This is a genomic window from Streptomyces sp. ADI96-02, assembly GCF_003846185.1.
Taxonomy (GTDB): Bacteria; Actinomycetota; Actinomycetes; order Streptomycetales; family Streptomycetaceae; genus Streptomyces.
In genome coordinates this window covers 57672-115342 of the sequence record NZ_ML123034.1, presented here as the reverse complement: position 1 = coordinate 115342, position 57671 = coordinate 57672, and the positions used below count along the sequence as shown (strand labels likewise).

General features: G+C 72.5%; 49 protein-coding genes and 2 pseudogenes (2 of these 51 cut by a window edge). 26 read left to right on the top strand and 25 right to left on the bottom strand.

Features of this window, described 5'->3' with window-relative positions:
* The 5 genes from EES43_RS00480 to EES43_RS00460 all read left to right on the top strand — a co-directional run.
* Positions 1-424: the final stretch of a DUF5682 family protein gene (locus EES43_RS00480; RefSeq protein ID WP_124266778.1), read on the top strand. Its footprint begins 3353 nt before the window's first position; only the last 424 of its 3777 coding nucleotides appear in the window; the start codon falls outside the window, past its left edge; the stop codon is at positions 422-424.
* Positions 421-2349, top strand: a complete 1929-nt coding sequence (locus EES43_RS00475; protein WP_124266777.1) for a hypothetical protein — start codon at positions 421-423, stop codon at positions 2347-2349. The genes EES43_RS00480 and EES43_RS00475 overlap by 4 nt, the downstream gene beginning before the upstream one ends.
* 532 nt (positions 2350-2881) lie before the next feature.
* Positions 2882-4243 (top strand): glycoside hydrolase family 6 protein, encoded by a 1362-nt coding sequence (locus EES43_RS00470; RefSeq protein WP_164493084.1) that lies wholly within the window; start codon positions 2882-2884, stop codon positions 4241-4243.
* 196 nt (positions 4244-4439) lie between these two features.
* The gene (locus tag EES43_RS00465; RefSeq protein WP_124266775.1) at positions 4440-5354 is read left to right on the top strand and encodes a methylenetetrahydrofolate reductase; all 915 of its coding nucleotides are present in this window, start codon (positions 4440-4442) and stop codon (positions 5352-5354) included.
* Positions 5355-5364: 10 nt separating this feature from the next.
* On the top strand, positions 5365-6516 hold the full coding sequence (locus EES43_RS00460) for an LOG family protein (protein WP_124266774.1): 1152 nt from the start codon (positions 5365-5367) through the stop codon (positions 6514-6516).
* A gap of 74 nt (positions 6517-6590) precedes the next feature.
* On the opposite strand, the gene EES43_RS00455 is transcribed toward EES43_RS00460, so the two are convergent.
* Positions 6591-7481 carry an LLM class F420-dependent oxidoreductase gene (locus EES43_RS00455; protein ID WP_124266773.1) on the bottom strand — a complete coding sequence of 297 codons (891 nt, stop codon included), beginning with the start codon at positions 7479-7481 and terminating at the stop codon, positions 6591-6593.
* Between the two features lie 208 nt (positions 7482-7689).
* Between EES43_RS00455 and EES43_RS00450 the strand changes: the two genes are divergently transcribed.
* The 3 genes from EES43_RS00450 (at position 7690) to EES43_RS00440 (ending at position 10690) form a co-directional block, all read left to right on the top strand.
* Positions 7690-9684 carry a CASTOR/POLLUX-related putative ion channel gene (locus EES43_RS00450; RefSeq protein ID WP_124266772.1) on the top strand — a complete coding sequence of 665 codons (1995 nt, stop codon included), beginning with the start codon at positions 7690-7692 and terminating at the stop codon, positions 9682-9684.
* 114 nt (positions 9685-9798) lie between these two features.
* Entirely contained in the window at positions 9799-10152 is a 354-nt protein-coding gene (locus EES43_RS00445; protein ID WP_124266771.1) for an STAS domain-containing protein, read from the top strand.
* 106 nt (positions 10153-10258) lie between these two features.
* Entirely contained in the window at positions 10259-10690 is a 432-nt protein-coding gene (locus EES43_RS00440; protein WP_206429971.1) for an ATP-binding protein, read from the top strand.
* A gap of 88 nt (positions 10691-10778) precedes the next feature.
* Here the strand turns inward: EES43_RS00440 and EES43_RS00435 are convergent, their stop codons facing one another.
* Together EES43_RS00435 and EES43_RS00430 are read right to left on the bottom strand one after the other, a co-directional pair.
* Positions 10779-11132, bottom strand: coding sequence for a PRC-barrel domain-containing protein (locus EES43_RS00435; protein WP_124266770.1), 354 nt, complete (start codon positions 11130-11132; stop codon positions 10779-10781).
* 367 nt (positions 11133-11499) lie between these two features.
* Positions 11500-11670, bottom strand: a complete 171-nt coding sequence (locus EES43_RS00430) for a hydrophobic protein (protein WP_124266769.1) — start codon at positions 11668-11670, stop codon at positions 11500-11502.
* A 323-nt stretch (positions 11671-11993) separates the two neighbouring features.
* Here EES43_RS00430 and EES43_RS00425 point away from each other — a divergent pair.
* A pseudogene (locus tag EES43_RS00425) lies at positions 11994-12128 on the top strand (LuxR C-terminal-related transcriptional regulator); the annotation flags it as partial.
* An 81-nt stretch (positions 12129-12209) separates the two neighbouring features.
* Here the strand turns inward: EES43_RS00425 and EES43_RS00420 are convergent.
* Positions 12210-12527, bottom strand: a pseudogene (locus EES43_RS00420) (VOC family protein); the annotation flags it as partial.
* Positions 12528-12742: 215 nt separating this feature from the next.
* Between EES43_RS00420 and EES43_RS00415 the strand changes: the two are divergent.
* The gene (locus EES43_RS00415) at positions 12743-13960 is read left to right on the top strand and encodes a Rossmann-fold NAD(P)-binding domain-containing protein (protein WP_124266768.1); all 1218 of its coding nucleotides are present in this window, start codon (positions 12743-12745) and stop codon (positions 13958-13960) included.
* 65 nt (positions 13961-14025) lie between these two features.
* Here EES43_RS00415 and EES43_RS00410 read toward each other — a convergent pair whose 3' ends face one another.
* The 6 genes from EES43_RS00410 to EES43_RS00385 all read right to left on the bottom strand — a co-directional run bounded on the left by EES43_RS00410 (position 14026) and on the right by EES43_RS00385 (position 21832).
* Entirely contained in the window at positions 14026-14754 is a 729-nt protein-coding gene (locus EES43_RS00410) for an ABC transporter ATP-binding protein (RefSeq protein ID WP_124266767.1), read from the bottom strand.
* A gap of 10 nt (positions 14755-14764) precedes the next feature.
* Positions 14765-15673, bottom strand: coding sequence for an ABC transporter ATP-binding protein (locus EES43_RS00405; RefSeq protein ID WP_124266766.1), 909 nt, complete (start codon positions 15671-15673; stop codon positions 14765-14767).
* Positions 15673-17688 carry a branched-chain amino acid ABC transporter permease gene (locus EES43_RS00400; protein WP_124266765.1) on the bottom strand — a complete coding sequence of 672 codons (2016 nt, stop codon included), beginning with the start codon at positions 17686-17688 and terminating at the stop codon, positions 15673-15675. Before EES43_RS00400 ends, EES43_RS00405 begins: the two co-directional genes overlap by 1 nt.
* Position 17689: 1 nt before the next feature.
* Entirely contained in the window at positions 17690-18892 is a 1203-nt protein-coding gene (locus tag EES43_RS00395; protein ID WP_124266764.1) for an ABC transporter substrate-binding protein, read from the bottom strand.
* A 160-nt stretch (positions 18893-19052) separates the two neighbouring features.
* Positions 19053-19457, bottom strand: a complete 405-nt coding sequence (locus EES43_RS00390; RefSeq protein WP_124266763.1) for a roadblock/LC7 domain-containing protein — start codon at positions 19455-19457, stop codon at positions 19053-19055.
* Positions 19457-21832, bottom strand: a complete 2376-nt coding sequence (locus EES43_RS00385) for a sensor histidine kinase (RefSeq protein ID WP_124266762.1) — start codon at positions 21830-21832, stop codon at positions 19457-19459. Before EES43_RS00385 ends, EES43_RS00390 begins: the two co-directional genes overlap by 1 nt.
* Before the next feature lie 738 nt (positions 21833-22570).
* Here EES43_RS00385 and EES43_RS00380 point away from each other — a divergent pair.
* Positions 22571-22816, top strand: coding sequence for a hypothetical protein (locus tag EES43_RS00380; protein ID WP_124271720.1), 246 nt, complete (start codon positions 22571-22573; stop codon positions 22814-22816).
* A 54-nt stretch (positions 22817-22870) separates the two neighbouring features.
* Here the strand turns inward: EES43_RS00380 and EES43_RS00375 are convergent, their stop codons facing one another.
* A complete protein-coding gene (locus tag EES43_RS00375) occupies positions 22871-23767 on the bottom strand; it encodes a poly-gamma-glutamate hydrolase family protein (protein WP_124266761.1) in 897 nt (298 codons plus the stop codon).
* A 182-nt stretch (positions 23768-23949) separates the two neighbouring features.
* Between EES43_RS00375 and EES43_RS00370 the strand changes: the two genes are divergently transcribed.
* A complete protein-coding gene (locus tag EES43_RS00370) occupies positions 23950-25437 on the top strand; it encodes an MFS transporter (protein ID WP_124266760.1) in 1488 nt (495 codons plus the stop codon).
* A 201-nt stretch (positions 25438-25638) separates the two neighbouring features.
* A complete protein-coding gene (locus EES43_RS00365) occupies positions 25639-26676 on the top strand; it encodes a C40 family peptidase (RefSeq protein WP_124266759.1) in 1038 nt (345 codons plus the stop codon).
* Between the two features lie 118 nt (positions 26677-26794).
* On the opposite strand, the gene EES43_RS00360 is transcribed toward EES43_RS00365, so the two are convergent.
* Positions 26795-27694, bottom strand: coding sequence for a M56 family metallopeptidase (locus EES43_RS00360; RefSeq protein WP_124266758.1), 900 nt, complete (start codon positions 27692-27694; stop codon positions 26795-26797).
* Positions 27691-28056, bottom strand: a complete 366-nt coding sequence (locus EES43_RS00355) for a BlaI/MecI/CopY family transcriptional regulator (protein WP_124266757.1) — start codon at positions 28054-28056, stop codon at positions 27691-27693. The genes EES43_RS00360 and EES43_RS00355 overlap by 4 nt, the downstream gene beginning before the upstream one ends.
* 263 nt (positions 28057-28319) lie before the next feature.
* Between EES43_RS00355 and EES43_RS00350 the strand changes: the two genes are divergently transcribed.
* From EES43_RS00350 to EES43_RS00335, 4 genes are read left to right on the top strand one after another with little or no spacing between them, the layout of a single operon-like run.
* Positions 28320-29420: an acyl-CoA dehydrogenase family protein gene (locus EES43_RS00350; RefSeq protein WP_241192301.1), complete on the top strand. Its 1101-nt coding sequence runs from the start codon at positions 28320-28322 to the stop codon at positions 29418-29420.
* Positions 29417-30190: a PIG-L deacetylase family protein gene (locus EES43_RS00345; RefSeq protein ID WP_124266756.1), complete on the top strand. Its 774-nt coding sequence runs from the start codon at positions 29417-29419 to the stop codon at positions 30188-30190. Before EES43_RS00350 ends, EES43_RS00345 begins: the two co-directional genes overlap by 4 nt.
* Positions 30187-30813 (top strand): class I SAM-dependent methyltransferase, encoded by a 627-nt coding sequence (locus tag EES43_RS00340; protein WP_124266755.1) that lies wholly within the window; start codon positions 30187-30189, stop codon positions 30811-30813. The genes EES43_RS00345 and EES43_RS00340 overlap by 4 nt, the downstream gene beginning before the upstream one ends.
* A complete protein-coding gene (locus EES43_RS00335; protein WP_124266754.1) occupies positions 30810-31526 on the top strand; it encodes a glycosyltransferase family 2 protein in 717 nt (238 codons plus the stop codon). The genes EES43_RS00340 and EES43_RS00335 overlap by 4 nt, the downstream gene beginning before the upstream one ends.
* A gap of 68 nt (positions 31527-31594) precedes the next feature.
* Here EES43_RS00335 and EES43_RS00330 read toward each other — a convergent pair whose 3' ends face one another.
* Entirely contained in the window at positions 31595-32200 is a 606-nt protein-coding gene (locus EES43_RS00330) for a hypothetical protein (protein ID WP_124266753.1), read from the bottom strand.
* 474 nt (positions 32201-32674) lie between these two features.
* Here EES43_RS00330 and EES43_RS00325 point away from each other — a divergent pair, with 474 nt between their 5' ends.
* Positions 32675-33679 carry a GNAT family N-acetyltransferase gene (locus EES43_RS00325; protein ID WP_124266752.1) on the top strand — a complete coding sequence of 335 codons (1005 nt, stop codon included), beginning with the start codon at positions 32675-32677 and terminating at the stop codon, positions 33677-33679.
* A gap of 127 nt (positions 33680-33806) precedes the next feature.
* On the opposite strand, the gene thpR is transcribed toward EES43_RS00325, so the two are convergent.
* On the bottom strand, positions 33807-34442 hold the full coding sequence (thpR, locus tag EES43_RS00320; protein ID WP_124266751.1) for an RNA 2',3'-cyclic phosphodiesterase: 636 nt from the start codon (positions 34440-34442) through the stop codon (positions 33807-33809).
* Between the two features lie 204 nt (positions 34443-34646).
* Between thpR and EES43_RS00315 the strand changes: the two genes are divergently transcribed.
* From EES43_RS00315 to EES43_RS00305, 3 genes are all read left to right on the top strand, one after another.
* Positions 34647-36182, top strand: a complete 1536-nt coding sequence (locus EES43_RS00315; protein ID WP_124266750.1) for an MFS transporter — start codon at positions 34647-34649, stop codon at positions 36180-36182.
* 340 nt (positions 36183-36522) lie between these two features.
* Positions 36523-37092, top strand: coding sequence for an RNA polymerase sigma factor (locus tag EES43_RS00310; protein ID WP_124266749.1), 570 nt, complete (start codon positions 36523-36525; stop codon positions 37090-37092).
* A complete protein-coding gene (locus EES43_RS00305; protein ID WP_124266748.1) occupies positions 37089-37967 on the top strand; it encodes a hypothetical protein in 879 nt (292 codons plus the stop codon). Before EES43_RS00310 ends, EES43_RS00305 begins: the two co-directional genes overlap by 4 nt.
* A 90-nt stretch (positions 37968-38057) precedes the next feature.
* Here EES43_RS00305 and EES43_RS00300 read toward each other — a convergent pair whose 3' ends face one another.
* From EES43_RS00300 to EES43_RS00285, 4 genes are all read right to left on the bottom strand, one after another.
* Positions 38058-39305: an MFS transporter gene (locus tag EES43_RS00300; RefSeq protein WP_124266747.1), complete on the bottom strand. Its 1248-nt coding sequence runs from the start codon at positions 39303-39305 to the stop codon at positions 38058-38060.
* The gene (locus EES43_RS00295) at positions 39302-40477 is read right to left on the bottom strand and encodes a PLP-dependent cysteine synthase family protein (protein ID WP_124266746.1); all 1176 of its coding nucleotides are present in this window, start codon (positions 40475-40477) and stop codon (positions 39302-39304) included. Before EES43_RS00295 ends, EES43_RS00300 begins: the two co-directional genes overlap by 4 nt.
* Before the next feature lie 165 nt (positions 40478-40642).
* Entirely contained in the window at positions 40643-41080 is a 438-nt protein-coding gene (locus EES43_RS00290) for a hypothetical protein (protein ID WP_124266745.1), read from the bottom strand.
* Positions 41081-41366: 286 nt separating this feature from the next.
* Positions 41367-42542 (bottom strand): N-acetylmuramoyl-L-alanine amidase, encoded by a 1176-nt coding sequence (locus EES43_RS00285; protein ID WP_124266744.1) that lies wholly within the window; start codon positions 42540-42542, stop codon positions 41367-41369.
* Between the two features lie 486 nt (positions 42543-43028).
* Between EES43_RS00285 and EES43_RS00280 the strand changes: the two genes are divergently transcribed.
* The 4 genes from EES43_RS00280 (at position 43029) to EES43_RS00265 (ending at position 44908) form a co-directional block, all read left to right on the top strand.
* Positions 43029-43208, top strand: coding sequence for a hypothetical protein (locus EES43_RS00280; RefSeq protein WP_124266743.1), 180 nt, complete (start codon positions 43029-43031; stop codon positions 43206-43208).
* 305 nt (positions 43209-43513) lie between these two features.
* On the top strand, positions 43514-43876 hold the full coding sequence (locus EES43_RS31090) for a hypothetical protein (protein WP_241192300.1): 363 nt from the start codon (positions 43514-43516) through the stop codon (positions 43874-43876).
* Positions 43869-44174, top strand: coding sequence for a metalloregulator ArsR/SmtB family transcription factor (locus EES43_RS00270; protein ID WP_124271717.1), 306 nt, complete (start codon positions 43869-43871; stop codon positions 44172-44174). The genes EES43_RS31090 and EES43_RS00270 overlap by 8 nt, the downstream gene beginning before the upstream one ends.
* Positions 44171-44908 (top strand): DUF2071 domain-containing protein, encoded by a 738-nt coding sequence (locus EES43_RS00265; RefSeq protein ID WP_164493083.1) that lies wholly within the window; start codon positions 44171-44173, stop codon positions 44906-44908. Before EES43_RS00270 ends, EES43_RS00265 begins: the two co-directional genes overlap by 4 nt.
* Positions 44909-45077: 169 nt before the next feature.
* On the opposite strand, the gene EES43_RS00260 is transcribed toward EES43_RS00265, so the two are convergent.
* The 6 genes from EES43_RS00260 to EES43_RS00235 all read right to left on the bottom strand — a co-directional run bounded on the left by EES43_RS00260 (position 45078) and on the right by EES43_RS00235 (position 50508).
* Complete coding sequence (locus tag EES43_RS00260) at positions 45078-45752, bottom strand: DUF4232 domain-containing protein (RefSeq protein WP_206429970.1); 675 nt, start codon at positions 45750-45752, stop codon at positions 45078-45080.
* A gap of 116 nt (positions 45753-45868) precedes the next feature.
* Positions 45869-46447 (bottom strand): carbonic anhydrase, encoded by a 579-nt coding sequence (locus EES43_RS00255; protein WP_124266741.1) that lies wholly within the window; start codon positions 46445-46447, stop codon positions 45869-45871.
* The gene (locus EES43_RS00250; protein ID WP_124266740.1) at positions 46447-47106 is read right to left on the bottom strand and encodes a DsbA family protein; all 660 of its coding nucleotides are present in this window, start codon (positions 47104-47106) and stop codon (positions 46447-46449) included. Before EES43_RS00250 ends, EES43_RS00255 begins: the two co-directional genes overlap by 1 nt.
* The gene (locus EES43_RS00245; RefSeq protein ID WP_124266739.1) at positions 47103-49160 is read right to left on the bottom strand and encodes a cytochrome c oxidase assembly protein; all 2058 of its coding nucleotides are present in this window, start codon (positions 49158-49160) and stop codon (positions 47103-47105) included. The genes EES43_RS00250 and EES43_RS00245 overlap by 4 nt, the downstream gene beginning before the upstream one ends.
* Positions 49150-49758 (bottom strand): copper resistance CopC family protein, encoded by a 609-nt coding sequence (locus tag EES43_RS00240; protein WP_124266738.1) that lies wholly within the window; start codon positions 49756-49758, stop codon positions 49150-49152. The genes EES43_RS00245 and EES43_RS00240 overlap by 11 nt, the downstream gene beginning before the upstream one ends.
* A gap of 87 nt (positions 49759-49845) precedes the next feature.
* A complete protein-coding gene (locus EES43_RS00235) occupies positions 49846-50508 on the bottom strand; it encodes a hypothetical protein (protein WP_124266737.1) in 663 nt (220 codons plus the stop codon).
* Positions 50509-51267: 759 nt separating this feature from the next.
* Between EES43_RS00235 and EES43_RS00230 the strand changes: the two genes are divergently transcribed.
* On the top strand, positions 51268-57671 hold the 5' portion of the coding sequence (locus tag EES43_RS00230; protein ID WP_241192299.1) for a LamG domain-containing protein. The gene runs 985 nt beyond the window's last position; 6404 of the gene's 7389 nt are visible here — the first part of the coding sequence; its start codon is at positions 51268-51270; the stop codon falls past the right edge of the window.

Below are 57671 nucleotides of genomic sequence, written 5' to 3'. Positions count from 1 at the left end.
CGGCGGCGTGCCCACCCTGTCCACCCACTTCCTGGCCTTCTCGACCGACGTGATCGATCTCTCCGACCGGGTGGACGACCCGCTGTCGCTGCTTCTGGAGGTACGGGTCGGCGGAGGCACCCACATCGCGGCCGGCCTGGCGCACGCCCGCTCCCTGGTGACCGTGCCCAGCCGGACGATCGTGGTGGTCGTGAGCGACTTCGAGGAGGGCTGCCCGCTCGGCGGAATGCTCGGCGAGGTGCGGGCCCTGGTGAGTTCGGGAGTGCATCTGATGGGCTGCGCCGCACTGGACGACACCGGAACGCCCCGCTACTCGGTGCCGATCGCCCAGCAGCTCGTATCGGCCGGAATGCCCGTGGCCGCCCTCAGCCCCCTCGCCCTCGCCCGCTGGGTGGGCGACCGCCTCCGTGGAGAGAACCGATGAGCGCCGAACTGCCCCCGGTGGCACCCGACGTGGTCGCCGGGGCCGTCGAGAGCCTGACCACCAGGCTGCGCAAGAAGCTGGACGCCGCGATCGCCTCGCACGCGGCCCTGCCGGTCACGGCCGACGGCCCCGTCCTGCGCGTCCGGTGCGGCGAGGACGCCGAGGTGACCCTCGCACCCGGTCCCTCGGGCACGGTCACCGAGGCCGGGCAGGCCGTGTGCGGCTGCCTGCTGGCCCCGCGCTGCCTGCACCGCACAGCCGTGCTGGGCGCCTGCCCGGTGGCCGACGCCGAGCCCAAGGCCGAGGAGCCGGACCTCCACCGCACCGGCGACGGTCCGCCGTCCGGCACCGGCGACGGTCCGCCGTCCGGCACCGGCGCGCGCTCCGGCCCGCCGGGCGTCCCCGCGGCGGAAGGACCTTCGGCGGCCTCCAGTGATCAGGCGGAGACGCCCGCCGTTCCCCTACCCGCCCAGGTGGCCGCGGCAGCGGCGCTCTGGTCGGCCACCGCGGCCGTGCTCGCCGCCGGAGTGCCCGCCGCGGGTGCGGTGCCGCAGGCGGAACTGCTGCGCGCCGCGCACTCGGCGCGACTGGCCGGCCTGCACCGGGCCGAAGCCACCGCCCTGCGGGTCGTGCGCGGCCTGCGCGGCGCGCGGACCCGCGACGGCGGCCACCGGCTCGCCGACCTGGTGGCCGACGTGCGCGAACTCCTGCTCACCACCTGCCTCCTGTCCGCCGGTGACCCGGACCCGGCTCTCGTCGGCACAGCCCGGCGGACCTACCGGCCGGGCGGCAGCCTGCGGGTGCACGGGGTGTGCCGGGAGCCGGTGGTGACCGCGACCGGATACGGCGGTGTCGTGACGCACGTCGTCGCGGACGACGGCCGCTGGTTCTCCGTCGCCGACGTGAAGCCCGGAGGTGTGGCCCGCGCGCGCGGAGCCGCCACGGCGACCGTCGCCCTCGGCGCGGGCAGCCTGAGCCACGCCCAGCTCTCCCGGGGCGGCATGCTCGTCTCCGGGGCGACGCTCTCCCCGGACGGCCGGCTCGGTTCCGGCCGGGGCGTACGAGCCACCCCGGCACCGGGGCTGGCCTGGACGGACGGCCCGCTGGCAGCCCTGTTCGCCCGGCCGCCGGCCGAAGCCGTCGAGGAGCGGCTGAGCGGCGCCCCGGAGCGGGATCCGCAGGAGGCGGACCGGAGGGCCCGCCGACCGGTCGGCTGCGACCTGGTCCTCGTCGGAGTGTCGGGGGAGCACGTGCTCGCTCGCGCGTCGATCCCCGGACGCGGCGACACGGAGGGTCCGCTGATGCGGCTGGCCCCGGCGAGCACGCATCCCGACCTCGCCCATGCGGCCAACTTCCGTCAGCTCGCCCGACGTCCGGGCCTGCGGCTGCGCGTGATCGGCCGGCTCGACCCCGACCGGGCGGCCACTCTGGTGCCCCTCGCCGTCGGCCCGGCACCGGACGGTGAGGCCACCCTGCGCCTCCCGCCCGAGTGGCAGGGCCGTGCCGACCTGGGCTACGACCGCCTCCAAGGCGCACACTTCCCGCCCCCGGACGAACTCCCGCCGGTTTCGGGCCCCGAGGACGTGCGCACCGATCCGCTCGCCGAGGCGCCGCTGTGGCGGCTGCGACGCCTGGTCGAGGTCGCGGTCTCCGGAGGCCGCAGGGCCGTCGCCGAGCCCGCGCGCGACGGTGACCGGCACGGCGTCGGGGCAGCCCTGCGACGTGGCGGATTCCGTACGGCGGCCGACCTGGCGACCGGCCTCACGGCGGAGGCGGACCGACGTGACCGGGACGTGTTCGGCCGTGTCGGCGAGGCGGATCCGGACCGCTACGCCCGCGCCTGGCTGGCCACGGCCGTGTACCTGAGCAGCACGGAACGTGCGCTGGTCAGGGCCACCTGGCAGACGGACGGAGCCGACGCCTGAAGCAGACGGAGGGCGCCGACGCCTGACACGGGGAGGCCGCAGGTTCCGGGGCGTGGCGGATGCCCCGCCGGCTCCGGGGACCGGCGACGGAAACGCCGCGGTTCCGGGGCGGCACGGGGACTTCGCCCGCTCCGGGACCGGCGAGGGGACGTCGTGGGCTCCAGGGCGACGAACCGTCAGTTCCCGGTGCCGGTCGGCCCGTTCCCGACTCCCGGCCCGGCCGCCTTCCTCACCTCTTCCCTCGCCCCTTCCAGGAGTCCACGGCACGAGGGAACCGGGAAGGGCGGGTCGCGCGCCACCGCGCGCTCCGCATGAGCGATTGATCACGGCGGCTCCCGGAGCGGCCGTCCTTGTGGCTATGTTCGTCGCCAGCACCTAGCGGCTTCCGCCCGAGCAGTGACCGCGGATGCCGTCCCCGCGTTCCCGCACCACGTCATGTCGCCGCTCACGCGGCTGATCTCCCCCACTGAAGGCTCCGTTCCCCCTCTGCGCACCCGCACAGATGGGAGCGCTCCCACATAAAGGATCATCCATGCGCGCACTCGTACGAAGAAGCCGGTGGATCGCCCCGCTGGCCCTTCCGGCCGTCCTGCTCACCGCTCTCCCCGGCTCCGCCTCCGGCGCGGAGACCGGCTTCTACCTGGCGCCCGGCTCCCAGGCGAGCGACTGGGTCAACTCCAACACGGCGGACCCCCGTGCCGCCGGCATCAAGGCGAACATCGCGGACGTGCCCCGGGCCACCTGGTTCGCCGCGTACGACCCGAAGACCATCAGGTCCCAGGTGAAGGGCGTCACCGACGGCGCGGCCAAGGCGGGCACGACAGCCGCCGTGGTCGCGTACATGATCCCCAACCGCGACTGCGGCAGTCACTCCGCGGGCGGCGCTCCCCACTACGCCGCCTACGAGGCGTGGGTCCAGGAGTTCGCCCAGGGGCTCGGCAGCCGTGAGGTCGTCGTCCTGCTGGAACCGGACGCGATCGCCCAGGGCGAGGACAAGGAGGCGGCGACGGAAGACAACGCGTGCAAGTCCACCGGGCTGAGCCTCGCGCAGCGACTGGCGGCGATCAAGAAGGCCGGCGAGACCATCAAGAGGATCGCCCCCGCGGCGAAGGTGTACTACGACGCCGGACACAGCGGCTGGAAGGTCGAGGCCCAGAACCTCAAGGCCGCCGGTGTCGCCCAGGGCGACGGCATCGTCACCAACGTCTCCAACTTCCGCACGACGGCCGACGAGGTCGCCTACGGCAAGGAACTGCTCGCCGCGATCGGCGTGCCCTCCCTCGGCCAGATCGTCGACACCAGCCGCAACGGCAACGGCCCCTACGCCTCCAACGACCCGCAGGCGACCTGGTGCAACCCGCCCGGGCGCGGCCTCGGCGCCCGCTCGACCCGTAACACCGGCGACCCGCGCGTCCACGCCTTCCTCTGGGTGAAGGCGCCCGGCGAGTCCGACGGAGGTTGCCGGGGCTTCGGCGGAGCCGGCACCTTCGAGCCGGGGCTCGCCGACGAGCTCGTCCGCAACAGCCCGAACTCCCCCGGCACGGGCACGCCTCCCGAGCCGCCCAAGCCCGACCCGGGCACCCAGTCCTGCAAGGCCGTGTACAAGCCGGGCTCGTCGTGGTCGGGCGGCCACACCGCCGAGATCGCCGTCGAGAACAACGGCAAGGCGCTGAGCGGCTGGAACCTGTCGTGGACGTTCCCGGGCGACCAGAAGATCACCCAGAGCTGGAACATGACCGCCGCCCAGAGCGGACGCACGGTCACCGCCACCCCCGTCGCCCACAACACCCAGATCGCCGCCGGCCAGGCGCTGACCGTCGGATTCGTCGCCGACGGCGCCTCGGGCAAGCCCGTTGACGTGAAGCTCAACGGTTCCGCCTGCTCGGTCTCCTGACCCTGCCGCCCCGGCATCATGACAGCCCGTGACGGCGCGTTTCGTGCGCGCCGTCACGGGCCGTTCCCGTCCGGGGCCGCCGTACGGCGAGGCCGCCGCCCGCCCCTCGGCGGCGACCTCCCCGAACGGCCGCGTGCGCGACCCTGCACACTGGCCTTCCGCGCCCAGGGAGAAACACACGCGAACAAGGAGCACCATGGACAGCCTCGCCACGGCCGCCGGCTCAGCCGTCGCCCCGCTGCTGGAGGACTTCTCCCTGGAGATGACCGGCAAGGACATCAGCGGCCTCGACGGGGCCCGCGCCTGCATTCCGCCCGGGACGCGGATCAACATCACCTTCCTCGGCAACGAGGATCCGGGCACGCGACTGGCGGCGGCCCGCGCCGTCCGGCGGTCGGGGTGCGTCCCGGTCCCGCACATATCGGCCCGCCGTCTGCGTTCGCGGTCGGAGCTGGACGCCTTCCTCGCCGCCCTGCGCTCCGACGGCACGGCGGACAACGTCTTCGTGGTCGGCGGCGACCCCGCCACCCCGCACGGCCCCTACGACGACTCCCTCGCGCTCATCCGGTCCGGCGCACTGCGGGCCCACGGGGTACGGCACGTCGGGATCAGCGGATATCCCGAGGGCCATCCGGCGATCGCCCATCCGGTGCTCTGGTCGGCGATGGAGGACAAGACCGCGGCGCTGGCCGGGGACGATCTGTCCGGCGACATCATCACGCAGTTCGGCTTCGACGCCGACCCGGTCCTCGCCTGGGTCGAGGAGGTACGCGGCCGGGGCATCGACGCGCCGGTGCGCATCGGCGTCCCCGGCCCCGCCGGGATCAGGAGGCTGCTGACGTACGCCGCCCGCTTCGGCGTCGGAACCAGCGCGTCCATCGCGAGGAAGTACGGGTTCTCGATCACCAACCTGATGGGCACGGCCGGCCCCGACCGCTTCATCCGCGCCCTGGCCGGCGGCTACGACCCGACCCGCCACGGCGTACTCAAGCTGCACTTCTACACCTTCGGCGGGATCGAGAACACATCGCGATGGATCGCCGACTTCCGGGCCGCGGAAGGAGTTCCGTCCACGGAGGGCACCGGGGGCCTCCACCGCTCCCTTCCGTAGGATGAGCCGGATGCAGACGACAGCGGCCGGCGCCGCCCGCGTGGACCGGGAGATCGAGACGCTCGCGGAGTTCGACGAGGTCGTGGCCGTGCGCGGCAGCCTCGCCGGTTTCCGCATCCAGGCGGTGGACCTGAGCGGCCGTACCTCCGCGCTGCTCGCCTGCGGCGCGGAGGACGCCGTGTTCCTGGGCTGCGCGCTGTCCGCCGAGGCGGAGTCCAAGGTGCGAGCCGAGGGCGCGCTGGTCTTCCCGCCCGTGCCCGGCCTGCCCTTCGACCCGTACCGGGGCGGCCTGTACACGGCTGAGGAACTGTTCACCGGCCTGGTGAAGGGGTACGAGGCCACCCCGGACGCGTTGACGTACGCGTGGTGCCGCCGCACGGCCGCCGACGGTGACGTCTACGCGTCCATGCTCCGCTCCATCCACGACGACGCGGTCTCCGACGCCCTCGACGAAAGGCTCGCGACCGACCGCGCCGTGGGAGTGATGGGCGGGCACGCCCTCGCCCGCGGCAGCGACGCCTACGCGGGCGCGGCCCGGCTCGGCCGCTCGCTGGCCCGCGCGGGCCTCACCGTCATGACCGGCGGCGGGCCGGGCGCTATGGAGGCCGCGAACCTCGGCGCGTACGCCGCGCCCTTCGACGACGCCATGCTGGACGCGGCGCTCGAACTCCTCGGCCGCGCGCCGTCTTTCACGCCCTCGGTCGGCGCGTGGGCGCGGGCGGCGTTCGACGTCCGCGAACGCTGGCCGGACGGCGGCGACTCGATCGGCGTACCCACCTGGTTCTACGGCCACGAGCCGCCGAACGCCTTCGCCGGGCACATAGCGAAGTACTTCGCCAACGCGATCCGGGAGGACGGCCTGCTGGCCCGTTCCACCTCGGGCGTCGTCTTCCTGCCGGGCGCCGCGGGCACCTTGCAGGAGATCTTCGACAACGCGACGCCCAACTACTACTCCTCGCGCGGCGAGCCCACCCCGATGGTTCTGGTCGACCGGGTCCACTGGACGCGGACGCTTCCCGCCTGGCCGCTGCTGCAAGCCCTCGCGGCGGACCGCCCGATGGCAGCCCGCATCGCTCTCGTCGACACGGTGGAGGAGGCTCCGGCCGCGCTGGCGGAGCTGGCGCGCCGGCCGACCGCCGAGGGTGCCCGTGCGACCCCGTAGACACCCGGGGACCCACCGCACGCACCTCTGGACACATCGGCGAGCCGCCCTGAAGGCCCACGCCCGGCCGGACCTCAGAGTTCGTCGGCGAACACGGCGGCCAGCTCCCGCCATTCGGCACGCGGCAGCGCCGTGCCGCGTTCCTGGCCGGTGAGCACCTGGAGCGCGACGTGGTCGGCGCCCGCGTCGAAGTACTCCTGGGCCCGGCCCTTCACGTGCTCCACGTCGCCCAGCGCGAACAGGGCGTCGAGCAGGCGGACGCTGCCGCCGCCCTCGAAGTCGCTCTCCGTGAAACCCAGGCGCACCAGGTTGTCCGTGTAGTTGGGCAGCCGGAGGTACATCGCGAGCATGTCGCGCGCGATGGTGCGCGCCCGGTCGAGGTCGGTGCCGAGCACGACCGACAGCTCCGGCGCGAGCAGCGCGTCCGGGCCGAGCGCCTCGCGGGCCTCGGCCGTGTGCTCGGTGGTGACGAGATAGGGGTGGGCCCCCAGGGCGCGGTCGGCCGAGAGCCGGAGCATCTTCGGGCCGAGCGCGGCCAGCACCCGACGTCCCCGGTGCACGGGCGGGTTCGCGCCGTCGAGCGCGTCGAGGTAGGCCACCATCGTGCTGTACGGCTTCGCGTAGCGCGGCACCATCGGACCGTGGCTGACGCCCAGTCCGAGGACGAAGCGGCCCGGGGCCTCCGCCTCGATGGCCGCGGTCCGCTTCGCCGCGTCCTCGGCCGTGTGGTCCCAGATGCTCAGGATGCCGGTGGCCACCGTGACCGTGCGGGTGGCGGCGAGGACGGCGGCGGCGTCGTCGGGCGACGGGCTCCCGCCGATCCAGAGCGTGCCGTAGCCCAGCTCGTCCAACTCGGCCACAGCGTCCTCGATCGCTTTCCTGCCCGCCCTGTTCGCACGCGACCCGTGCAGAGCGCCGCTCCAGATGCCGATCCGGCCGAACGTTTCGCGCTTCTCAGAAGTCATGGTGTGATCAACAGCCGCCCCTACCCGCTATTCCCGCCGCGAGAGCTTTCATCCGTACGGCGGCAGGCGGCAGGGGGCAGAGGGCAGGCGCGGCGCGCGGAGGGCGGCACCACGGCGTCCGCCGCCGGAATCTCTATCGGATGAACCGACGCCCGATCCCCGTGCGCCGGAGCCGTCCGCTCCCCACGCTGCTGCTGTGCACAGGACGATGAGAGACCAGGACCGGCGGCGTGCGGCCCGCGTCCGCGTGGGGAGGCCGCGAGGTCCGCACGACGCACCCCCCGACGCGGCGGAGGCCGCCACGGGGCCGGATCGGCCGCTCCGCCCGGCCCGGCCGGTCGAACGTGCCCGGTACTGGTTCGACAACACACTGGCGCGAGGAATCGCCGCGCTCATCGGGTGGCTCGCCGTCGCCTGCCTGGCCGTCGTCGTCCCGGTGAGCGCGCTCCTCGTGTGGACGGACGACCAGGCCCCCGACACGCTGTGGGAGAAGGCCGAGGCGGTATGGCGGAACGTCGGGCAGACCCTCCGGCTGGGCGGAGAGGTCGGCTCGCCGCTGCGCGTCGCCCTGTCGGTGCTCCTGGCGCTGGTCGCGCTCTTCTACGTCTCCACCATCGTCAGCCTCATCACCACGGCCATCACCGAAGAGATCATCGCCCTGCGCCGCGGCCACTCCACCGTCCTGGAGGACGGGCACACGGTCGTCCTCGGCTGGGCCGACCAGACCTTCACCGTCGTGGCCGAACTCGTGGCGGCCAACGCCAACCAGCCCAAGGCCGCCGTGGCGGTCCTGGCGGACCTGGACAAGACCGAGATGGAGGAGGAACTGCGCGCCGAGGTGGGCGACGCCGGCCGCACCCGGATCGTCTGCCGCAACGGCCGGACCACCGACCCGGCCGCGCTCGCCCGCGTCAGCCCGGCCACGGCGGACGTCGTGCTCGTACTGCCCCCGGACCGCCCCGAGGAGGACGCCGGGATCGTCAAGAACCTGCTGGCCCTGCGGACCGCCGTCGGGGACGGCAGCCGGGTGCGGATCGTGGCCGCCGTGCGCGACGCCCGCTACCGGCTCGCCGCCGCGCTGGCGGCAGGCCCTCACGCCGTCGTCCTGGAGGTCGACGACGTGACGGCCCGGCTGGTGGCCCAGTGCGCCCGGCAGCCGGGGCTCTCCCTGGTCTACGAGGAACTGCTCTCCTTCGCGGGCGACGAGTTCTACGTCCTCGACGCACCCCGTCGCGCCGACATCGCGTTCGGCGAACTCCTCCGCACCTGCGCGACGTCCACCGTCGTCGGAGTCGTACGGGCGGACGGGACCCCGCACCTGAACCCGCCGGCCGCGTCGCTCGTCCGCCCGGCGGACCGCCTCATCGTCATCGCGCGGGACGACGACACCACGGTGTTCACCGAGGGCCCCGCGCCCTTCGACGAGTCGGCGATGGTGACCGGCCCTGCGGCGGCGGCGCCACCCGAGCGCCTGCTCCTGCTGGGGTGGAACCGCCGCGCACGGCACATCGTCCGTCATCTGGCCGGCCACGTGGCACCCGGCTCGCTGCTCCACGTGGTGGCCGAGGGCGGTGCGTGCCTGGCGGCGGAGGTGCGGGCCGCCGGTGCGGCGGCGGCCTCCACCCTGTCCGTCACCTTCGGCCCCGGCGACCCGACCCTCCCCGGCACGGTGAGCGACCTGGACCTCGCGAGCCAGGACGGCGTCGTGGTCCTCGGCCCCGACCGGGAGTCCCCGGACGCCTCGCCGGACGACCGGACGCTGGTCACCCTGCTGCTCCTGCGGGACCAGGAGCGCACGGCGCGGACGGCGGTCCATGTGGTCACCGAGATGACCGACGACCGCAACAGGGTCCTGGCCCCGGTCCAGGCCGGAGCCGACTTCATCGTCAGCGGAAAGCTCATCGGACTGCTGATGGCTCAGATCTCCCAGAACTGGCGCCTGGCGGGCCTGTTCGAGGAACTGCTCGCGCCCTACGGGAACACCATCCACCTCAGGCCCGCCGCTCACTACGTCGCACCGGGGCGATGGGCGTCGTTCGCCACCGTCGTCGAATCCGCGTCGCGGCGCGGGGAGTGCGCCATCGGCTACCGCAGCCGCGACCCGGGACCGGGGGAGGACCGGGGCGTACGGGTCAATCCCGCGAAGGACGAGGTCCGCCGCTGGAACGCGGACGACGACGTGATCGTCCTGGCCACCGGCTGACGGTCCGCGCGGATCGCGCTGACCGGGCGGCCCGAACCGCCGGCCCGGGTCGGCGAGACTCCTGGGTCCGGGCCGGGTGTGACTGCCGAACAGGGCTGTAGGAAGATACGGCATATGACGGGAGACGAAGTGGGTCCGGTCCTGGAGACCGCGGGCGACGGAGTAGTGCTGATCCGGATCAACGGCAGTCTGGACGGGTGGTCGGGCTCGGCCGACCTGGTCGAGGCGCTGTCCGACGCCGCCAGGAGCGGAGGGCGGCGAACCGTGGTCGATCTGTCAGGGGTGGACTTCGCCGACTCGGCGGGCCTGCACGCCCTGCTCCAGGGGCAGCGCCGGCACGACGCGTTGGGAATGTCGCTGGTGGTGGCGGGTCCTCTCGGCGTGAGGGTGCGCCGGCTGTTCGAGGTCACGGGCACGCTCGGCGCCTTCCGCTTCGCGGACGACGTCGAAGCGGCCATCGCCGGCTGAACACCGGGACGCGACGGACCCTCGACGCGAGCTGAGCGGCGGCAGGGCGGGCCCGGTGCGCGGCCACGGCAGGGCACAGTATGAGAACGATGAACGGGGAACGGACGTGGCGGAACCTGGCCCGGGGTGCGCGGGCGAACTGGAGGAGGCTCCTACCGTCCCTCTCCCGCAGGATGCCGCCGCCGCCCGCGACGTCGTCACGCGCCTGCTGACCTCGCAGTCCGGCGGGCCGGCGGGGGAGAGGCTGACGGATGTGGCGGTGGCCGACGCACTTCTCGTGACGTCGGAGCTGGTCACCAACGCGATTCGGCACGGGGGCGGACTGACCGGGTTCGCCGCCGAGCTGACCCGGGAAGGGCTCCGGCTCGCGGTGGCCGACGCCAGCCGGGCCCGGCCGGTGAACGGTCACGCCACCCCGGCGGGATCGACCCGCATCGGCGGGTACGGCTGGCCGTTGGTGTGCCGGCTGGCCAGGACGGTGTCGGTCACCGTCCACCCCGGCGGCAAACGCATCGAGGCCGTCATCCGGTTGAGCTGAACTCGGTGGAACGCGCGACGGGTGGGGCCCGCCGAAGAGTCTTCGGCGGGCCCCACCCGTCGCACATCGCGCGGTGTCGCTGGTGGGATCAGGGGTGGCGGTGGCCGCCGTAGTAGCCACCGATCTCCTGGTGGTAGCCGGCGTCACCGGTGTGCTTGTCCTTGTCGAACTCGGGCGAGTTCTTGATCTGCTCCTTGGTGAGGTCGACGTGGACGGTGCGCTCGGCGTCGTCGACGGTGCGTACGGTCCCGGCGGGCAGCAGGACGTGCTTGCCGAAGATCCAGACACCCGTGTCGACCACGAGGTACGAGGAGCTGACGTCGTCAGAGTGCTTGTCGACCTTGCCGATGCTTCCGTCGGCGGCCTCGACCTTGTATCCGACGAGGTCGGTACCCGCGGTGTGGCCGGCGGTCGGCTGGTAGCCCCAGATGCTGTCACTCATGAAACGGCTCCCTCATGGAAATCAACTACTTCGCGGTCGTGACCGCGAAGTCGGATCGTCACCCCGGAAAACAAAGGAGGGTGACGCGCTCTCGAACAGCCGCCTGCCCGGTGGGCGGGACCTCACACATCCTCATGAGGAAAAAGGCCCCGACGGCCGGATGCGCCGCGCCGGAGGCCCTGGTTCCCAGCGCCAGGGCGGCCTCCGTCCAGGCTCTTTCCGCTGCCCCGAATTTCCCGGGCTCACGTGATTTCCCCGGTTCGGGCGCGCTCCGAGCCGTCTCCGCGATCCGGGGGGCGGCATGCGGGTGGGCCACGACGAGAGTTCGTCGTGGCCCACCCGCATGTCGGGGTTCAGCTGGGGTTTTCTACCAGCGGTACCACCGGCCCCGCTTGCCGCCGCTCGCTGTCGGACGGATGACGAAGCCGAGCAGCCACACGACGAGCACGATGACGGCGATCCACCACAGAGCCTTCAGCGCGAAACCGGCGCCGAAGAGGATCAGGGCGAGCAGAAGAACAAGAATGATGGGAACCATGATTATCAACCTCCGAGCACTCATGTGCCCCGGTGACCGGCCTTCACTCCTGCTGTTCTTATGGAATTTTTACGGCACCCCGAGACGCGATAATTTCCGTGCGGCAACTGTGCCGCCGGGTGTTCCGTCCCAGGCCGGAAGCCCAGACCGGAAGCGCTCGCGAGGCGTACTGCCGTCATGACGCCCCTCGGTCGCCGCGGTGCGCGGACCCGCGTCGCGAACCCGTGCCCCACGGGCCCTCCTTGAGGGCCGATCGGCCCTCCCCGGGTACGCGCGAGCCCGAGAAGCTGGATCCGGCGGCCGGCCGGCAGGGCCGTCCCCCACAGGAGATCGGGCTGAAGCTCTACCTCGCGGAGAAGACCGTCAAGAACAACATCTCCCGGATCCTCGCCCAGCTCGGCGTCGAACGCCGTGTGCGGGTCGCCGTCATCGCCACCCGGACACGGTCGGCGGGATGACCGCACCGGTCGGGGCCGGGGAAGACCGCGCCGCCCCGCCCGCCGGCGGCCACGGGGACCGCGCGGCGGACGGAACGGCCCTCAGGCGGGCCGGCCGCCGTACGGCACGGTGATGAGCTCCATGAAGTGGCCGACGGGGTCGAGGAAGTAGACCCCGTGGCCGCCGTCATTGCGGTTCACCCGGCCGGGCTGCCGCCGCCGCGGATCGGCGTAGTGCTCGATTCCGCGCTCCCGGATCCGTGCGTACGCCGCCTCGAACTCGTCCCGCGACACCAGGAAGGCGTAGTGCTGAGGAGTGATGCGCTCCGCCGGGATCGCGGCGAAGTCCAGCGTGACGCCGTTGCTGAGGTCGACCGCGACGAACGGCCCCCACTCGGCATCTCCCGACACCTCCACGCCTCACCCAGCCGGTGACCGACACGCGATGTCGCCGCCAAGCCCAGCCATCGAGACGCGACGCGGGGAACGGGTGCGCCCCTCGGTAGGGTTCAGGCCGGGTCCGACCGCTCCGGCGGGACAACGAGCCCCGGAGGCACGGGATGTGTCCCGGTCGGAAGCGGTCTCGGCTGCGGCCGGACACGGAGAACCGACGTCGAGTGAGTGGAGAGTCAGTCATGCGTGGAGGCAGCATCGCCGTGGTCGGCGGGAGCATAGCGGGATGCGCCGCGGCCCTGGCCGCGGCGCGCGGCGGGGCCGAAAGGATCACGGTCTTCGAGCGCGCCGACGCCCGACTGCGCGACAGAGGCGTGGGAATCGCCCTCCACAGCGACCGCTACGACGAGTTGAGGGACGCCGGGTACGTGGCCCCCGAGATGCCCTGGGCTCCGCTGACCCGACGGGTGTGGAGCGTACGCGACGGGGACACGCCCCGCGGCCGGGCCGTCGCGGTGCAGCCGTTTCCGTTCCGCGCCTACAACTGGGGTGCTCTCTGGGGCGAGTTGCGCCGACGGGTGCCCGACCACGTCGACTACCGGTCCGGCTCACCGGTCACCGCCGCCGAGTCCGACGACGACGGCGTCACGCTGCTGCTCGCCGACGGACGACGGGAGCGCTTCGACCTCGTGGTCGGAGCCGACGGATACCGTTCGGTGGTCCGCGCGAGCATGTTCCCCGAGACCGGCCCGACGTACGCCGGTTACGTCGGCTGGCGCGGCACCTCCCGCGACGCGACCGGCCTCCCGTCGGACGGCCACGACGCGCACAACATCGTCTTCCCCGGCGGCCACTGCATGACGTACCGGATTCCCGACGGGCACGGCGGACAGGTGCTCAACTGGGTGCTCTACACCGCACCGCCGCAGCTCGACGGGGACCACCCCGACCTGCGGACGCCGACCTCCCTGCCGCCGGGCGGCCTCACCGCGCAGCTCACCGCCCGCCTGCGCGCCCTGGTCTCCGAGCACTTCCCGCCGTACTGGGCGGCCAGGATCCTCGGCACACCGGCCGAGTCCACCTTCATCCAGCCCATCTACGACCTGGAGGTGCCGCACTACACCGCCGGGCGCACGGCGCTCGTCGGGGACGCCGCCAGCGTCGCCCGCCCGCACATCGGCGGCGGCAGTGTGAAGGCGCTCCAGGACGCCGCCGCACTGGAGAGCGCCTGGTCGGCCGGGACCAGCTGGACGGAGGTCCTCCAGGCGTACGACGCGGCTCGCGGCGGCGTCGGGGCGGCCATGGTCGCCCTCGCCCGCCGGATGGGCGAGGTCCAGGTCGAGAACACCCCCGACTGGTCCGGCATGGCACAGCCGGAGTTCGACGTGTGGTGGCAGGACCAGAACAGGGGCTCCGACCGGCGCAGCGGCTTCGGCGGCCACAGCATCAAGGCCCCTTAGCCCGAGGGCGATTCGTGCGGGGCGGCCGGTGTGCGGACCGCCCCGCGCCGGGTGCCGTCACGGCCTCAGCCGGCGGTCGGCGCGAGTTCGAGCGCCGCGTGCAGGGCGGCGGGGTCGCGCCGGGCGTCCGCTCCGTCCAGGCGCAGCGTCAGCCTGCCGGACGTGAGGACCGTGATCGTACGGGCGCACTCGGCGGCCCGCGCCGGGCTCGGGGACACCAGCAGGACGGCCAGGCCCTCGTCCGCGAGCGTGGTCACCAGCTCGTACACCTGCCGCACCAGCGGCGGCGCCAGCCCCTCGGTCGGCTCGTCGAGCAGGAGCACGCTCGGCGAGCCGAGCAGCGCCCGCGCCAGGGCCAGCATCTGCTGTTCGCCGCCGGACAGGTCCGCCCCCCGGTTGCCCCGGCGCTCGCCGAGCCGGGGCAGAAGCTCCAGCACGCGCTCGGGGGTCCACACACGGGGGCGCGTCGTGTCGCCGCGGCGGGGCGGGCGATGGGCCAGCCGCAGGTGTTCGGCGACGGTGAGTCCGGCGAACACCCGGCGGCCCTGCGGAACGAGTCCGACACCCGCGCGTGCGATCCGGTGGGCCGGCTGCCCCGTCACGTCGCGGCCGTGGACCCGTACGCATCCGGCGCTGGGACGCGTCAGCCCGGCGACGGTGTGCACGAGGGTGGTCTTGCCCGCGCCGTTGTGGCCGATCACGGCGTGCACCGTGCCGGACTCCACCGACAGGGAGAGGTCGTGCAGGACGGTGCCGCCGTGGTAGCCCGCGGTCAGGCCGAGGAGTTCGAGCATCGGAAGTCGGTCATCCTCTCGGATCGGCACAGGGCGCGGCGGTGTCGGCGGCGGTGTCCGCCGGCTCGGGCCGCCGCGGGTCGCACTCGTCGCGCGCCGCGTCGTCGCTCGTGCCGTCGTCCCCGCCGCCGGCGGTGCGGTACGCGTCGCGGACCTCGGGGTGGGCCAGCGCCTCCCGGGTGGGCCCGGTGACGAGCACCTGGCCCGCCCTCAACACGGTGACGGTGTCCGCCAGTTCGGCGACGACCTCCACATGGTGCTCGACCAGCACCATCGTGACGTTCTCCGGAAGACCGGAGAGGAGGACGAGGAGGCGGCCGATACCGTCGTCGGTGAGCCCGGCCGCCGGTTCGTCCAGGAGGAGCAGACGCGGCTCGGCCGCCAGCGCGGCGGCCAGGTCGAGCATGCGCCGCTGCCCGTGGGAGAGCGTGGAGGCCGGCCGGTGCGCCAGCGCGGCCAGCCCGACGGCCTCCAGGCGGCGGAGCGCGGACTCCGTGTGCCGCCGGTAGCGGGACGGGCTGCGCCAGGCGCCGCGGCGCTGGGGATGGTGCTGCCAGCCGGCCAGTACGACGTTGTCGAGCACGGTCAGTTCGCCTGTCACCACGGGGTGTTGGAAGCTCCGGGCGATGCCGAGCCGGCTGCGCCGCGCGACCGGCGTGCGGGTGACGTCACGGCCGTCCAGCGCGATCGTGCCCCGGTCGGGCCGGTCGGTTCCGGCGATCAGGTTGAGCAGGGTGGTCTTCCCGGCGCCGTTGGGTCCGATGACGGCGTGCCGGGCGCCTGACGGAAGCCGCAGGCCGACGCCGTCCACGGCGGTCAGACTGCCGAACCTGCGGGTGAGGCCGGTGAGTTCCAGCGCCGGGGCGGCGGACGGCTCAGGGGCGGGCGTCAGGGGAGGTCCTTCATGGCCGGGCGTCATCAGGAGTCCTTCCCGTCGGGCGTCGGAGCGGGAGCGGAGGCGGAGGCCACGGCGAGCCGCTGACCGTCCGGCGGGCCGCCGGACGACGCCGTGCCGCGGTCCGGTCGGCCGCGCAGTCCCGACAGTCCCCGGGGCAGCAGGTACACGGAGGCGACGAAGAGGACGCCCAGCAGCAGGGGTCCGTGTCCGGGCCAGGCTCCGGCGATCCAGTCCCGGGTGATCACGATGAGTCCCGCGCCCAGCAGCGCCCCGATCACGGACGTCGTACCGCCGATGACGGCCGCCAGCAGGGCGAACGCGGCGATCTCGAACCCGACGTCGGCGGGGGAGAGGTACTGCTGGACCGTGACCATCAGCGAACCGCCGACACCGGCCAGCGCGCCCGCGCCGATGTGCGCGACCAGCAGATAGCGTCCGACGGGGTGACCGGAGGCGCGCATCCGGGCCTCCGCGCCCCGCGCACCGGTCAGCAGCTTTCCGGCGGGCGAGCGCAGCACGAGCAGGGTGACCGATACGGCGGCCACGGCCACCACGAGCGCGTAGGCGTACACCTCGGCCTCGTCGGTCATCCCGTCCCCGCCCCACGGCGCCCGGGTGGGCGGGAAGCCGACCAGGCCGTCCGCGCCGCCCGTCACGGACTTGTACTGGTTGACGACCGCGCCGGTCAGCTCACCGACGGCGAGCGTGATCATCAGTACGGTGGTGCCACGGGCCCGGATCACGGCGGGCCCGGTCAACGCCGAGAAGACGCAGGCCGCGAGCGCCGAGAGCACGATCTGCGCCGGGCCCGCCGTCCACCCGGCCTCCGCCAGGTTGGCCGTGGCGTACGCGCCGACGGCGAACGGCGCCGTCTGCCCGAGCGTGGGCAGTCCGGCGTGGCCGGTGAGGACGCTGACGCTGACCGCCAGCAGCCCGAGCGCCAGAGCCGAACCGGCCAGCGAGATGCTGTACGGGTCGAGCAGCGCCGGCAGGGCGACGAGAACGGCGAGGAGGACGAGCAGCGGGACGGCCTGCCCCGCCCCGGCCCGGCGCGTGAACCACCCGCGTACCGCGTCCGCCGCCGCGCCGCGCACCCGTGCCCGCACAGCCGTCGCGATCCGGCGGCGGAGCCGGTCCATCGCGTCCGGTGACGGGGCGGCGGGGCCGTGCGCGGGTTCCGGCTCCGCGAACCGGGCGCGGACCACCAGCACCGCCGCCATGGCGGCGAAGAGGAGGTACGGCGCCAGTTCCGGCGCCACCGAGACGCCCAGCGTCTGGACCTCGCCCACGGCGACCGCCGCGAAGAACGTCGCCCACAACGAGCGCAGCCCGCCGAGCACGACGACCACGAGCGAGAGCATCAGCACGTTCTCCGAGGTGCCCGGCCCGGGGCCGATGATCGGCGCCCCGAGCACACCCGCCGCCCCGGCCAGCGCACCCGCCGCCGCGAGGACCCCGGTGTGCAGCAGCCGGGGATCGCGTCCGGTGGCCGCGAGCATCTGCGGATCGTCGGCGGCGGCCCGGACCGCCGCACCCACCCGGGTCCGGGTCAGCACCCACGTGCCGAACGCGGCGAGCAGCACGGCCATCCCGATGAAACCGAGCCGGTAGGCGGGATAGCGGTGGCCCAGGAGCGTCACGGAGGAGTCGAGCACCTCGGGAACACGCACGGGCAGCTCGTCCGCCCCGAAGACCTGGATGAGCAGATCACCGCCGATCAGGGCCAGCCCGAACGTCAGCAGCGCCTGGGCGAGATGCCCGCGCCGGGCCAGCGGCGCGGTCGCCGCGGACAGGACCACCCCGGCGACGCACGCCGCGGCGGTCCCCGCGGCCAGCCCGAGGACGAGACCGCCCCACGTCCCGTCGCTCAGCGCGGCCCCCGTGTAGGCGCCGATCGCGTACAGCATGCCGTGCGAGAGGTTCAGTACGCCGGCGGTGCCGAAGGCGAGGCTCAGACCGGCGGCGACCACGAACAGCAGCAGCCCGTAGGCCACGCCGTCCACCGCCGGCACGAGGTGTGCGTCCAGGAGTTCCACGTCAGCCGCCGAGCGTCGCCAGATCCTGGACCATGACGTTGGCCAACTGGTTGCCGTCCGGACGGACCTGGCGCAGGTACCAGGTCTGCACCGGTGCGTGCGCCTTGTCGCTGAACTCCCAGGCGCCGCGCGGGCTGTCGATCTGTCCCAGGTCCGCGATGGCCTCGTTGATGGTCTGCGACGTCACCTCGCCGCCCTTCGCGGCGTCGGCGATCGCCTTGTCCAGCACGGCCGCCGCGTCGTAGGACGCCATCGCGAACGTGGTCGGCTGCGTGTCGTGCTCGGCCGTCCAGTCCGCGGCGAACGTGCGGTTGGCCTTGTTGTCCAGGTCCGCCGCGTAGTTGAGGACCGAGTAGATGTCCTTCGCCGCGTCGCCCTGGGCCTGGAGCGCACTGCCCTCGGTGACGAACGCCGTGTACAGCGGCAGATCGGCGATGTCCGACTGCGCGTACTGCTTGGCGAAGTCGATCGCCGCCTTGCCGGCGTAGAAGCAGTAGACCGCCTTGGCGTTCGTCCTGGCTATCTCCGCGAAGTACGGCATGAAGTTGGTGGTCTTCGGGAACGGCGTCCAGGTGGTCTTGCCGCTCGGGTTGGCGAGCTTTCCGCCCACCCGCTTGAACTCGTCGGTGAATCCGCGCAGTTCGTCGTGACCGCCCTGGTAGTCGGGGCCGATCGCGTACACCGGCCCGTCGACCTTCTCCTTGACGTACGGGGCGATGGCCCTGCCCGGTTCATCGGACAGGTAGCTCGTCGTCCACACGTACTCCAGGTCCTTGACGGGCGGCCGGCCGTTCGATCCCAGGAAGGGGATCTTGGCCTGGTTGATCAGCGGAAGCACCGCGTTGACCGACCCGCCGCCGACCAGGCCCGTGAGGACGTCGACCTTGTCCTTCTTCACCAGCTTGGTGGCCGCGGGAACGGCGGTCGGCGGCCCGTCGCCCTCGTCCGCGACGATGAGCTCGACCTTGCGCCCGCCGAGCTTGTTTCCATGGGTGTCCAGGTACAGCTCGAAGCCCGCCCGCAGCTCCGTGCCGACCTGCTTGTAGGTGCCCGACAGGGAGGCCACCAGGCCGATTTTCACCGTGCCGTCGTCCGCGCCGCTGCCGCCGCCGCACCCGGTGGCGGCCGTCAGGCCCAGAACGAGGGCGGCGGCGCCGACCGTGCGGAATCTGCGATGGCGGGCAGTCGCTGTGTCGAAGAACATGAGGACTCTCATCACGAGGAGTGGGGGAGGGGAGGAACACACCGAGGAGGGGAACACCGGGGGGAGGAACACCGACCCGCCGTGGGGCGGCGGGCCGGACGCCGGCCGCACGGTCGGACGGGGGAGCCGGACCGGGCAGCCGCCGGGCGAGTGGCCCGGGTCAGCGCGGGACCGGGCTGCCCTCGTCGCGGACCCGGGGGGAGAGCGCGTCGCCGACCTGGTTGATCAGCTCGGACATCATGTAGCTCACCTCTCCGATGTCCGCGTCCCGGGTGGTGGTCACCAGCAGGGAAGCGCCGCTGGAGACCGCCATCGAGAACATGTAGCCGCCGTCCATGGCGGTGAGGCTGTGCTCGACCGGGTCCGTGTTCGTCAACTGGGCCGCGGCGGACAGCAGATTGACGACGCCGGAGGCGATGGCGGCGAGCCTGTCCGCGTCGTCCCGCTCCATGCCCGTGTACGCGAGCGCCAGCCCGTCGACGGACACGGCTATCGCCGCGGTCACCTCGGGGATGCGCCCGGCGAAACCGCTCAGGATCCAGCTGAGATCGGTGGGTGAGGTCATTACTTGCTCCGTTCGGGGGCGTCGTCTGTGGTCGAGCGCCCGCGCTGGTTCGTGCTTCTGCTGATTCCCTGCGCGTAGGCCGCCAGGACGTCGGACACCTGGCGGGAGTCCCGGCGGCGGGGCGACGACGTACGTGGCGAGGCGGCGTTGGACCGCTGTTCGGCGCCGTCCCGCCTGGCCGGTGCGGGCCTGTGCTGCGGCGTGCCGCGCCGGCGCAACGGCAGGCCCGACGCGCTCACACCGGCGACGTGCGAGGCCGGCTCGTCGTGCGCGGGACGCGGATCGGGTGCGGCGTGCCGCGCCCGCTCGTGCCGCTCCGCGGCGGACCCCTCGTCGTGGCGGCCCCGGGCGGGAGCCCCGCCCGCACCGGCCGGATCCGGCCGGTGCGGGCCGCCGGGCCTGCCGGGCGGGGTGATCGGCCGCGGGGTCTCGTAGCGGACGTCGCCGCCGTGCCCGCGGCCCTGCGTGCTCTGCGGCGCCGTCACCTTCGGGGCCGGCGCGAGCACACCTGCGGGCAGGGTGACCTCGGCGATGGTGCCGGGTCCCTCGGAGTCGCGCAGTTCGACGACGATGCCATGGCGTGCGGCGAGCCGTGCCACCACATGCAGGCCCATCGACCGCACGTCCGTGATGCCCGCGCGGGGCTCGCGCAGCGCCGCGTTGTGCAGGAGGCGGCGGTCCGCCGGTATCCCGACGCCCTCGTCGACGATCTGCACGACGGCCCGGTCCGACAGCCGCCACACGGTGACCCCGACCTGCTTCTCGGGCGGCGAGAAACGGGTCGCGTTGTCGAGGAGTTCCGCCAGGATGTGGGCCACGTCGTGCACCGCGCGGGCGGCGATGCCGATACCGGCCTCGACGACGCCGAGCGACACGCGGTCGAAGCGCTCGATCTGCTGGGCCGCCGCGACGATGGCGGTGGAGCAGTCGACGTCCTGCGGGCGCACCCGTGCGTGTCCGTAACCACCCAGCACCAGGAGGTTGTTGGTGTTGCGCTCCATGCGGATGGCGAGGTGGTCGAGCGCGAAGAGGGTCTTCATGCGCTCCGGGTCGGCCTCGTCGCGCTGCACCGCGTCCAGTTCGGACACCATGACGGTGGTCAACTGGGCGCCCCTGCGCGCCACCCGCACCAGGGTCTCGGCGAACTGATCGTGAACGTGCGCCTGTTGCGCCGCCAGCCGGACGGCCTCGTGATGGACGGCGTTGAACGCCTCGCCGACCTCGCCGATCTCGTCCTCACCGGTGGCCGTGACCGGGTTGCCGGTCCGCTCGGCCACCTGCTCGGGTGTGGCGCCGCTGAGCGCACCGGGCTGGGACAACTCGCTCATCACGGCCGGCAGTCCGACCTGGGCGACCTCGCGCGCGGCGTTCCGCAGATCGCGCAGCCGGTGGATCATCACCCGGCCCAGCCGGACCGCGACGACGACCGCGCCGACCAGGGTCAGCAGCACCAGGGCGACTTCGCCGCCGGCTATCCAGACGAGCGTGGTGCGGGCCTCGGACACCGTCGCGAGCACCGACGCGTCGACCCGCTTCTCCACCGTACGCAGCAGTGTCAGCCGGTCCTCCGCGGCGTCCTGCCACTCCTTGGGGGTGACATCGATGTCCTTGGTGGTGCCGGTGCGCCCGATCCGGTCCTCCAGCCGGCGGGCCTCCAGAGCCTCGGCGCCGGAGAGGGTGCGCTCCAGCCAGGTCCGCCATTCACCCGGGCCGAGGTCGAACATGACCCCGATCGAATCGGTGTAGCCGAGCCGGCCCGCGTCGAACGTCCGCTGGGAGGCCGCGGTGAAGCCGCCCGCCGCCTGCGCCCTGGCCACGGTGACCTGCTGTTGCGCGGTGTGCTCGGCCGCCTCCGAGAGCGCGGCTGCCGCGCGTACGCGGTCCGCGATCTCGGAGTCGACGCCGTCGGCCTGCGCGATGCCGTCGCGGTACGCGATGAGGTCGGCGATGACGATCCGGTACCCGAAGGCGAGCGCGGAGATCGTGCTGCTGCCCGAGCGCACCTGAGCGCGCAGCGCGGGCATGTCGTCGATGAAGCGCTGGATGCGGTCCAGCGCGCCCTGAGCGTTGCCGGGCACTTCCGACAGACGCCCGAGACGACCGCGGAACGCGGCGACGCTCTCGTCCGTCGCGGTGGACCGGGCGCGGAAGGTCTCCGCGTCGCCGTTGCGGGAGACGAGCGCGGTCGCCGCGGCCCGCTCACGCTGCAAGTCGTGGGTCAACCGGCCTGCCAGGGAAGCGACATCGACCATCGCGGTGAGCCGATTGGCCTGGAGCGCCTGGTTCGTCGCCGGCGCGAGAGCCAGAACCGAGAAGGTGACGGCCACGGTGAGGGGTGCGGCGACGAGCAGGGCGAGACGGCGATTGATCTTCACTGCGCGGCTCCCTCGTGGGAACCGGTGTCCAGTATCAGTGGCACGCAGATACCTGTTAACGATCGTGGGGGGTTGGGGAACGACGGCGCTTCGTCCGCACCGATTCGGAAGGGGGAGGACTCAAGGTGCGGCTTGATCCTATGCCGTAATCCGGCAGCCACCGACCCGTCCGGCGTCGAAGAACTGGCGAACTCGCCAGTAGGGAAAGTTGGTGTCGGGGTGACTGGTGCTGCCGGGGCGAGTTCGAGTGGGCACAAGCGGAATGTGTGAGATCAGGCGGTCGCGCACGTCTGACCAGCATCTTAACCCTCGATATGCATGATGATAATCCTTAGCGGAATGAGTGGATGGATGCGGTGAGACGCTAATTGTTTCCCATTCAACCGCCCGGATTCGTTGTTGCTGAATGGTCAGATCCTGCGATCGGCGCAGGTCTTCCCGGGTGCACTTTCGGTCATTCGCAATGCGTGCGCAGGGGATACGTGTGCCCTTATGGGCGGTCAAGGGCGCTATAACCAAAGACAAGATGACGAGCCGTCATAGTTCGGTACGAACAGGGTCATCCCTCCGACGTCGGGCCGGGAGCGCGGCGACCGCTGGGCGGACGGGGGCCCGCCGAAGTCGCCCTCGCGACCGGGCGTTCCCGCCGGGGTGCGGCCGGAGAGGCCCAAGATGCGCCTCGGGCGTTCAGGGACGACGGTGGTAGGAGACCGAGTGGCCCCTACCTCCTGGAGAGTCATGATCGTCAAGCAGTTGCATGAGAAGGGTCTGACGTCCGAGCACGCCTACACCGCGGCGTTCGTCTCGATCGGCCTCTCCGTCGTCTCGTGGTGCGGGTCGATGAAGGCCGAGGCCGCCGGAACGGCGCGTGCCGACCGGTGGGGCATCTTCGTCGGCGAGTGGGCGCCCACGTTCTTCGCCCTGGGCCTGGCTCTGGCGAACTACGAGCGCGACCACAGCCCGCTGCACTCCGCGACCCACTGACGCGGTCGACCGCGCCGCGGACCGCGGCGCGCTCCCGTGCCGCAATCCGCCGTCCTACGCGTCGAGCCCGCGCTCGTGGCGGTCGACCGCATCGCGTACGGCGTCGACGAACCCGTTCCAGAAGTGGGCCTGGCGGGCGGGGCCGACGCCCGCGGTCTCCCTCCGCCTCGCCGCGCCGTCGAAGTCCCCGAACATCGCCGTGCGCAGGGCGGTGGATATTTCGAGCTGAGCGCCCGCCGCGCTGCGGGTGCGGTTGACGATGTTCGCGGGATCGTCGCCGTTCAGCGGGCTGCCGGAGCCGGCCACGGTCACCGTCACCTCCAGTTCGGGATCGCCCGTGCCGGTCGTCAGTCCGTGTCTCGTGAAGGCCGCCTTGAGATTGCGCGTCAGCCGCTGGTCCCGGCCGCCGATGAGGATCTGCTTGGCCGGGCCCGTATCCGGGCCGAAGCCGTGCAGGGAGACGGCGTAGAGGTTGGCGGCGCAGACGGCCAGCGCCGCCGGGTCGTCGCAGTTGGTCGAGGTGACGTGGAGCTGTGAGGAGGACGCCAGCCCCTCGAACATCCAGTAGTCCCGCTGCGGCACTCCCGCCACCGGAGCGGGCGGTGTCGCTCCCGCCCCGGTGAGGGTGTAACCGGCGATCGCGAGGCACAGTTCACTCGTGCCCCCTTCGATGCCGCCGCCGTGCGGGGCGATCACCGCCGTGCTGCGGACCGGCTCGCTGCCGCCGCTCGCATTGTCCAGGAGATCGGGGCGCGTGCCGCAGCGGAAGCGACGCGCCCAGTGGACGCCCTCCTGATACGTACCGCTGCTGTACAGCGCGGTGTTCGAGGCGAACTCGGCCTCGGCCGCCGCGGCGGAAGCGCCCTTCCCGGCAAGGTCGTTGAGGATCGGCAGACCGGCGGCGGCAGCCGCCACGGAGGTCAGGACGGCGCGTCTGCGCGTGAGGTTCATCCGTTGATCATGTCGGACGGGCCGGCTCGACGCAGCCGTCACAGCGACTTTCGACGCCCGGCCTCTCCGGACGCGGAACAGCGCGGGCGAGGACCGCGCCCGCCGGACCGCCGCCCGCCCCGTGTCCTCCTCGGCGGGTGTCCCCGGCGGGAAGACGCGACCGGGAGTCGTAGTGTCGACGCATGCCCGAGCTCAGCCACCGTCGGAAGCTGCTGGTGCTGGCGATCTGCTGCATGAGCCTGCTCATCGTCAGCCTCGACAACACCATCCTCAATGTCGCCCTGCCCTCCATGCAGCGCGAACTGCACGCTTCCGTGTCCGGGCTGCAATGGACGATCGACGCCTACACGCTCGTCCTCGCCTCGCTGCTGATGCTGTCGGGATCGACGGCCGACCGGATCGGCCGCCGCCGCGTCTTCAAGACCGGCCTCGTCCTCTTCACCATCGGCTCGGCGCTCTGCTCGGCGGCGCCGAACCTCGAATCCCTCGTCGTCTTCCGCATGGTGCAGGCCGTCGGCGGATCGATGCTCAACCCCGTCGCGATGTCGATCATCACCAACACCTTCACCGAACCGCGCGAGCGCGCCCGCGCCATCGGAGCCTGGGGCGGCGTGGTGGGCATCTCGATGGCGGCCGGCCCGTTGATCGGCGGGCTGCTGGTGGACTCCGTCGGCTGGCGGTCGATCTTCTGGATCAACCTGCCCATCGGGGTGGCGGCCCTGCTGCTGACCTGGCGGTACGTCCCCGAATCGCGGGCCGCCAAGCCCCGCCGCCCCGACCCCGTCGGCCAACTCCTGGTCATCGGCGTGCTCGGCGCGCTGACCTACGCCATCATCGAAGCCCCCTCCGCCGGCTGGACCTCACCCTTGATCCTGTCCTTCGTGGGGGTCGCGCTGCTGTCCCTGGCGGGCCTCATCCGCTACGAGCCGAGGCGCGCCGAGCCGCTGATCGACCTGAGGTTCTTCCGCAGCGCCCCGTTCAGCGGGGCCACGGTCATCGCGGTGGCCGCTTTCGCGGGACTCGGCGGATTCCTGTTCCTCAACACGCTCTACCTCCAGAACGTACGAGGACTCTCCGCCCTGCACGCGGGTCTCTACATGCTCCCGATGGCCGGCATGACCTTCGTCTGCGCGCCGCTGTCGGGCCGCCTGGTCGGCAGCCGCGGTCCGCGTCTCCCGCTCCTGATCTCCGGGGCCGCGATGACGGCGAGCGGAGTCCTGTTCGCCGGGTTCGACGCCGAGCGCGACACCGCGTTGCTGTTCACCGGCTACGTGCTGTTCGGTCTGGGCTTCGGCGCGGTCAACGCCCCCATCACCAACACCGCCGTCTCCGGCATGCCCCGCTCCCAGGCGGGCGTGGCGGCGGCCGTGGCCTCCACCAGCCGCCAGATCGGCCAGACGCTCGGTGTCGCGGTGGTCGGCGCGGTGCTGGCGGGCGGGGCCGCGGCGACGGTGGGCTCGGCCGCGTACCGCACGGGGTTCACCGACGCCAGCCGCCCGGCCTGGTGGATCATCACCGGCTGCGGTGCGTGCGTGCTGCTGGTGGGAGCCCTGACGAGCGGCTCCTGGGCGGGGCGCACCGCGCGGCGCACGGCGGAACTCCTGGAGCCCGTCAAGGAGACGGCCGCCACGTCGGCCGGCCCCGGGCGGGAACCCGGCGCCGGTGGGTAGGCCGGTACCCGCGCCGATGCCGGAGGCCCGCGCTTGGATCCCGGTAACTAAGTTGATTAGTATGCGTGCTCCGGCCTCCGCACGGTCGATCACCCGCCCGGGGTGTCGGCGGAGGCGTCGCTGAATCCGCAGTCTTTCCACGGAACTCGAGGGCCCGGCCCGGCCCTTGAGCAGCGGCCGAGGGAGAAGGAGCTCGCCGCAGTGGCGTCCCACCGTCGTCCTAAGCAGTCGAACCACACGTACGCCTCCGTACTCACTGCGACTGCTGCGGTGAGCGTCGTGATGTCGGCGCAGTCGGCCTCGGCCGATCCTCTCCCGGACCCGAACAAGAAGGGTGTGCAGGCACAGATCGACCGCCTGTACGAGGAAGCCACCCAGGCCACGGAGAAGTACAACGGGGCGAAGGAAGCGGCCGACGAGCTCCAGGGCGAGGCCGACAACCTCCAGGACACGGTGGCCCGCAAGCAGGGCGACCTCAACGAGCTTCGCCGCCAACTGGGCTCGGTCGCCACCGCCCAGTACCGCTCCGGCGGCCTCGACCCCTCCGTCCAACTGCTCTTCTCGGCAGACCCCGACGCCTATCTGGACCGGGCCTCCGGGTTCGACCGTCTCAGCGCCCGGCAGTCGGAGACGCTGGAGCGGTTCCTCGACCAGCAGCGGGCACTGCAGCAGCAGCGCAGCCAGGCCGGCGAGAAGCTGGAGAGCCTGGACGACACCCGCCGGGAGCTGGGGAACAAGAAGAAGGAGATCCAGGGCAAGCTCGCCGAGGCGCAACGGCTCCTCAACACGCTGACGGCGAAGGAGCGGTCCAAGATAGCCGCCGAGGAGGAGCGGGCCAACCGCTCCAGCGAACGGGTCGAACTCGGCGACGAGCCGAGCGCGTCGGGGCGCACGGCCTCCGCGTTCGACGCGGCGAAGAGCAGGGTGGGCATGCCCTACGTGTGGGGAGCAGCCGGGCCCGGTTCGTTCGACTGCTCCGGTCTCACCTCCTGGGCCTTCCGCCAGGCCGGCGTCTCCCTGCCGCGCACCTCCCAGGAGCAGGCGAACGCCGGGACCCGGATCAACTCCCTGAGCGCGCTGAAGCCCGGAGACCTCATCATCATGCGGACGGACCTGAGCCACGTCGGCTTCTACGCCGGGAACGGCCAGATCCTCCATTCGCCGAAGCCGGGTGCGCAGGTGCGCTACGAGTCGATCGCCCGCAGCGGCATGCCCTTCATGTGGGGCGTACGGATCTGATGGCGCGCGGGCGTCCCCGGACTCCCGGAACCGAGAACGGCCCGAGGCATCGCCTCGACGAGTGGGATCCGGTCGGCGTCGCCGACCTGGTGCGCGACGAGTGACGTATCGGCGGCCGTCACCCCAATCCGGCGTGGCACGCCAGCAGTACCGGGAGAAGCGGGACCACGGCCGCGCCGGCGCCGACCGCGCACCGCAGAGCGGGGTGGGCCCGGTGCGCGGGCACGAGCACCCTCTTCAGCCGGGCCAGCACGGTCGGTCCGCCCGCGGCCAGGGCCCCTCGCGGCGCTTCGCCGGACGCCAGGGCGAACATCGCCGCCGCCAGCGCGTTCCGGGAGCACCGGCGCAGCGCGCGGTCGTCGGCGGCCATCTCCAGCAGCAGCGGAACCTGCTGCCGCACCTGCCGGGCCAGCGGCAGACCGGGGAACACCCGGGCGAACGCGCCGGCCGCCGAGAGCACCAGGTGGTGGCGTCCGGCGATGTGGGCGCGCTCGTGCTCGACGACGGCGCTCAGCTCCTCGCCGGACAGCAGATCGACGGCTCCGGTGCTGACGACGATCCGCGGGCGGCGTCCCGGCAGGCAGTAGGCGGCGGGCGCGGTGTGCTCCACCACCGTGGCGTCGAAGGACGCCGACCGCCGGCCCACCTTGTCCAGGACGTCACGATGCCTGGCCCGGGCGGCGCGCGCCCGTACGGCGTGGGACACGAAGCCCGCCAGATGGGCGGCGATCAGGACCACGACGGCCGCCGCCCCCGCCGGAGCGAGCGCGCTGTCGGCGGTCGAGGCCCATTCCAGCGCGGCGCGGCACGAGTACAGGAGTCCGTCCAGGTGGGCCCCTGGCGTGGGGAGGTGCAGCGCCGCCAGCGAGAGGCAGAGGGAGAAGGAGACGGCCAGCGCGAACCAGGCGGCGACACCCAGTGCGGGCGAGCGCTGGGGCCACCTGCTGCGCAGCAGCGCCGCCGGGGCGAGCGTGCCCACGGTGGCCGCGTACGCCACCAGCGCGGGGGCGGCGTTCACAGCTCGGTGCGGCCGGAGGCGCGCAGTGCCTCGCGCAGCGCCGCGACCTCGTCGTCGCTCATCCGCTCGACGAAGTGGACGAGGGCCGCCGAGCGGTCCCGGCTGGCCCCCAGAGCGTCCTCCATCAGCGCCGCCGAGTACGCCTCGCGGCTGCGCACCGGGGTGTAGAGCCACGCCTGCCCCTGCTTCCGCCTGGTCAGCCAGCCCTTGTCGTAGAGGATGGTGGCCACGGTCATCACCGTGGTGTAGGCGGCGGAGCGGCGCAGGTTGATGTCGTCGACGACCTCGCGCACGGTCGCCGACCTGCCCCACTTCCACAGGCAGTCCATGATCTCCGCCTCAAGCTCGCCGAGCCGACGCATGCCCCGCCCTCTCCTTGTGGTCCGCGGATCCGCGGACCACATCATAGGTTCGCGGACGTTTCCCCCTACCTCTCCTCGGTTTCCCGTCCCGGCCCCCGTCGTGAGCCACGCCGCCGTCAGGTGTAACGCGGAGAACCGGGGGCACGGAGAAGCGCGGGCCGGTGGAAAGGGCGATCGTGGAGACGCACCCGGTTCTGATCGCGCGAGAGGGCGGCGGGGCCCTCGGCAACCGATGACCAGCGAGACGGCGAGGAGTGCCACCCATGCACCACGACGCGATGCCCCTGCCGACAGGCGTGAGACCGCCCGGCGAAGCGTTCCCGCCCCCCGCCGGCCGGGGCGGGCACCACGACGCCGCCCACCACTCCGCAGCCCGGTTCGTCCGCTTCGCCGACGACCTGACGACGGGCGCCGCCGAGGCGCCACTGCCCGGTGGCGGACGGACCGCAGCGCGGTTCGACGCCCTGGCGGCGGTGGCGGAGGATGACCTGTGCGCCGCCCGACTGGTGGAGGGCCATCTCGACGCCGCGGCGATCCTGTCCGAGCTGGACCACCGGCCCGTGGCGTCCGGGGAGTACTGGGGCGTCTGGGCCGCCGAGCCTCCGGGCTCCGGCCTCACCGCCACGCGCGCCGGGGACCGCTGGGTGCTCGACGGGGTCAAGCGGTACTGCTCCGGAGCGCACACCTGTACGCACGCCCTGGTCACCGCCATGGCCGAGGACGGACGGCGGCTCTTCGCGGTCCGCACGGGCATCCCCGGCGCGCGGAGCGCGACCGGGCCCGCAGCGGACGCTGGCCCGGCCCGGTGCCGCCCGGTGGCCGGTACGTGGCAGGCGGTCGGCATGGCCGGCAGCGACAGTCCGGACGTCCGCTTCACCGACGTGCCCGCCACCCCGGTCGGCGAGGTGGAGGCGTATCTGCGCCGGCCGGGCTTCCACCACGGCGGGGTCGGCGTGGCCGCCTGCTGGTACGGCGGGGCGCGGGCCGTGGCCCGGGTGCTGTTCACCCGGGCCGAGCGGCGTGCCGACCCGATCACCGACGCCCACGTCGGCGCGGTCGACCTGCGTCTGCACACGGCGGGCACGGTGCTGCGCAGGGCGGCCGAGGAGATCGACCTCGATCCGCTCGACGCGACGGGCACCGCCGAGCTGCGCGCCCTGCGCGTCCGCGCGCTGGTGGCCGAGATGTGCGCCGAGGTGCTGGACCACGTGGGCCGTGCGACGGGCGCGGGTCCGCTGTGCCACGACGCCCGCCACGCCCGCGCGGCGGCGGACCTCACCGTCTACGTGCGCCAGCACCACGCCGAACGCGATCTCGCCGCCCTGGGCGCGCTGATCGCGCGCGGCGGCGAGGACGAGCGGTGAGCGCCGTACGAGGGCCCGGCTCCGAGGAGCACGCCGACCCGATCCAGGCCCCGGGCACCGACGAGGAGCGCTGGCGGGCCTGGGACGGCTGGGAGCGGCTGCCGGAGTTCACGCTGCCGCGGGCCGGCCGGGTCGTCGTGGTGGCCGCCCACCCCGACGACGAGGTACTGGGCGTGGGCGGGGCCGTCGCCCGCCTGGCGGACGCCGGTCTCGGCATCACGGTGGTGTCGGTGACCGACGGCGAGGGCTCCCACCCCGGCTCCACCGTCGTCAGCCCGCGGCGGCTGGCGCGGCTGCGCGCCCGCGAACTGCTCGCGGCGCTGGACGAGCTCGGAGCGGCCCGCGCCGAAGTGGTCCGGCTGAAGGTGCCCGACACCGCCGTGAAGGACCACGAGGACCGGATCGCGCGGGAACTGGCCGGCCTGGTGTCCGGCGCGGCACTCTGCCTGGCCCCGTGGACGGGAGACGTGCACGGCGACCACGAGGCGGCCGGGCGGGCCGCACGGGAGGCCACCCGCGCGGCCGGTGTGCCCTGTGCCCTCTACCCGGTGTGGATGTGGCGCTGGGCGGAGCCGGGCGACACCCGGGTGCCGTGGCACCGGGCCTTCCGCGTTCCGCTCCCGCCGACGGCGCACGCGCGCAAACGCGCCGCCGTCGACCGGTTCGACACCCAGATCAGGCCGCTCGGCCCCGCCCCCGAGGACGCCGCGGTCCTGCCGCCGGACGAACTGGCGCACCATCTGCGCCCCTGGGAGGTGCTCTTCGTATGACCCGGCCCCGCACGCCCGCGACGTACTTCGACGCCATGTACCGGGACGCCGAGGACCCGTGGAGCCTGGCCGAGCGCTGGTACGAGCGGCGCAAGTACGACCTGACCGTCGCCGCGCTGCCCCGGCCCCGCTACCGGAGGGCCTTCGAACCGGGATGCTCCGTCGGCGAGCTGACCCGCCGACTGGCCGGCCGCTGCGACGCGGTGCTGGCCTGCGACCGGGTCGAAGCTGCCGTCGAAACGGCCCGGCGTCGCACCGCCGGCCTTCCGAACGTCTCCGTCCACCGCCTGCTGCTTCCCGAGGAATGGCCCGAGGGCTCCTTCGACCTGATCGTCCTGTCCGAACTGCTCTACTACCTGGACGACGCCACGCTCGACGCGTTCCTGCGGCGCACGGTGTCGGCGCTGGAGCCGGAGGGCACGCTCGTCACCGTCCACTGGAACCACGAGGTGGCCGACCACCTCACCACCGGCGACGGCATCGCACGACGCGTCGGCGCGCAGCCCGGTCTCGTCCCGCTCGCCGACCACCGCGAACCGGACTTCGTCCTCCAGGTCCACCAGAAGACCACCGCCGGCGGCCACCGTCCGGCCGGTGTGGCCGCCCGGGAGGGACTGGCGTGAGCGCCGCCGACCCGGACGCGATCGCGGTCGTCGTCCCCGCACACGACGAGGAGGCGCTGCTGCCGGCCGCGCTCGCGGCCATCGCACGCGCGGCCCGCCACGCCGACCTCGACCGCACCCGGGTGCTGACCGTGGTCGTGGCGGACGACTGCCGCGACCGTACGGCCGCGGCGGCCCGACGAGCCGGGGCGCTGGTGGTCACCACCGACTGCCGCAACCCCGGCCGGGCCCGGGACGTCGGCGTCCGCCACGCCCTGGCCCGCCTTCCCGTACGCCGGTCCGCCCCGTGGATCGTCACCACGGACGCCGACAGCGTCGTGCCCCGGCGCTGGCTGGCCCACCAGCGGGCCAGAGCCCGGGAAGGCTGGCAGGCCGTCGTCGGCACCGTCGCCCTGCCGGCCTCCTCACCGCTGGCCGAGCCCCACCGCACTCTGTACGAGGCGACCAGGCCGCCGCGGGGGACACCCTGGTCCCATCCGCACGTGCACGGCGCCAACCTCGGCGTCAGCGCGGCGTCCTACCTCGACGTCGGCGGCTTCCCCGCCCTCGCGGCCGGTGAGGACCGGGCACTCGTCGAAGCCCTCGAACGCCGGGGCCACCGCGTGCTCCGCACCGCACGGTGCCCTGTCCTCACCTCACCGCGTCTGCGCGCCCGCGCTCACGGCGGGTTCGGCGACTACCTCGCGATGATGCCCCGCCCGGCCGACGCCTGACGGCGAGGAGCATCCCGAAGGGCAGGCCGCCGGCCGCACACCCCACCGGCCGCCTCCAACCGGCCCGGTCAGCCGGCGCCGCAGGGCTCCACGTCGGGCCGGACCGCAACCGGCGGCGCGACCACGGGCCGCTCGCGGTGCCACCGCAGGGCCCCGAGCGTGGCCGAGACCGCCACCAGCGCCCAGAGCGCCACCGTCATCCCCACAGCCGTCCAGCCGTCCCACACCCGGCCCGCGAGATATCCGACGGCCAGCGGTGCGGCCACCACACCGGCGAGCTTCGCCGCGCCGAACGGAATCCGGGACGGGTAGGAGAGACCGCGGGCGATACGGCGAGCCCGCCGGGCGCTGCCGAACGACGCGAGGAACGCCACGATCGACAACCAGACACCGACCAGGGCGAGTCCGGCGAACATGGTGGCCGACTCGTCCGGCAGAGCGGGAAGCGTCTCGCTCACCCCGTCACGGCTGACGGAGACCTGCACGTCCCGCCAGGTCCGGACCTCGATCGCGTCGCCGGGCCGGACGATCGCCGCCAGCTCGCCGTCCGCCCTGAGGTTCACCGCCCGGTCGGCCGGCGGCGGAACGGGCTCCCGCAACCGCACCCGGAACACCGTCGTCCTGGCGCTCTTGACGCGCTCGGCGGAGAGCACCTTCCCTCGGACCGTACGCACGCAGTCCGATTCCGCCGCGTCCGACCCCGCCGCCCCCGCCGCTTCCCGGCCGACGCACGGCCGTGCGTCCAGAAAGGACCGCTCAGTAGCCACTCGGGCGGGCACCGCCAGCCCCGGGGCCGCGGACGACCCCAGTAACACCACTCCGAGCACCGCCCACGCCGCGACACGCAGCCACGGCCTCCCCGGCCGCCCCCGCCGCGCCTTCTCCACCGTCCGCACAGTCGTCTTCATCATCTTCACTTCCCCCTTCACTCAGGAAGCATTGAGCCACACGCCGACGACCAGGCGACAGGACACGAACCGGCAGTGTCGAGCCCCTGTCCGGTTGCCGGAATACGGCAATCAAGGGCGGCCGGGGCCCTTCCGGGTGCGTCGGCCGTGGCGTCGGCGGAAAGGGTGCGATCCTCGACCCGGCGTCCCTGGCATACACGGCACCTCCGGCATTCCCGTCGCCCCGAAAGGAAGGCACCCATGGAACGAGACCGCGCCGTGAGCGACATGGACGCTCGGCCGCTGAGCGGGGAGAGCGTCGCGGCCTGGAGCAGGCTCCGGGAGGAGACCGAACGCGTCGACCGGACCGGCGCGCACGTCGGCGCCACGGACCTGGCCGAGATCCTGGCCGCCCCGAATCTCGACGCGCGGCAGGACACGCTCGGGCTCTGGGACGGGCCGCGCCTGGCCGCGTACGCCGTGCTCCACACCCCCCACGGCGCGGTGGACGTCGCCCGTTTCCAGGGAGACGCGGCGGTCCACCCCGAGTGGCGGCGGCACGGCCTGGGGACCCGGCTCGTCGAGTGGCTGGAGGAACGCGCCCGAGCCCAGCACGCGGCGGAGCGGGAGCTGTCGGCCCTGCCGGGCGAGCTCCTGCTGGAGGGCAAGGCCGGTGACGGGAACCTGCTGAGGCTGACCGAGAAGCTCGGATACACCCCGTGCCGCTGGTGGTTCGACATGAAGCGGCCGGTGGGCGACGCCCCCGCCGGCTCCCCGGCCGACCGCGACGGCACCCGGCCCATCCCCTATGAGGCCGTTTACGACGAGGCGGCACGGCTCGCGCACAACGACGCGTTTCGCGACCACTGGAACTTCGTCCCGATGGACCCCGCGGACTGGCGCACGTGGGTCACCGGCACCGAGTCGTTCCGGCCCGCGCTGTCACGGCTCCTGATGGCGGGCGACGAGGTGGCGGCCTACCTGATCGCACACGAGAGCGAGGCGGAGACGGCCGCGACGGGCCGGCGGGACTGCCATGTCAGCCTTCTCGGCACGAGACGCGCCCGGCGCGGACGCGGTTCGGCGCAAGCGCTGCTGACGGATGTTCTGCACGCGGCGGGCGACGCCGGATACGACACGGTGTCGCTGGTCGTCGACACCGACAACCCGTCGGGCGCGCTGGGGATCTACGAGAACGCCGGGTTCGCGGTCGACCGGAAATCCGTGACGTACGCCCGCCCGTTGAACGGCCCCGGCCGGACCTGACCGGCGGCGACGGCCGAGGCGACAGCCGAGGCGACAGCCGAGAGGGGCCGCCGGTCAGTCAGCCGACGGGCTTCCGCCACACGGCCGTCCACGACCTCGACGCGGTTCGAGCTCGTCGCCCGCGCGGCTACGTCGTGCGGCGACCGGGTCGCGCGCCGAACTCCCAGGACTCGATGTCGCGGTAGCGGATCGGCCCCGGACCGCGGCCGATGTTGCTGCCGACCAGGTGAAGGCGCTCGGCCGGCCACGCGCACCCCGAGAACCCCGCCAGGCCCGCGGCGGCCTCCGCGATCGCCGAGTGGTCGCCCCTGCGGGAACGGGCCAGCGTCAGATGAGGACGGAACGGGCGTTCGGCGAAAGCGACGCCACAGGCCCTGACCAGGGCGCGGACGTCCGTGGCCAGCGCGTCCAGCCCCGCGAGGTCACCCCCGATCCCGCTCCACAGGACCCGCTCGTCGAAGTGGCCGCCTCCGCGCAGCGCCAGCCGCAGCGCTCCCCGCCGTGCCGCGAGCCCGGCGAGCGGGGGCATCAGGAGCGGGACCGAGGAGACCGGCAGCTCGCCGAGGAAGGCCAGAGTGATGTGCCAGTCCTCCACGCGGTTCCACCGCAGGCGCGGATACGCCGCACAGGCGGGGTGCAGCGCCCGCTCCAGCTCCCTTTTGGCGTCGTCGGGCGGGGCGAGCGCCAGGAACACGCGGGTGGTCGACGGCGGCGGCCGTTCGCCGACGAGCGGTTCACCGGCGGCTTCGGGTGTCTCGTTCACCCGCCGTACGGTACTGACCGCCGACGACCTGGCGGGCACACGGGCCCGGCCCGCGTTCCGCGGAGTTCGAAGGCGAGCGGCCACGGACGGCGTCACGGCCCGCGCGGCGTACGGGGCAGCCCCCCGTTTGTCCGGTTTGATCGTCGGGTACCCGCACGCGGCGTCGCAGCAGCAACGGAGCGCTGTACCTCAGGAGGGACGTGCATGAGCCGCAACGACCTGGCAGGCGCCGCCACCATCACCACCAAGGTGCCCTCAAGACTCGACCGGCTTCCCTGGTCGCGATGGCACTGGATGATCGTCATCGGGCTCGGCACGGTGTGGATCCTCGACGGTCTGGAAGTGACCATCGTCGGCAACATCGCGAGCCGGCTGTCGGAGGACGGCAGCGGACTGCCGATCACCGACGCCCAGGTCACCGGCGTCGCGGCGGCGCTCTACGTGGCGGGCGCCTGTGCGGGCGCCCTCTTCTTCGGCTGGCTGACCGACCGCTTCGGCCGCAAGAGGCTCTTCCTCGTCACCCTCGCGGTCTACCTCATCGCCACCGCCCTGACCGCGCTGTCCTTCTCCCTCTGGTGGTTCCTGCTCTTCCGCTTCCTGACCGGTTTCGGCATCGGAGGCGAGTACGCGGCCATCAACTCGGCCATCGACGAACTCATCCCCAGCAAGTACCGCGGCCGGGTGGACCTGATCATCAACGGCAGCTACTGGCTGGGCGCGATGGGCGGAGCCCTTCTCTCCGTACTCGCCCTCGACACGGACATCTTCCCCAAGGACGTCGGCTGGCGCCTGACCTTCGCCCTCGGCCTCGTCCTGGGGCTGGTGATCCTCCTGGTGCGCCGTCACGTACCGGAGAGCCCGCGGTGGATGTTCATCCACGGGAAGTCCGAGGGCGCAGAGGAACTGGTCACCGAGGTCGAGCGCGAGATCGAGGCAGAGAAGGGCCGACCGCTGCCGGAGGCCGAGACCGAGATCACGATCCGCCAGAGGCGCGGTGTGGGCTTCCTGGAGATCGGGAGGACCGTCTTCCGCGACTACCCCAAGCGGGCGACGCTCGGCTTCTCGCTCTTCATCGGCCAGGCGTTCCTCTACAACGCGATCACCTTCGGCTTCGGCTCGATCCTGGTGAGGTTCTTCGGCGTCTCCAGCGGGACGACCGGCTACTTCTTCGCCGTCATCGCCTTCGGCAACTTCCTCGGCCCGCTGCTGCTGGGCAGGCTGTTCGACACCTGGGGCCGCCGCCCGATGATCGCGGGAACGTACATCCTCTCCGGCGTGCTGCTCTTCGTCACGGCGGCCATGTTCGGCGCCGGCTGGCTCACCGCCACCACGATGACCCTGTGCTGGTGCGTGGTCCTCTTCTTCGCCTCGGCGGGCGCCAGTTCGGCGTACCTGACGGTCAGCGAGATCTTCCCCATGGAGACGCGCGCCATGTCGATCGCCTTCTTCTACGCCATCGGCACAGCGGCCGGCGGCATCTCCGGACCGCTCATCTTCTCCAGTCTGACGTCGAGCGGTGTCGTCGCGGACGCCGTGCTCGCGTTCTGCATCGGGGCCGCCCTGATGGTGCTCGCGGGCCTGGTGGCCGTGTTCTTCGCGGTGGCCGCCGAGCAGAGGTCGCTGGAGGACATCGCGACGCCGCTGTCCGTGGTCGGCGCGGACGACACCGGCGGACCGGGCGGAACCGCCGCCGGCACGGGAGGGAAGCCCGGCGCACCGCCGGGCGCCCCGACGGCCTGACGGCGGACATAAGCCGCAGGGAACACCTGTCGGTCACCGGGCATCGCCCCGGGGTGACATTCTTCGGATTGCCACTGCACATCAGCGCCCCCTGGGTCGTCGTTCTGGATGAAGGCGCACTCCGGCGCACTCCCGGGCACACACCAGCCGCAGCCCGGACCTTCACAGGAGAGGGGCCAACGTCTGTGACGACCCGACTCGCAGGAGACCTGACGATCCTCGCCGCCCCGGCGCGCGGACGCGGGGGAGCGGCCGTCGCTCCGCCGCGCACCGCGACGGCCGCGGTGGTCGGGGCAGACGTCGACGGGACGAGCCGCCACCGAGCGCGCGGGGACGGCCGGTGACGAAGAGCCGCAGCCGCGACACCTCCGGCGCCCAGCACGTGACCCCGTCGCACCCGGACCTCTCGTTCACGGCGTTCCACCAGATGAACCGGGCCAACTACGTCCACTACGCCGAGACGTTCCTCCACCACCGCCAGGACGCCGAAGAGGCCATCGACAGCACCTTCGAGCAACTGCTGCGCAGCTGGGACCAGGTGCTGCTCAAGGAGAATCCGGCGGCGTACGCCTGGACCGTCATGCGCAACAAGGTCATCGACCACACCCGGGCCCGCGCGCGCCGGCCCCCGCTGATCGACGACGCCGCCTTCGACACGGTCGCCCTGCGCGACGCCGTCGACCCCATCGGTCAGATCACCGAATCCCTCGCCCTCTTTCGGGCCATGCGCCGGCTGACCGACCGTCAGCAGGACGTCATGGTGATGACCTACCTCCACGGAATGAACGCGCCCGAGGTCGCCGCCGTACTCGGCATGACGAAGGCCACGGTCCGCTCCACGGTCCGTCACTCCCTGCGCAGACTCCGGGAGATCCTCGGGCCCGACCGCACCATGGAAGGACAGCGATGACGCCCCACGTCGACGAGTTCCTCTCCCGAGCCCGCCTCGTCTCCACTCCGTACACGCAGGACGACATCGACGCGGCCGAAGCACGTGTCCTCGCCCGTCTGCACGCCTACGACACGGCCCCGCCGCCCGCGATCCCGGCACCACCGGCCGGGCCCACCGCACACGAGGCCGCCCAGAACCTCCAGACCCTCTGCGAGACCGTGGTCACCCACACCGCCGCTCTGCGCACCCTGGACACCTTCCTCACCCCCCAACTCCCCGAACCGTCCGGCGCACGGGTCCTCGGGTGCATCCTCCAACTCGCCGAGTCCGAGGAGAACGCCCGCTTCTGGTGGCAGTACGCGGCCGGGGCCGGGGACCCGGCCTCCGCCTACTGCCTCTATCTCCACCACCTTGCCCTCGGCGAGCACGGGCCGGCCCGGTGGTGGCACGAGCAGAGCGAACTGCTCCGGAGCGCGCCCTCCACCGACGCGTCCGACGACCCTTCCGGCGGCGGACCGGCGGACGACTCCGACACGCCCGACGACGTGCCCTATGACGTGAGCGCCGCGCTCAAGGCCGTCACCGCGACGGACGCGAGCCTGCTGCCCACCGCCCTGCGCATCCTCGGCGCGCTCAAGACGGATTCCGCACCCGTGCCCGCCGAGGTGGGAGCCGTCCTCGACTACGTACCGGCGGCCGTCGGATACGTCGACGACTTCGACCTCCCCCTCACCGACCCGGACTTCACCCACCACATCCGCAACCTCATCGGTGCGGACCCCGCACAGCAGGCGCGTTCCCGGCTGGCGCACGACGGCCTCCAGCCCAGACCCAAGAACTCCCGGCCCCTGATCGCGTCCGCCCGCCGCCACCCCATCAGGGCGTGGGAATGAGGACCCGCCCCGGGGACGGCCGACACCCAACGGCGGGCCCCCGCGATCGCGTCGAGCCGGTGCGCGACCGCGGGGTCCCGGCCGAGTCCGCTACGCGACGGCCGGCTCCGGACGCCGGGCCGTCAGCCGGCCCCGGCGGGCGAGGGCCGCGATCGACGCCGCGCACGCCAGTCCCACGGAGGACAGGGCGCACCAGGTCAGCCAGCGCGCGTCGTGACGTTCGGCGAAGTCCCACAGGGCGCCGGTGAGGAGGTTCCCCACGGTGATGCCCACACCCGACACGGTGTTGTAGAAGCCGTAGTGCGTGGCGACGAGGCGGTCGCCGGACAGGGCGACCACCGTGTCCATCTCGAAGGGGTACACCACGGCTCCGCCCGCCGCCAGCAGCACCACGGCCGCGGCGAGCGCGGCGACGAGCGCGGCGGGGACGCCCGGCGGGGCGAGCGCCGGCGGCACGAAGGCCAGCCCCATGCACGTCAGACCGCGCACGAGCGCCGCCGTGGGAGTCCACCGCCGCTTCGCCAGGCTGGTCAGACGGAGCTGGCCGACGACGGCGACCGCCGCCGAGAGCACGAACAGCCCGCTGGTGACCAGAGTCCCGTCGTCGCCCATGGCCTCTCCCGCGGCCAGCGGGAGAGCCAGATACACCTGGAAGGCCAGCACGTAGGAGCCGATCATCGCGGTGGAGAAGAGGAGGAAGGGCCGATTGGCCACGACCGTACGCCACTGCGCGAGGACTCCGCCGCTTCCGGCGGCGCTCCTTCCGCCGCGCGTGGGCAGCGCGCGCGCCTGGAGGAGCGTGAGGGCGGCGAAGACGGCCGCGGCGACGGCGCAGACCAGGCGGAAGTCGGTCGCCAGCAGGGCGAGGCCGACGAGAGGGCCGAGGAGCATGCCCGCCTGGTAGTAGACGTTGAACGCGGCGAAGGCGTCCACGCGGCGCTCCCCCGCCTCGGCCGCCAGGTAGGCGCGGACCGCCGGGTTGAAGAGCGCCCCCGCGAAGCCGGTGGCGGCCGAGGCGGCGATGAGGGCGGGAAGGCTGTCGACCCAGCCGAGCAGGCCGAAGCCGAAGGTCCGCAGGAGGCAGCCGGCCATGATGGGGGCCTTGTAGCCGAAGCGGTCGGCGATGGTGCCGCCGATGAGGAACATGCCCTGCTGGGAGAGGTTGCGTACGCCGAGGACGAGCCCGACCGCCCAGGCGGCGAGCCCGAGCCCGCCCGAGAGGTGCGCGGCGAGGTAGGGCATGAGCATGTAGAAGGCGAGGTTGATGGCGAACTGGTTGGCCATCAGCAGCCGTACGGCCGGCGGGAAGGAGCGGGTCTGCCGCCACAGCCGCTTCATCGGGCGGCTCCGCTGAGAGCGGGCGGCTCGGCGGCGGCCAGCGGATCGCTCACCCGGGCGCACCGCGTCCAGCGGATGACGGTGCGTTCGCCGGGGTCGTCGATCTCGTCGGGATCGTCGGCGGGCGGCCTGCCCAGCAGACCGTGCTCCTCGCAGTACGCGTCGTCGAAGACGGTGCCGACGTACCGCTGGGGGCCGTCCGGGAAGACCGCGACGATACGGTTCTCGGCGGGCTGTTCGCGCGCGGCCCAACGGGCCACCAGAGCGACGGCTCCGACGCTCCAGCCTCCGGTGGCGTAGTGCTGCCGGGCCAGGGAGCGCGCCGCCCAGACCGCTTCGTGCGCGGCGACCCAGTGGACCTCGTCGAACAGGCCGTAGGAGACGTTGCGCGGATAGATGCTGCTGCCCAGGCCGCGCATCAGACGGGGCGCGGCGAGCTGGCCGAAGATCGTCGAACCGGTGGTGTCGACGCCCACCACGCGCAGCCGGGGGAAGTACCGGCGCAGCACGGACGCGATGCCGGCCGAGTGGCCGCCGGTGCCGACGGAGACGACGAGGGTGTCGATCCGGCCGAGCTGCGCGACGAGTTCGTGGGCGAGCGGCGCGTAGGCCGCCACGTTGTCCGGGTTGTTGTACTGGTCGGGGCACCACGCGCCGGGGTGGGCCGCGAGGATCTCCTCGACCCGCGCGCGCCGCGCCTGCTGCCAGCCGCCGGTCGGGTGAGGGCGGTCGACGAGGTCGACCTCCGCCCCGTACGCGGTGAGCAGGCCCGTCATCAGCGGCTCCATGCCGGGATCGCCGACGACGGTGAGGGGATGGCCGAACGCCGACCCGGCCAGGGCCAGGCCGAGGCCGAGCGTCCCCGAGGTGGATTCGACGATCCGGGCGCCGGGCCGGAGCGCCCCGCGCTCGCGGGCCCTGCGCACCATGTACAGGGCGGTCCGGTCCTTGATGCCGCCGGGATTGTGGCCTTCGAGCTTGGCCCAGAAGCCGGAACCGGAGCCGCTGAACGGCGCGCCGATCCACAGGACGGGCGTGTCGCCGACGAGTTGGGCCGTGGTGTGGACGGGGCGGTTCACGCGGGCCAGGAGCTGGGCCGGCGAATCGGGCACGACGGTGTCGTGGGGCAGGGAGGCGTCGTCGGGCAGGGCGGAAGGACGGAGGTGTTCCATGGCGAGTCTCTCCTGCGGCGGAGGCCACGCGGGGCCACGGCCGTGGGTCGAGGGAGGAAGGACGGAGCTGATCGACTGCCGTACGGGCGGCCCGGGGTGTCCCGCGCGCGTCCGGAGGACGGCCGCCGAGGCGGGGGATCGCGGGGAGGGGCCCTCAGGCGTTGATCAGGTCCGCCACACGCCGAGCAGGGCCCTCGCGCGCCCCGTGGACGACGCGTCGGAGAAGGCGGCGCGAGCCGGGAGGAGCAGCGGCCCCGCCGGGGCTCGGAACGCGGCTTCGACGCAGTGCGGACGGTCCTGGGGGCTCTGCGCCCCCGCTGGGAGGTCGCGCGACGGCTGAAGGGTCGGGGCGTCCAGGTCCGAACAGACCGAGTCCTCGCCGCCGGTGGGGGGAAGCAGGGCGGCCGGGAGCCGAGAGGAGTCCGCCGAGAGCGGGCCGGCGGGAGCCGTGGCCGCCACGATCGCGTCCGCCCGCCACCCGGTGGCGGCCGTCGGTCCATGGGAACAGGCCAGCACATGAACGAGGGCGGCGAGCAACACCAGCAGCGCCGTCCCGGCCCCCGGCCGGAATCGACTGTTTCGGGAACCCGGACCAGCCCTCATGGACGCACAGAGTAATCACGTCCGCACATAAAGTTCTCATCAGTGACGCGCGGCGATGCGGTGTCGCACGGAGCCGGAGTGCGGGCGGAGCACGGCCGCGGCTCGGCCGGCACGGCGTCGGCCGGTGCGGGAGGAAGACGACTTCGATCCTGCTGCTTCACCTCATCGGGTGAAGGCAGACGTTCGCCGGCGCGACCGTGCCGGGAAACGTCTCGTACCGCTCGGCGTTGTGCCGAGGCGCCCGTGTCCGGAGGGGAAGAGGAACACGGGCGCCCCGGCGTGTTACTCAGCCGAGCCGTTCGGCCACCTTCTCGCGCAGGGCGGGAAGCGTCTCGTAGAGCTTGCCGCCCGGACAGGTCGTGACGTTCACGTCCCGGTGGCTGGAGATGACCGGAACGTCGAGCACGGTGCCCACCGGGTGCGGGTTGGCGCCGCCTCCGCCGGCCGAGACGAGCTGCGTGGAGCCTTCCGGCGCCAGCTGGTACTGGCCGCTCTTCCAGGCGAGCAGGTCGGCCAGGCTGTTGGTCATGGCTTCGGTCGGCTTCGGGTCCGGACCGGTGTTCTCTCCTCCTTCACTGTTGTTCGGCTCGAAGTTGCCGAGCATCGCGACGCCGAAGGTGTTCGTGTTGAAGCCTGCCGCGTGGCCGCCGAGGATGCCGGGAATCGCGGTGCCGGGCCGCATTTCGACGGAACCCTTGCGGCCTTCCCAGATGCCGCCGAAACGGTCGACGATGAAGTGGTACGGGAAATCGCCGTAGCCGAGGTTCGTGATGTGGTGGACGTAGATGCCATTGATGATCAGCGGCACCTGATCCTGGGTGTAGGAGTTGTTCCCCGTCACGGTGTGGTGGACGAGGGCGGCCTTGATCGAGGACTGGGTCTTGTACCCGGGATCGGCCAGATTCTCGTTCGCCCCCCAGTCCTTCCGCAGCTTGACTTCCGGCTGTCCGGCCTGCGTGGAGCGCGCCTGACGGTCCGAGACGGCTGCGGTCGGGCTCTGGGCCGGATCGATGAAGGACAGCCGCAGGTCCTGCGGCAGACGTTCCTGCGGAGAGGTGAAGCGGACCTCCACCCCGTCCGCGTCGTCCGTGTAGAAAGCGGGCGCGCCTCCCCGCTTGGCTTCCCTGGCCACACCCTCGTCAAGCTCCAGGGGAATGTCCCGCCACGACCCCCAGACGCCGTCGCGCTGGATCCTGGTCTCGGCGGTCAGCCCGCCGTCGACGGCGGATTCCTTCTTCCAGCTGAGGCCGATCGACGAGAAGTGCTCGCCGGTGATCTTCCCGGTGGAGAACACCTTCTCGGCCGGTGATACGGCCTTCGCGGACAGCGCGCCGGTGGGCTTGCCGTTGTCGTCGGTGAGCGTGGCGTCCTCGACCTGGGAGGAGTCTGCTGACGCCGCCTCACTCGCCGTCGCGGCAATGCCGGCACTCGCGGTGGCGAGAGGCGTCGCCAATGACACCATGCCGAAAGCAATTGCGGGGATCGTCTTACGTAATTGCATGAACTTCCCTATGTCGTCACCTGCCTCAAGCCGCAGTACGAGGGTGCGCGACGCTGTATCCGACCAGAGTCGCGACATGCCTCGCACGCCTGAGAGCTGGGGTCATCCTACGATCAGATGTTTGGGTTTCCCCTACCGGCCGCAGCACCGAAGCCGCCGGTGAACGCCCCTCGGACGCCGAGGTCTTCCACCCTCCCGACCTGGGTGTTGTCCGCCTGCGGTGTACACGTCTGCGTTCACCGCGCCAGGTCCTCGACGGCGTGGACAAGCCCGCGCTGTGCGTTCTTCGCTTTCCATGGTTTTCTTCAGTCCGGGCACAGGAAACGCAGCCACGATCAACAAGCCGGTCGAGATTCAGGTCGAGTATCGGACGACCGAACGGGCGGATGCGGCGATAGCCCGGAACGAGGCTTCGGACGCGCGTCCCTGCTCATTCGTTGCCCGGTCATGGCCGCATTCTCGTCGCCGCCCCTGAAGAACCCTTACGACGGCCGCCTCACTCTGCAGAACAACGGAACCACCGCCAAGAACGACCAGACCGAGCAGTTCGACCCGACCTCCCACGTCCAGACACGGCTCGTCAACAACGTGGGCACGCATGTCAACGTGCCCATGCCGGCCGCCTGACGCTGCCCCGCACCTCTCGCGCTCGCGCTCGACCTCTCCGGAACCGAGCGGTGCCGCACGGACTGAGGCAGGGCCGCATGTCTGTGACCGGCACTGCGGAGTTCGGAAGGCTGGAGGAGTCGTCCCGTTCCGCTCGTGGGCCGCCGGGCCGGGTCTACGATGGCTGGTCCGCGCCGAAGCTGGGAGCCCCGATGGCCTCTGTCGAGCACACTCCGGACCATCCGCCGAAGACTCCGCCCCCGCCGAAGCGGCCGATCTCTCCGCCGCGCCCGGACACCCGGCCTGCGGGCGCGGCGCGGCCCCGGATGCACGTGCGGAACCGGCGGTCGGCGAACTGGGCGCTGGAGGCCGCCCCGTGGTCTGCGGGGAGGGCGGCGCGGCGTGTGCTGGGCCGGCTGCACGAGTGGGGATACGGGGAGATCGACCAAGTCGCCGCCGGCGTGACGGAGTTGCTGGTGCGGACCGCCGTGGCGGACGGTGGTCGCCGCGTGTCCGTGCACCTGGCGGACCAGTCCCGGCAGGCGCTGATCGTCGCCCTGTCCCACTGCCCCGGTCCTGCCGCGGCGCATGACGCGGTACTGCGGGAACTGACCAGGCTGGGGGCGGTGTCGTGCGGCACGGACACGGCGGACGACGGGCGTCGGGTGTGGGCGCTGCTGGATCTGTAGCCGGACGGCAGAGCCCCGCCGCCGAAACGGCGGTCGATGGGTCAGAGGCGGTGAACTCGCGGCCGGCGAGATCGCGGCCAGGTTCACGATCAGCGCGCCTTCCATCTCCCGGCATCTCGGCGTACTCAAGGGAGCCGGACTGGTCACGGAGCGACGGGAGGGCAACCGGATTCTCTACACGCTGGCCGAGGACCGCCTGGCCACCTGCGTCGGCCGGTTCCTCAGCGCCGTCTGCCCCGAACAGATCGTGCTGCGCCGCACCACGTGGCGCACCGGGGCGCGGAGCGAGGGATCATGAGGCAGCCACGACTGTCCAGCGTCGTCGAACGACGGCTGCTGGTGAACTACCGCGTGGCCCCGGATGCGGCGGCACGCCTGCTCCCCGGGCCCCTGCGCCCGCAACTGGTCAACGGCTACGCGGTGGCGGGCATCTGCCTGCTGCGCCTGGGAAGTGTCCGGCCCGCTCGGGCGCCCCGGGCGTTCGGACTGCGGAGCGAGAACGCGGCACACCGGATCGCCGTCGAATGGGACGGGCCGGACGGAGTCGAGACCGGCGTCTACACCCCACGACGCGACACCGCCTCCCGGATCAACGCATGGGCCGGCGGTCGCCTCTTCCCCGGCGAACACGGCCGAGCCGACTTCGAGGTGCACGAGACACCCGGTCGGATACGCGTCGCCCTGGCGACCCGGGACGGCGACACCCGAGTGGACGTCACCGCCGAACTGTCCGACGAGGTGCGAGACAGCGAGCTCTTCGCCGATCTCGCCGAGGCTTCCCGCTTCTTCCGAGGCGGGCCGAGGGGCTTCTCGGCCACCAGCTCCGGCCGCCACCTGGACGGCATGGAACTGCGCACCGATGCCTGGCACATGGAAGCCGTCCGGATCCGCTCCGCCGCGTCGTCCTTCTTCGACGACCCGGACCGCTTCCCGCCGGGCAGCGCGACCCTGGACTGTGCTCTGGTCATGCGCGGCGTCCCCGCCGACTGGCGACCACTCCCGGCCCTGGTCCGCGGCGGCGCCTCAGCCTGACCGGTTCGCCGTCCGGGCGCCGACGAGGCATTGCCACGGCCCGCGCCCGCTTCCCGGACGAGCACGCGGACGCGGGGATCAGGAACGGGAAAGGGGGCCCGGGGCCATGGCCCCGGGCCCCCTTCACGGCCGGTGTCCCCTACACAGGGTGGTCACCGGCCCCGGCGAGTCAGGACGTCGCCGTGCCCTCCAGCGGGCTCACCCAGGTGCCGGGGTGCGTGGCCCCGTCCTGCCGGATCAGGCCGAGGCTCGGCCAAGGCCAGGAGACCGTGGTCGTGGTGGTGGTGTTCGGCGGGGTCATCGCCACCTTCACGGGCTTGAACTCCTCAGCGCCGGAACCCTCCTGCTCCTCGGCGTTCCAGGGCAGGAAGGTGAGCTCGGCCATGGTGGCCGTGCCCGGCCTCAGAGTGATCCGCTCGGAGACCTTCTTCTGCCGGGCGAGGCTCCAGCGGTCCTTGTTCGCGGCGATCAGGTCGACCCCCATGTGGCCCTTGACCGTGCAGGTCCGCTTCCCGATGTTGGTGAGAAGCAGGACGGCCGAGGTCTGGCCGGCGTGCGGGTCCGGGTCGGCGTCCGTTCCGTGCACGATCGACGGCTTGACCTCCGCGCCGGTACAGGCCGGGGTGGCAGCGGCGGCGGTGCGCGTCCCCGTACCGCCCGCGGCGTTCGCGTCCTCGGCGGTGAAGGCACCGAGGGTGAGGGTCAAAGCCGCGGCGGCCGTCACGGCTACGGGAACCCTGCCGGCCCGCACGAACACGGATCGAACGGATGCGGTGGAGTCGGTGAAGCCCATGGAAATCCCCTTGTTCCTGGTGATGCGCGCGGGCCGGTCGAGCACGCGCACGATGCCAACTGCGCTGTGCAGACAACAAGACGGCAGCGAGGGCCGAAGGCGTTCCCTCGACACGGTCATGGTCCCGTCACGAGCTGGTAACCGCGAGGCAGTCGCCCAACGGCCTCTCACAGCGGCAAAAACGCGTTGGCCCGCGGGCGGTGGGCCAGGGTCGTACCGGTTTCCATCTCGTGGAACCAGGCGTGCAGGCGCAACGACCCCGCGGCCAGCAGCGGCACGACGCACGGATAGCCGCCGAGCGCGTCGAGCTGCCGCAGGACGTGCCAGTGTCCGGCGGCCGTCAGTTCTCCGGTCGCGGTCGTCGCGTCCGAGGCATCCGTCACCTCTGTCGTCCTGCGGTCGTGGACGGGGACGACGGCCTCGCAGTGCGAGTGGCCGTAGACGATGATGTCCGAGACCTTCAGCTCGTTGACCGCGTACTCGATGGTCCGGGCCTCCCCGGTCGTCGCCCCGGCCTGGTACGGCGGTACGCGGCCACCGTAGGTGCGGAGTTCGAACAGGTCGCCGGGGCATCCCGCCATGACGAACGCGGGCACCACCCGGGCGTCCGAGCACGAGATGACCATGGCCCCGGGCATGGGCCCGGCCACCAGGTCGTCCAGCGCCACCTTGTGGGCCGCGGCCAGAGCCGGGTAGACCCGTGCCCGGTCGATGAGCTGCCGCAGGGGGCTCTCCGCCCGTTCCATCACCTCTTGAGCCGTTCGTCGATGGCCGCCTTGAACGCCTCGAACGAGCCCGGCGTGCTGATCGCCATTCCGTCGAAGAAGAAGGTCGGCGTGCCCTGTACGTTCAGGCCGAGGCCGTCGCGCTGGTCGGCCCGGACCCGTTCCGCGGTCTTCGGATCGGCCAGATCGGCGTCGAACCGCTTCATGTCCAGGCCGAGTTGCTCGGCGTAGCCGCGGAAGACGGATTCCTTGCTCTCGGCCGCCTCGCCCCACTGCTTCTGCGTGTCGAACAGTTTTCCGTACATCTCCTCGAACTTGCCCTGCCGGGCGGCGGCCTCCGCGGTGCGCGCGGCCAGTTCGCCGTTGCGGTGTCCGGGCATGGGGAAGTAGCGGGCGACGAAGGTGACCCGGTCGCCGTACTCCGCGCGCAGTTTCTCGACGACCGGGTACACGGCGCCGCACGCCTCGCACTCGAAGTCGAGGAACTCCACGATGGTCAACTCGCTGCGGGCGGGGGTCGTGAGGCGGTGGCTGGACTCGCGCAGCGGCAGGGCCTCGGCAGCCGGCCGTACGTTCAGGGTTCCACTGCCGCGGTCGTCGGGCGAGAACAGCAGGAAGGAGCCGAGCGCGGCGGCGAAGGAGGCCACGATGACCGCGGCTACGTACAGGTGCTTCTTCATGATTCCTCGGTGGAGTCGGAGGGCCGGGCCGCCCGTGCGGGCGGACGCCGGTCGCGGGCGTGCAGGCTCGCCAGATAGGCGTTGTAGGCGGCCAGCGGGTCTCGGTCGTCGCCCCGGTCGATCTGCCGGTCGACGCGTCGTGCCTCGCGCCGGTCCGAGCGGACCCACTGGATGGCGAGGATGACGGTGGTGATGAGTACGGGGATGTCGCCCGTCGCCCAGGCGATGGCTCCCGCGTCGTACTGGTCTTCGAGGGGATACCGGACCCAGGGGCGGTCCAGCAGGGACCACCAGCCCTCGCCGATCAGGCTGGTCGAGCTCATCAGGGAGATGCTGAACCAGGAATGGAACGGCATGGTCAGGATGAGGACGAACAGCCGCCCCAGATGAGGCGGGCGGCGGGGTCCGGGGTCGACGCCGATGACGACCCAGAAGAACAGCAGCCCGACCGCCAGGAAGTGCACCAGCATGAACATGTGGCCCAGGTGGCTGCGCATCAGGGTCTCGAACAGCGACGTGTAGTAGACGGCGAAGGCGCTGCCGATGAACAGCACGCCGGCGACCGCCGGATGCGAGATCACCGCGACGTACCGGCTGTGCAGCAGCTTCGTCAGCATCTCGCGCGGGCCGTCCGGCTCGCCCTTGGGCGCCGCGGGCAGCGACCGCAGGGCGAGCGTGGCCGGGGCGCCCAGCACCAGCAGGATCGGCACCGTCATGGCCAGGATCATGTGCTGGCCCATGTGGACGCTGAACAGCACCTTGCCGTAGACGGAGAGGCCGCTCATCGTGGCCACCACCGTCACCGCCAGGCCCGCCAGCCACGAGACGGTACGCCCGACCGGCCAATGGTCGCCCCGGGCCCGCAGCTTGCGTACACCGGACAGGTACAGCAGACCGGCCCCGGCCGTGCCGAACGCGAACACCGGGTCGAAGTGCCACTCGGTGAACAGCGGCGTCCACGGGAAGTCCCCGAGCGGGGGCGGCATCGCGAATCCGAGCAGCTCCTCGGCGGGCGACACCGGCTCGCCGCCCGCGTTCGGCGCCGGGGTGCGGGACAGGCCCGCGCCCAGCCCGAGCGCCACCGCCATCACCAGCAGCTCGCCCGCCGCGAACCTGATGAAGGCCCGCCGTCCGCCGGCCGCGAGGGCGGGCAGCAGTCGACGCCGGTGCCACCAGCCGATTCCGCCCAGCACGGCCAGCGCCGCGGACTTGCCGAGGAGCAGCAGCCCGTAGGGGGTGGTGACCAGTGACTCCGGACCGGGAAGACGGACGATCGCGTTCACCGCGCCGCTCGTCCCGACCGCCAGCAGCGCCCAGCCCGCGAGCGGACTGAACCGCCGCACCACCTGGACCGCCCGTTCCTCCCGGCGGGCCGTGACGACCAGCACGAAGACCAGGCCGCCCACCCACACGCCGGCTCCCAGGACGTGCAGGGCCAGGCTGGTGACCGCCGCGTCATGATTGCCGGACGCCGCCGAGTGGCCGCTGAAGGCCGGCGGAAGCAGCCCGGCCAGCGCCACCAGGAGCAGCGGGCGCGCCCAGCGCGCCCTCGTCACGCCGAGGCAGAACGTCGAGATCACGATGCCCGCGCCGGCCATCAGCGCGTAGGAGCGGCCCTGCGCGTCGGTGACGACGAAGTCGACCAGCGCCTCGGCGGTCAGGATGTCGCCCACCGGCTGCGCGAAGAGATCCGACAGGGTCAGCACCATGGCCGCCGCCGCGGTCGCGCTCCACGCCGCCGCCGCGACGGCGGCCCAGGTGAGATACCGCACCTGCACGGCGGTGAGCCTTCTGCCGCCGGGAAGCAGGACGACGACGAGCAACAGCGCCCCGACCGTGGTGACGGCCGCCGCGTCGGTCAGCGTACGGGCGACGGGAAGCCCCCACGCGGTCAACGCCCCGGCGGTGGAGATCCCCGGGACCTCCACCGCCGTGCTTCCGCCCGCCCGGACGGCCGCCACGGCGGCGGCGACGGCGCAGAGCACCCCCGCGGCGAGTACCGCGGGCAGCCGGGACCGCCGCCCCGCGACGTGCGTACCGGCCTCAGACGCCATGGCGGGCACGCCTGCGCCGGGCGAGGACGACGCCACCCGCCAGGAGAGCGGCGCCCGCGGCGACCGCACCGACGACGACCGGCACGTTCGAACCGGCCGGTTCCGGGCCGGAGCCGCCCGCGACGGCGGGGGAGGAGGAAGGGCTGGGCTCGGCGTCCTCGGCGGGCTCGTCCTCGGCGTCGGGCGACGGAGCCGGCGCGCTCGCAGCCGCCTTCACCGTGAAGTCGTACGAACCGGAGACCGGGTGCCCGTCCGCCGACACCACCCGGTAGCCGACGGTGTAGCGGGTGCCGGGAGCGGAGTCCTTCACGGCGAGCGTGACGGTCTTGCCCGCGACCTCCGGCGCGCCTTCCGCCACCGACTTCCCGTCCGCCGTGGTCACGGCGACCTTGGCGTACTTCTGGGTCATGGGATCGCTGAACGTCAGGGTGATGCGCGGCGGAAGACCCGCCAACGCGGCGTCGGCGGCCGGACTGCTGGCCTCCAGATCGGTGTGGGCCGCGGCGGGAGCCGCGGCGACGGCGACGGCGGCGAGCGCCGCGGGTACGACGAGGAGGCGGGCGGCGCTGAGGGCGGCACGCCGGTGGGAGAAGGACATGGCAGAGGGATTCCTGTGGTCCCCCGGCGGTACGAGCCGCCGGGACGTACGGCACCGGCCCGCCGGGCGGACCGCGCAGCGCACCCGTCAGGGCAGGCAGGGACCACCGGTCGGCGTCGGCCGGAGAAGGACGAACGAGGTGCCTCCGCGGCGCGGCGGCGCGCGCCCCTCGTGGAGCAGGGCCAGAACGGCCGGCTTCACATGGGAGGGGGCCTCCGGCAGCGCCGCCCGGGGGCCGGAACCGTGAGCGCGGTTCAGGAGCGGCCGGATGAACCGCAGGACGCGGAGTACCGCTCTGAGCAACGGCTTGCTCCGCCACAGCAGGCGCTCCGTCAGGCCCAGCAACCTGGCGGTGAGGAGGATCGTGACCAGGTGCCCGGCGAGCAGGACGCCCGCCGGCGGCCCGGCCGGCGCCCCGTGCTCGATCCAGGCCGTGGGGTCGAGCCCCGGTGCGCCGACCGTCGCGCAGGCCCCCGGCAGCGAGTAGGCCGCGTGGTAGGCGGCCTGGGTGGCCGCGAGGGCGATGAGCAACTGCGTGTCCGTGAGCCGCCGCCGGGTCAGGACGGCGGCCCCGGGCAGCGCCACCACGGCCATCGCCGCCACCAGGACCCAGCGCGGGGCGTGCCCGCGGGTGAGCACGTGGCCCACCAGCGGAAGCAGCACGCACAGGGCCGCCAGCCCGCCGACGCGCATGCCGCGCAGCACACCGGTCGCCGGAGAGGCGGATCGCTGCGAACGGAACTGGCGCATCGGGTGTGGCTTCCAGAGGATCGGAGAGGTGGTGCCGGCCGCGGGACGGACAGGGGGCCCGTACGGCCCTCGAAGCTTACCCATCCCCTCCGCGGGGCCGACGGCCGGAGGCGGGAGCCGCAGCCGCACGGATGCCGGGCAGCGGTCCGCCGGCCGCGCCCCGGCGCTCCGAGGGGCACTCGGCCTCCGGCACCGGAACGAGCACCAGGAGCAGTCCTGTCGCTGGGGCGGTCGGCTTCGGGAGGGGGTTCGGGCCGTTCTTTCCGGTCGTTGGAGAAGGAGGGGCGCCAAGTCGAGTCATGCCCGGGCGGCGGACCGTTGACGTCGACTCCGGATCGGGATCCGCTCCGTGGACAGGCATGAGGGTTGGTTCTGGGAGATACCCGCTGGTCGGGTTGCCGATGACGGTTCGGGGGCCGGCCGTAAGCGGCGACGCCGTGTCGGGCACGGGTGGTTGGTGTCGGGTGGGAATCCGGCCATGGTCGAGTGTGCTCCCTGCCCGTGGGGTGCGGGTATGCGCCATTCCGTCTGCGTACGACGACATTGCGCTGTCTGTTCGATTTTCGGTGAGGGTGGTGTGTGATCGACTGTGCCCGTCTCGGCATGACCTTTCCTTTACCTGCTTTCCCAGTGCCGCTCGTTGTCTCCGCTGCGGGAGTGAGGTTGGTCTGTGCTCCTGCCCGGCGCCTGCTCCACCCGCCTGCCCCGCCTCTTCTCCCTGTGCGAGGGGTGTGGGGCCGTTCTGAGGACGGATGGCCTATGACCTCGGCTGATCAGAGTCTGCTGAAGATCTACAGTGACCGTACGTACACGCACACCACGATGGTGCGTCATCAGGGGACGGTGATCGCGTTCGCGATCGATGACGCTCGGAGGATCGTCTACACGGTTCTCGACCTGTCCTCCTACGACGAGAAGAAGGGAGAGCTGGACGTCGCGTACTGGTCCGAGAACCCGGCCGAGTTGCCGTTCCCGGGTGAGGTCGTGAAGGTCGGCTACGCGGTGGCCGGCGCGACGGCGATGCCGGTGGTGAAGAAGGGCGGCCGGGCCGAAGCCGGACCCGCCGATGTCCTGACGTCGGAGGAGACGGATCCGTTCCTGTCCTCCACCGGGCGGCTGACCGCGCCCGACGCGCCGTTCCAGGTGATATCCGACGGCTCGCACGTGGTGGTCCTGCGACAGGCGATCGCCCGTGATCACGCGGACGCGGTGTTCACCCTCACCGACGGCTCCGGCTCCAGCGGGGACGGCGCCCGGGCCGATGTGGTGAAGGCGGGCGCCGTACCGGTGCCGGTGGTGGACGGGACGCTCCTGTGCGACCGGTTCCTGCTGGTCGAGGGTCGGCTGAAGCCGGTGGCGGAGGTGCGGTTCAAGCGCAGCAGGCACAAGACGCGTCCAGCGTCGGCGAAGGACAGCCTCGGCCCCGCCGACATGGACGGGAGGTCGTTCTTCGAGCCCACCCAGGAGCTGGACCTGATCCGGAATCTGACCAGGGGCCGGTTCACCGCCGTCCTCGTCCCCACCGCCGTCATGGGCAGGCAGCGGTGGCAGTTCTTCGCGCACAACAAGGTCACCGGCCGGATCGACGCGTTCAGCATCGAGCAGGACCCGGACGGACTGTTCAACACCCAGGGCAGCCGCTACTGGACCAGCCCCGACCCGCGCTACAAGGAGTCGGTGTACGAGCGGCAGCCCGGGATCTGCCCGTTCACCAGCCTTCCGCTGGTCCCCGTCGCTCCCGACACCCTGCACCCCGAGACCGCGCTCCTGTTCAACGGCACCAGCACCTATCTGAACATGGGGGACGCGCCCAAGCTGAAGTTCCAGGGCCGCGCCTACGCGGTGGAGGCATGGATCAAGCCGCGGGCGGCGGGCGGCCCCGTGCTCGCCCGCTGGTCCGGCACCGCGGGCCAGGGCGGCTTCCAGCTGCGGATCACCGGCACCGGCCAGGTGGCCCTCGACCACAGCGGCGGCACCCTCACCTCCCTCCAGAACATCCCGGCCGACACCTGGGCGCACATCGCCGCCTCCTTCGACGGCACCACCGCGACCCTCTACGTCAATGGAGAGTTCAGCGGCGACAAGGCGCTCCCGACCTCCGGCGACGGCAGTGCGCTCCTGCACATCGGGGCCAAGGCGGGCGGCCCTTATTACAGCGGTGTCATCGACGAGGTGCGGATCTGGAACCGGGCAAGGGGTCAGAGCGAGATCGCCGACAGCAGTCGCTACCGGCTGATCGGCAACGAACCGGGCCTGCTCGCCTACTACCGATTCGACGAGGCGGCCGGGACGAAGGCGTACGACCAGACCGATACCGCCGCCCACGCCAACCTGGACAACCCTCCGCAGTGGGTGACCTCCCAGGCCCCTGTCGGCGAACATCCCGGCGTGCGCCGCGACAGCTTCACCCTCACCGGCCGCACCCCGGTCGCCGGGCTCTCCGCGACCCTCTACTACCAGCAGGAGAAGTCGGTCTCCGGCTATCTGGAGGATCCGCAGCCGGCCAAACGCCAGGCCCGTGTCCTGCTGGCGTTTCCCACCCGCCCGGACGGCGACACCACCGCCGAGCCGTGCATAGCGGCGCTCGACTTCGGCGTCGGGCGGGACGGGCGTCTCGCCGACATCCCCGACACGGTCACCCTCGGCGAGATCGGCCGGCCCGCGGAGGAGACCGCCGACAAGGTCGCCGCCCAGCAGGTCCTCGTCACCCGTCTCGAAGGGGAGGAGGAGGCGCTCGCGAAGAACGTCACCGAGCTGGAGGCCCAGGAGACGGAACTGGCGAGCCGGCTGGCCCAGGCGGAGGCGGACCCGCGGGCCTGGTCGGCGGTGCTCAGGATCCAGCCCGGCACCACCTGCCTGGAGGCCAGACTGCCGAACACCCTGGTCGCGGGCATCCGGCAGCGGTGGCACCTGATGCCCTTCCCCGGAAGCGCCGGCTCGTCGGGGTATCTCGAGGTGGCGCTCGTCTGCCTCGACCTCGGCAACCGGGTCCTGGAGGGTTCGAGGGAGGCCGACAGCCAGCAGTACCAGCTGAGCCTGGCGCAGCGCACCCTCACCAACCTGCCGGCGGAGGCGCGCTGGCTGGCCTACCCGGACGGCAACGGGGGCTACACCCTCAGAAGCGCCCGCGGCTTCTACCTCCGCGTCGGAACCACGGCCACCACGGTCTTCGCCCTGGAGAAGCTCGCCTTCGACCCCCTCGGGGTGTACGCCGCCACGACCCAGCAGTTGGCCGACGCGCGCAGCCTGCTGGCCCTGCGGCGAGGAGAACTGGCCGCGAAGAGGGCGGAGCTGAAGGCCGCGCGGGAACTGCTGGCACTGATGAGCAGCAGTCTGCTGGGCGAGGCGAACCTGGTCCTGCCGATGCCGCACATCGGGCTGGACGCGGCCGGTCTGGGCTGTGCGGGCGCGCTGCTGAAGTTCGCCCGTACGGACACGGTCCCGTTCCTCGCGGACAGCGCGGCCGGGCGGGTGGCGCTCTACTTCCGGGGAGTGAACCGGCAGTTCTTCGCAGCCTATCTGGACACCCTGGTGGAGCGCGGGGCACGGCAGCACATCGTGGGCGGTCTGACACTGCTGTTCACCGCCCGGGACCCGGCCATCGGGATGGACACGGTGGCGGTCACCATCACCGACCACACCGCGAGCGGGACCGCTGCCGCCTCCCTGTGCGATGTGACAGTCACACGGGGGACCGAGAACGAGGTGTTCAGCGGGGTGCCGCGCCGGGCGGGAGACCTGGCCGCCGTACTCAACGGACTGCCCGAGACCCCGGTCGCGGTCGGCACCGTCGCGTCCGCCGCACAGGGCCGGATCACCCTCGCCGCGGGGAGCTCGCTCGCGGTGCCGGCCGCCGGATACCTGCGTGTCGGCAGTGCCTGCCACCGGGTGACCGCCGCCGTGGCCCAGGGGGACACCACGGTCAACGTCACCCCCGCCCCGACCGCCGGAATCCCCGCGGGGACCCCGGTGTCGCTGATCCGCTACGACCCCGTCCGCGCCACCGCGTCCCGCCCCGGGGCCTCCCTCGCATACGGATCGCGGATGGTGGCCGTGAACGCCGACGGCGAAGACCTGACCGTGGCCAACGGCACCGCCACGCTCCGGACGGCCGGACACGGTTCCCGCTGGCGAGCGGACTCCCCGGGCCGCGCGTTCATGTTCAACGGCACCGCGCACCGTCTCGCTCTGCCGGACGGCCTGCTCGACCAGGTCACCACCCCGGCCGGGGACCTGACCACCGAGGCATGGATCAACCCCGGCAAGATCCCCGGCACCCGTGCCCGCCTCCTCCACGTCAACCGCCAACAGACGAAGGCGTCACTCGCCCTGACCCCCGGAGATCCCGTCCCGGGCGGCATGCTGCTGGACGGCAGCAACGACGCCATGCTGCTCAGCGGCGTCGACCCGGCCCAGACGGACTTCACCATCGAGTGCTGGCTCAAGCGCGCCACCGGCCGCACCGTCGTCGACACGATCGTCTCGAACGGCGCCAATGGGCTGACCATCGGCTTCGCCGCGGACGGGAAATTCAGTTTCGGCTTCGGCAGCGGCAGCACCGCGCAAACCCTCACCACCCCCACCGCCACCACCGACGGGGAGTGGCACCACTGGGCGGTCACCTTCGACCGCACCGCCAAAGTGCAGATCATCTACCGCGACGGCGCGGAAGTCACCCGCCGCACCGCCACCGCACTGCCCGCCGCCGGCCCGGGCACCATCGTGGGCCGCACCGACACCGGCACCACCGTCTGCTTCTCCGGGCGGCTCGCGGAACTGCGGACCTGGAACACGGCCCGGGCCGGCGCGGACATCGACGCCGACCGCTTCCGCCGCGCCAGGGCCGGCGAGCCGGGACTCACCGGAGCCTGGATCTACGACAAGACCCGCCTCGGCACCGCGTTCAGCGACGGGCAGCTCCTGTTCGCCGACATCAGCGGCAACAACCGGCACGGCGGTGTGTGGGGAAACCCCGAAACAGCCGACTCCGCCCTCACCTCCTACCGCGTCCAGGCCGCCGTCGGCGACCGGGCCCGCACCGGACGGGACAGCTACCCCGGCGGGGAATGGGCCCATCTCGCGGCCGTGTACGAGCAGTCCTGGGCCCTGCGGTTCAACGGGTCCGCATGGGCCGAGACCCCCGATGCCGATCAGCTGGACATCGCCGGCGACCTGACCATCGAGGTCTTCGCGAAGATCGACGCCATCGGAACCCGGCAGGGCCTCATCTCCAAGGGACGGCTCAGCGACGGAGCCGGCGGCACCGTCCCCTACCAGCTCACCGTCCTGGCGAACGGGAAGCTGGAGTTCGCGTTCGAGGAGCCCGGACCCGTCGTCAAACGCTTCACCTCCTCCACCGCCCTGACCGCGGGCTTCCACCGGATCGCGGTCGTCCGCCGCGCCGGCCGCACCACCCAGGAGATCAAGGGCAAACGCAAATTCCCCATCGCCGGCTCCTCCGGCACCACCACCGAGCAGGAACTCGATGTCATCGAACGGGTGGACGTCGAGGAGTGGCAGGACATCCAGTTCTTCGCCGACGGTACCGACTACGGGACCACCCGCTACACCGGCCCCGGCCCCCGGGGCAACAACGGCCCGCTGGAGATCGGCCGCGCCCAGGACGGCAGCACCCGCTATCCGCTGACCGGCGCCATCGGGGAGGTCCGCATCTGGGGCAAGGCGCGGGACACCGACTGGCTCGGCAACCCGGTCCAGCCCCGCGACGAGGCCCTCCTCGCCCGCTGGACCTTCGAGGAGAACGAGGGCAACAGCACCACCGACGCCGTCGGCGGCCACGACCTCAAGCTCCGGGGCGCCCGCTGGACCACCGACCCCGACCCGAAGGCGTCCTCCTTCACCCTCTACCGCAACGGCCTGCCCATTCCCGCCGACATCCCCGCCACCAACCCCCTCACCGAATGGGGCGACGACCAGCTCACCCTCGCCGCCCTCAAGAAGGCCGGCGCCTACAGCGACTTCTACGCCGGAGCCCTGGAGGAGGTGCGGCTGTGGCGCTCGGCCCGCACTCCTGAGCAGGTCCTCGACAGTCTCTTCACCCGCCTCAAAGGCGACAAACAGGACCTCCTCGGGTACTGGCCCTTCGACGCCGCCTCGACCACCGTCACCGCCGAAGCCGCCGCCGACCAGTCCCTGCGCGGCAACCACCTCGACATCGGCACCGACACCACCCGCCCCAAGACCACACTGTCCACCGCACCCGTCTCCACCGACACCGCCGGCGTCCGCTCCGCCCTCGCCGGCGTCCGCACCCCCTTCCACGAACTCATCTCCACCCCGCCGGCCGCCGCCGAGTACGCCGACGTCCAGTACACCCCCACCGGCGAGACCACCGGCGTCCTCAAACGCGCCTACACCCACACCAACGACGGCACCTGGCACCTCACCACCGGCTACAAGGTCGGCGACCTGGTCAGCGAATGGGTCAGCCAGGTCCAGTTCGACCCCCAGCTCATCGGCTACATCGAAGGCGCACCCCCCGTCCCCTCCGAGAACCTCACCGGCACCACCCACGAGCCCGAGGGCTGCTCCAGCGTGACCTTCCGCCAGGCCGAGGAAGTCACCTCCACCCTCTCCTCCGACTCCGAACGCAGCGTCAACACCGCCTTCAACATCGCCGCCGGACTCGACACCGACGCCCAGATCCTCATGATCACCGCCCCGCTCGGCATCGGCACCGCCCAGCCCCTCGCCAGTGTCAACGTCAAGCTCCGCGTCGGCGGCAGCTTCGAGTTCTCCAACGCCTGGACGGACGAGACATCGGTCTCCCAGGGCACCACCACCGAACGCGAGACCTCCGCCGCCCTCGCCGGCCACTGGGAAGACCCGGCCAAGGTCCTCAACCAGGCGATCGGCCGCCGCTACATACCCGCCAACACCGGCTACGCCCTCGTCCAGTCCGAGACCGCCGACGTCTACGCCCTGCGGCTGGCCCACTCCGGGGCGCTGGTGGCGTACCGGATGCTGCCGAACCCGGACATTCCCAAGGACTGGAACATCGTCGACTTCCCCCTCAACCCCCAGTACACCAAGCAGGGCACCCTCGACGGGGCGGTCGGCTTCGACGAGCACGGCAAGGTTCTCGACCCCGCCTATCCCAACGCGAGCGTGCGCGGCGACCACAGCTACTTCAAACCCCGCGA

Coding starts and splice junctions, on each gene's coding strand:
- EES43_RS00475 (WP_124266777.1), top strand. CDS start 421: ATGAGCGCCGAACTGCCCCCGGTGGCACCCGACGTGGTCGCCGGGGCC.
- EES43_RS00470 (WP_164493084.1), top strand. CDS start 2,882: ATGCGCGCACTCGTACGAAGAAGCCGGTGGATCGCCCCGCTGGCCCTT.
- EES43_RS00465 (WP_124266775.1), top strand. CDS start 4,440: ATGGACAGCCTCGCCACGGCCGCCGGCTCAGCCGTCGCCCCGCTGCTG.
- EES43_RS00460 (WP_124266774.1), top strand. CDS start 5,365: ATGCAGACGACAGCGGCCGGCGCCGCCCGCGTGGACCGGGAGATCGAG.
- EES43_RS00455 (WP_124266773.1), bottom strand. CDS start 7,481: ATGACTTCTGAGAAGCGCGAAACGTTCGGCCGGATCGGCATCTGGAGC.
- EES43_RS00450 (WP_124266772.1), top strand. CDS start 7,690: ATGAGAGACCAGGACCGGCGGCGTGCGGCCCGCGTCCGCGTGGGGAGG.
- EES43_RS00445 (WP_124266771.1), top strand. CDS start 9,799: ATGACGGGAGACGAAGTGGGTCCGGTCCTGGAGACCGCGGGCGACGGA.
- EES43_RS00435 (WP_124266770.1), bottom strand. CDS start 11,132: ATGAGTGACAGCATCTGGGGCTACCAGCCGACCGCCGGCCACACCGCG.
- EES43_RS00430 (WP_124266769.1), bottom strand. CDS start 11,670: ATGGTTCCCATCATTCTTGTTCTTCTGCTCGCCCTGATCCTCTTCGGC.
- EES43_RS00415 (WP_124266768.1), top strand. CDS start 12,743: ATGCGTGGAGGCAGCATCGCCGTGGTCGGCGGGAGCATAGCGGGATGC.
- EES43_RS00410 (WP_124266767.1), bottom strand. CDS start 14,754: ATGCTCGAACTCCTCGGCCTGACCGCGGGCTACCACGGCGGCACCGTC.
- EES43_RS00405 (WP_124266766.1), bottom strand. CDS start 15,673: ATGACGCCCGGCCATGAAGGACCTCCCCTGACGCCCGCCCCTGAGCCG.
- EES43_RS00395 (WP_124266764.1), bottom strand. CDS start 18,892: ATGTTCTTCGACACAGCGACTGCCCGCCATCGCAGATTCCGCACGGTC.
- EES43_RS00390 (WP_124266763.1), bottom strand. CDS start 19,457: ATGACCTCACCCACCGATCTCAGCTGGATCCTGAGCGGTTTCGCCGGG.
- EES43_RS00380 (WP_124271720.1), top strand. CDS start 22,571: ATGATCGTCAAGCAGTTGCATGAGAAGGGTCTGACGTCCGAGCACGCC.
- EES43_RS00375 (WP_124266761.1), bottom strand. CDS start 23,767: ATGAACCTCACGCGCAGACGCGCCGTCCTGACCTCCGTGGCGGCTGCC.
- EES43_RS00370 (WP_124266760.1), top strand. CDS start 23,950: ATGCCCGAGCTCAGCCACCGTCGGAAGCTGCTGGTGCTGGCGATCTGC.
- EES43_RS00355 (WP_124266757.1), bottom strand. CDS start 28,056: ATGCGTCGGCTCGGCGAGCTTGAGGCGGAGATCATGGACTGCCTGTGG.
- EES43_RS00350 (WP_241192301.1), top strand. CDS start 28,320: ATGCACCACGACGCGATGCCCCTGCCGACAGGCGTGAGACCGCCCGGC.
- EES43_RS00340 (WP_124266755.1), top strand. CDS start 30,187: ATGACCCGGCCCCGCACGCCCGCGACGTACTTCGACGCCATGTACCGG.
- EES43_RS00325 (WP_124266752.1), top strand. CDS start 32,675: ATGGAACGAGACCGCGCCGTGAGCGACATGGACGCTCGGCCGCTGAGC.
- EES43_RS00315 (WP_124266750.1), top strand. CDS start 34,647: ATGAGCCGCAACGACCTGGCAGGCGCCGCCACCATCACCACCAAGGTG.
- EES43_RS00305 (WP_124266748.1), top strand. CDS start 37,089: ATGACGCCCCACGTCGACGAGTTCCTCTCCCGAGCCCGCCTCGTCTCC.
- EES43_RS00300 (WP_124266747.1), bottom strand. CDS start 39,305: ATGAAGCGGCTGTGGCGGCAGACCCGCTCCTTCCCGCCGGCCGTACGG.
- EES43_RS00295 (WP_124266746.1), bottom strand. CDS start 40,477: ATGGAACACCTCCGTCCTTCCGCCCTGCCCGACGACGCCTCCCTGCCC.
- EES43_RS00290 (WP_124266745.1), bottom strand. CDS start 41,080: ATGAGGGCTGGTCCGGGTTCCCGAAACAGTCGATTCCGGCCGGGGGCC.
- EES43_RS00285 (WP_124266744.1), bottom strand. CDS start 42,542: ATGGTGTCATTGGCGACGCCTCTCGCCACCGCGAGTGCCGGCATTGCC.
- EES43_RS00280 (WP_124266743.1), top strand. CDS start 43,029: ATGGCCGCATTCTCGTCGCCGCCCCTGAAGAACCCTTACGACGGCCGC.
- EES43_RS31090 (WP_241192300.1), top strand. CDS start 43,514: ATGCACGTGCGGAACCGGCGGTCGGCGAACTGGGCGCTGGAGGCCGCC.
- EES43_RS00265 (WP_164493083.1), top strand. CDS start 44,171: ATGAGGCAGCCACGACTGTCCAGCGTCGTCGAACGACGGCTGCTGGTG.
- EES43_RS00255 (WP_124266741.1), bottom strand. CDS start 46,447: ATGGAACGGGCGGAGAGCCCCCTGCGGCAGCTCATCGACCGGGCACGG.
- EES43_RS00250 (WP_124266740.1), bottom strand. CDS start 47,106: ATGAAGAAGCACCTGTACGTAGCCGCGGTCATCGTGGCCTCCTTCGCC.
- EES43_RS00245 (WP_124266739.1), bottom strand. CDS start 49,160: ATGGCGTCTGAGGCCGGTACGCACGTCGCGGGGCGGCGGTCCCGGCTG.
- EES43_RS00240 (WP_124266738.1), bottom strand. CDS start 49,758: ATGTCCTTCTCCCACCGGCGTGCCGCCCTCAGCGCCGCCCGCCTCCTC.
- EES43_RS00235 (WP_124266737.1), bottom strand. CDS start 50,508: ATGCGCCAGTTCCGTTCGCAGCGATCCGCCTCTCCGGCGACCGGTGTG.